43 protein-coding genes, 1 tRNA gene and 1 pseudogene (1 of these 45 cut by a window edge) are annotated in these 44,170 nt (G+C 56.5%); 17 read left to right on the top strand and 28 right to left on the bottom strand.

Going from position 1 to position 44,170, the window contains the following annotated elements; all coding sequences use genetic code 11:
- Positions 1 to 17 precede the first annotated feature (17 nt).
- Together cysE and trmJ are read right to left on the bottom strand one after the other, a co-directional pair.
- Positions 18 to 794, bottom strand: a complete 777-nt coding sequence (gene cysE, locus CWE01_RS15485) for a serine O-acetyltransferase (RefSeq protein ID WP_100941405.1) — start codon at positions 792 to 794, stop codon at positions 18 to 20.
- Positions 794 to 1,567 (bottom strand): tRNA (cytosine(32)/uridine(32)-2'-O)-methyltransferase TrmJ, encoded by a 774-nt coding sequence (trmJ, locus tag CWE01_RS15480; protein ID WP_100941404.1) that lies wholly within the window; start codon positions 1,565 to 1,567, stop codon positions 794 to 796. The genes cysE and trmJ overlap by 1 nt, the downstream gene beginning before the upstream one ends.
- Positions 1,568 to 1,711: 144 nt before the next feature.
- Between trmJ and suhB the strand changes: the two genes are divergently transcribed.
- Positions 1,712 to 2,527, top strand: coding sequence for an inositol-phosphate phosphatase (gene suhB, locus CWE01_RS15475; protein ID WP_100941403.1), 816 nt, complete (start codon positions 1,712 to 1,714; stop codon positions 2,525 to 2,527).
- Between the two features lie 70 nt (positions 2,528 to 2,597).
- Here suhB and CWE01_RS15470 read toward each other — a convergent pair whose 3' ends face one another.
- The 6 genes from CWE01_RS15470 to queA all read right to left on the bottom strand — a co-directional run bounded on the left by CWE01_RS15470 (position 2,598) and on the right by queA (position 8,705).
- Entirely contained in the window at positions 2,598 to 3,158 is a 561-nt protein-coding gene (locus CWE01_RS15470; protein ID WP_100941402.1) for a glycine zipper 2TM domain-containing protein, read from the bottom strand.
- Positions 3,159 to 3,279: 121 nt separating this feature from the next.
- A complete protein-coding gene (secF, locus tag CWE01_RS15465) occupies positions 3,280 to 4,194 on the bottom strand; it encodes a protein translocase subunit SecF (RefSeq protein WP_100941401.1) in 915 nt (304 codons plus the stop codon).
- Between the two features lie 9 nt (positions 4,195 to 4,203).
- A complete protein-coding gene (secD, locus tag CWE01_RS15460) occupies positions 4,204 to 6,072 on the bottom strand; it encodes a protein translocase subunit SecD (RefSeq protein WP_100941400.1) in 1,869 nt (622 codons plus the stop codon).
- Between the two features lie 62 nt (positions 6,073 to 6,134).
- Positions 6,135 to 6,473, bottom strand: a complete 339-nt coding sequence (gene yajC, locus CWE01_RS15455; RefSeq protein ID WP_100941399.1) for a preprotein translocase subunit YajC — start codon at positions 6,471 to 6,473, stop codon at positions 6,135 to 6,137.
- A 37-nt stretch (positions 6,474 to 6,510) separates the two neighbouring features.
- Complete coding sequence (gene tgt / locus CWE01_RS15450; protein WP_164886323.1) at positions 6,511 to 7,626, bottom strand: tRNA guanosine(34) transglycosylase Tgt; 1,116 nt, start codon at positions 7,624 to 7,626, stop codon at positions 6,511 to 6,513.
- A gap of 14 nt (positions 7,627 to 7,640) precedes the next feature.
- A complete protein-coding gene (gene queA, locus CWE01_RS15445; RefSeq protein ID WP_100941397.1) occupies positions 7,641 to 8,705 on the bottom strand; it encodes a tRNA preQ1(34) S-adenosylmethionine ribosyltransferase-isomerase QueA in 1,065 nt (354 codons plus the stop codon).
- Between the two features lie 108 nt (positions 8,706 to 8,813).
- Here queA and CWE01_RS15440 point away from each other — a divergent pair.
- The 3 genes from CWE01_RS15440 to CWE01_RS15430 all read left to right on the top strand — a co-directional run bounded on the left by CWE01_RS15440 (position 8,814) and on the right by CWE01_RS15430 (position 11,046).
- Positions 8,814 to 8,898: transfer RNA gene (locus CWE01_RS15440), tRNA-Leu, on the top strand.
- Positions 8,899 to 9,226: 328 nt separating this feature from the next.
- The gene (locus tag CWE01_RS15435; protein WP_100941396.1) at positions 9,227 to 10,183 is read left to right on the top strand and encodes a DNA cytosine methyltransferase; all 957 of its coding nucleotides are present in this window, start codon (positions 9,227 to 9,229) and stop codon (positions 10,181 to 10,183) included.
- Positions 10,183 to 11,046 (top strand): NgoMIV family type II restriction endonuclease, encoded by an 864-nt coding sequence (locus CWE01_RS15430; RefSeq protein ID WP_100941395.1) that lies wholly within the window; start codon positions 10,183 to 10,185, stop codon positions 11,044 to 11,046. Before CWE01_RS15435 ends, CWE01_RS15430 begins: the two co-directional genes overlap by 1 nt.
- Before the next feature lie 852 nt (positions 11,047 to 11,898).
- On the opposite strand, the gene CWE01_RS34310 is transcribed toward CWE01_RS15430, so the two are convergent.
- Positions 11,899 to 12,249: a helix-turn-helix transcriptional regulator gene (locus CWE01_RS34310; RefSeq protein WP_100941394.1), complete on the bottom strand. Its 351-nt coding sequence runs from the start codon at positions 12,247 to 12,249 to the stop codon at positions 11,899 to 11,901.
- 716 nt (positions 12,250 to 12,965) lie between these two features.
- Here CWE01_RS34310 and CWE01_RS15420 point away from each other — a divergent pair.
- Positions 12,966 to 13,448, top strand: a complete 483-nt coding sequence (locus tag CWE01_RS15420; protein ID WP_100941393.1) for a hypothetical protein — start codon at positions 12,966 to 12,968, stop codon at positions 13,446 to 13,448.
- Positions 13,435 to 13,962 (top strand): hypothetical protein, encoded by a 528-nt coding sequence (locus CWE01_RS15415; RefSeq protein WP_157815224.1) that lies wholly within the window; start codon positions 13,435 to 13,437, stop codon positions 13,960 to 13,962. Before CWE01_RS15420 ends, CWE01_RS15415 begins: the two co-directional genes overlap by 14 nt.
- A gap of 96 nt (positions 13,963 to 14,058) precedes the next feature.
- Here the strand turns inward: CWE01_RS15415 and CWE01_RS15410 are convergent, their stop codons facing one another.
- From CWE01_RS15410 to CWE01_RS15400, 3 genes are all read right to left on the bottom strand, one after another.
- Positions 14,059 to 15,723, bottom strand: a complete 1,665-nt coding sequence (locus CWE01_RS15410; RefSeq protein ID WP_256579359.1) for a hypothetical protein — start codon at positions 15,721 to 15,723, stop codon at positions 14,059 to 14,061.
- Positions 15,724 to 15,965: 242 nt separating this feature from the next.
- Positions 15,966 to 17,285: a DUF6538 domain-containing protein gene (locus tag CWE01_RS15405; protein WP_100941391.1), complete on the bottom strand. Its 1,320-nt coding sequence runs from the start codon at positions 17,283 to 17,285 to the stop codon at positions 15,966 to 15,968.
- Between the two features lie 303 nt (positions 17,286 to 17,588).
- Positions 17,589 to 17,867, bottom strand: coding sequence for a DUF3077 domain-containing protein (locus CWE01_RS15400; RefSeq protein ID WP_100941390.1), 279 nt, complete (start codon positions 17,865 to 17,867; stop codon positions 17,589 to 17,591).
- A 391-nt stretch (positions 17,868 to 18,258) separates the two neighbouring features.
- Here CWE01_RS15400 and CWE01_RS33585 point away from each other — a divergent pair, with 391 nt between their 5' ends.
- The 7 genes from CWE01_RS33585 (at position 18,259) to CWE01_RS15370 (ending at position 25,763) form a co-directional block, all read left to right on the top strand.
- Complete coding sequence (locus CWE01_RS33585; RefSeq protein ID WP_177145035.1) at positions 18,259 to 18,405, top strand: hypothetical protein; 147 nt, start codon at positions 18,259 to 18,261, stop codon at positions 18,403 to 18,405.
- 157 nt (positions 18,406 to 18,562) lie between these two features.
- Complete coding sequence (locus CWE01_RS15395) at positions 18,563 to 19,534, top strand: hypothetical protein (protein ID WP_100941389.1); 972 nt, start codon at positions 18,563 to 18,565, stop codon at positions 19,532 to 19,534.
- A complete protein-coding gene (locus tag CWE01_RS15390) occupies positions 19,531 to 19,896 on the top strand; it encodes a hypothetical protein (RefSeq protein WP_157815223.1) in 366 nt (121 codons plus the stop codon). The genes CWE01_RS15395 and CWE01_RS15390 overlap by 4 nt, the downstream gene beginning before the upstream one ends.
- Before the next feature lie 728 nt (positions 19,897 to 20,624).
- Positions 20,625 to 21,101 (top strand): formate dehydrogenase subunit gamma, encoded by a 477-nt coding sequence (locus tag CWE01_RS15385; protein ID WP_100941387.1) that lies wholly within the window; start codon positions 20,625 to 20,627, stop codon positions 21,099 to 21,101.
- Positions 21,098 to 22,660: an NADH-quinone oxidoreductase subunit NuoF gene (locus tag CWE01_RS15380; RefSeq protein WP_177410478.1), complete on the top strand. Its 1,563-nt coding sequence runs from the start codon at positions 21,098 to 21,100 to the stop codon at positions 22,658 to 22,660. Before CWE01_RS15385 ends, CWE01_RS15380 begins: the two co-directional genes overlap by 4 nt.
- Positions 22,657 to 25,545 (top strand): formate dehydrogenase subunit alpha, encoded by a 2,889-nt coding sequence (gene fdhF / locus CWE01_RS15375; RefSeq protein WP_100941386.1) that lies wholly within the window; start codon positions 22,657 to 22,659, stop codon positions 25,543 to 25,545. Before CWE01_RS15380 ends, fdhF begins: the two co-directional genes overlap by 4 nt.
- Positions 25,542 to 25,763 (top strand): formate dehydrogenase subunit delta, encoded by a 222-nt coding sequence (locus tag CWE01_RS15370; RefSeq protein WP_100941385.1) that lies wholly within the window; start codon positions 25,542 to 25,544, stop codon positions 25,761 to 25,763. Before fdhF ends, CWE01_RS15370 begins: the two co-directional genes overlap by 4 nt.
- A 123-nt stretch (positions 25,764 to 25,886) precedes the next feature.
- Here CWE01_RS15370 and CWE01_RS15365 read toward each other — a convergent pair whose 3' ends face one another.
- The 7 genes from CWE01_RS15365 to CWE01_RS15335 form a co-directional block, all read right to left on the bottom strand.
- A complete protein-coding gene (locus CWE01_RS15365) occupies positions 25,887 to 26,177 on the bottom strand; it encodes a type II toxin-antitoxin system RelE/ParE family toxin (RefSeq protein ID WP_100941384.1) in 291 nt (96 codons plus the stop codon).
- Complete coding sequence (locus CWE01_RS15360; RefSeq protein WP_100941383.1) at positions 26,174 to 26,641, bottom strand: hypothetical protein; 468 nt, start codon at positions 26,639 to 26,641, stop codon at positions 26,174 to 26,176. Before CWE01_RS15360 ends, CWE01_RS15365 begins: the two co-directional genes overlap by 4 nt.
- Before the next feature lie 155 nt (positions 26,642 to 26,796).
- Complete coding sequence (locus CWE01_RS15355) at positions 26,797 to 27,564, bottom strand: ABC transporter ATP-binding protein (protein WP_100941382.1); 768 nt, start codon at positions 27,562 to 27,564, stop codon at positions 26,797 to 26,799.
- 20 nt (positions 27,565 to 27,584) lie between these two features.
- Positions 27,585 to 28,298, bottom strand: coding sequence for an ABC transporter permease (locus CWE01_RS15350; RefSeq protein WP_100941381.1), 714 nt, complete (start codon positions 28,296 to 28,298; stop codon positions 27,585 to 27,587).
- Positions 28,295 to 28,984 (bottom strand): ABC transporter permease, encoded by a 690-nt coding sequence (locus tag CWE01_RS15345; RefSeq protein ID WP_100941380.1) that lies wholly within the window; start codon positions 28,982 to 28,984, stop codon positions 28,295 to 28,297. The genes CWE01_RS15350 and CWE01_RS15345 overlap by 4 nt, the downstream gene beginning before the upstream one ends.
- A gap of 90 nt (positions 28,985 to 29,074) precedes the next feature.
- Entirely contained in the window at positions 29,075 to 29,863 is a 789-nt protein-coding gene (locus CWE01_RS15340; protein WP_100941379.1) for an ABC transporter substrate-binding protein, read from the bottom strand.
- A 65-nt stretch (positions 29,864 to 29,928) separates the two neighbouring features.
- A complete protein-coding gene (locus CWE01_RS15335; RefSeq protein ID WP_100941378.1) occupies positions 29,929 to 31,098 on the bottom strand; it encodes a M20 aminoacylase family protein in 1,170 nt (389 codons plus the stop codon).
- A gap of 85 nt (positions 31,099 to 31,183) precedes the next feature.
- Here CWE01_RS15335 and CWE01_RS15330 point away from each other — a divergent pair, with 85 nt between their 5' ends.
- On the top strand, positions 31,184 to 32,173 hold the full coding sequence (locus CWE01_RS15330) for a LysR family transcriptional regulator (protein ID WP_177410477.1): 990 nt from the start codon (positions 31,184 to 31,186) through the stop codon (positions 32,171 to 32,173).
- A 128-nt stretch (positions 32,174 to 32,301) separates the two neighbouring features.
- A complete protein-coding gene (locus tag CWE01_RS15325; RefSeq protein ID WP_100941413.1) occupies positions 32,302 to 32,556 on the top strand; it encodes a transcriptional regulator in 255 nt (84 codons plus the stop codon).
- Positions 32,557 to 32,777: 221 nt separating this feature from the next.
- Here CWE01_RS15325 and CWE01_RS15320 read toward each other — a convergent pair whose 3' ends face one another.
- Positions 32,778 to 33,056: a DUF3077 domain-containing protein gene (locus tag CWE01_RS15320; protein ID WP_100941376.1), complete on the bottom strand. Its 279-nt coding sequence runs from the start codon at positions 33,054 to 33,056 to the stop codon at positions 32,778 to 32,780.
- A 350-nt stretch (positions 33,057 to 33,406) separates the two neighbouring features.
- On the opposite strand from CWE01_RS15320, the gene CWE01_RS15315 reads away from it, so the two are divergent.
- Both CWE01_RS15315 and CWE01_RS15310 read left to right on the top strand, forming a co-directional pair.
- Positions 33,407 to 34,585 (top strand): GGDEF domain-containing protein, encoded by a 1,179-nt coding sequence (locus CWE01_RS15315; protein WP_100941375.1) that lies wholly within the window; start codon positions 33,407 to 33,409, stop codon positions 34,583 to 34,585.
- 76 nt (positions 34,586 to 34,661) lie between these two features.
- Complete coding sequence (locus CWE01_RS15310; RefSeq protein ID WP_100941374.1) at positions 34,662 to 35,537, top strand: DUF4087 domain-containing protein; 876 nt, start codon at positions 34,662 to 34,664, stop codon at positions 35,535 to 35,537.
- A gap of 51 nt (positions 35,538 to 35,588) precedes the next feature.
- Here the strand turns inward: CWE01_RS15310 and CWE01_RS15305 are convergent, their stop codons facing one another.
- The 8 genes and pseudogenes from CWE01_RS15305 to CWE01_RS15275 all read right to left on the bottom strand — a co-directional run.
- The gene (locus CWE01_RS15305; RefSeq protein ID WP_100941373.1) at positions 35,589 to 36,236 is read right to left on the bottom strand and encodes a VOC family protein; all 648 of its coding nucleotides are present in this window, start codon (positions 36,234 to 36,236) and stop codon (positions 35,589 to 35,591) included.
- A gap of 35 nt (positions 36,237 to 36,271) precedes the next feature.
- Entirely contained in the window at positions 36,272 to 36,799 is a 528-nt protein-coding gene (locus CWE01_RS15300; RefSeq protein WP_218177042.1) for a sterol desaturase family protein, read from the bottom strand.
- Positions 36,800 to 37,821: 1,022 nt separating this feature from the next.
- Positions 37,822 to 38,265 carry a TM2 domain-containing protein gene (locus CWE01_RS15295; protein ID WP_100941372.1) on the bottom strand — a complete coding sequence of 148 codons (444 nt, stop codon included), beginning with the start codon at positions 38,263 to 38,265 and terminating at the stop codon, positions 37,822 to 37,824.
- A gap of 680 nt (positions 38,266 to 38,945) precedes the next feature.
- Positions 38,946 to 39,815 (bottom strand): Kdo hydroxylase family protein, encoded by an 870-nt coding sequence (locus tag CWE01_RS15290; protein WP_100941371.1) that lies wholly within the window; start codon positions 39,813 to 39,815, stop codon positions 38,946 to 38,948.
- A gap of 207 nt (positions 39,816 to 40,022) precedes the next feature.
- Positions 40,023 to 40,811, bottom strand: a complete 789-nt coding sequence (locus CWE01_RS15285) for a DeoR/GlpR family DNA-binding transcription regulator (protein WP_100941370.1) — start codon at positions 40,809 to 40,811, stop codon at positions 40,023 to 40,025.
- A 94-nt stretch (positions 40,812 to 40,905) separates the two neighbouring features.
- A complete protein-coding gene (locus tag CWE01_RS34305; protein WP_371917143.1) occupies positions 40,906 to 41,670 on the bottom strand; it encodes a methyl-accepting chemotaxis protein in 765 nt (254 codons plus the stop codon).
- A 93-nt stretch (positions 41,671 to 41,763) separates the two neighbouring features.
- A pseudogene (locus CWE01_RS34300) lies at positions 41,764 to 42,792 on the bottom strand (cache domain-containing protein); the annotation flags it as partial.
- 261 nt (positions 42,793 to 43,053) lie between these two features.
- Positions 43,054 to 44,170, bottom strand: partial view of a HAMP domain-containing sensor histidine kinase gene (locus CWE01_RS15275; RefSeq protein ID WP_100941412.1) — the 3' portion only. It continues 161 nt past the right edge of the window; 1,117 of the gene's 1,278 nt are visible here — the last part of the coding sequence; its start codon lies off the right edge, out of view — the gene reads right to left on this strand; the stop codon is at positions 43,054 to 43,056.

The raw sequence follows: 44,170 nt of genomic DNA, 5'->3' as shown, positions 1-44,170 counted from the left end.
GGCAAGTCCGACAAAGATCAGCCCGCTTTGGCCTCGGTCTCACTCTTCACTTCGACAAACCCATCACACTGCAACTCCGGCAGCTCCTTCGCGCAATAGGTGCTGCCCAGGTCCTTCAGCGCCCCACACATCCCCTCCAGACGCCCATCCACCGCCTGCAGGTGATCGAGCAACTGGCCAATGGCCCGCGCCACCGGATCCGGCATGTCTTCGCTGACGCCATAGGCATCAAAACCGATCTTCTCCGCCATCGCTTTGCGCTTGGCTTCGACCTGGTCGTCGGCCTTCATGATGATCCGCCCGGGAATCCCGACCACGGTCGCACCGGCCGGCACCGCCTTGGTCACCACCGCATTGGAGCCGACCTTGGCCCCGGCACCGACGGTAAACGGCCCGAGCACCTTGGCGCCAGCGCCCACCACCACACCATCTTCCAGGGTCGGGTGACGCTTGCCCTTGTTCCAGCTGGTACCGCCCAGGGTCACACCCTGATAAATGGTCACGTCATCGCCGATCTCGGCGGTTTCGCCGATCACGATGCCCATGCCATGGTCGATAAAGAACCGACGCCCGACCTTGGCCCCGGGATGAATCTCGATCCCGGTCAGCCAACGACCGAAGTTCGACACCACCCGCGCCAGCCACTTCCAGCCCATACCCCACAAGGCATGACCCAGGCGATGCAGCCAGATGGCATGCAGCCCCGGGTAGCAGGTCAGCACTTCGAAGGCATTACGCGCCGCCGGATCACGGTGGAATACGCTCTGGATATCTTCTCGCAAACGCTCGAACATCACTGATCCTTCCGCTTAAGGAGCTCGCCCCGGGCCGCTTTTTCGGTTTCCGTGAGGATGCCCCGCAAAATATTCATCTCGGCGCGACTGACCGAACTGCGCCCGTACAGGCGGCGCAACCGGGCCATCAGATGGCGCGGCTTTTCGGGGTCGAGGAAGTCGATAGCCACCAGGGTCTGCTCCAGATGGCCGTAGAACCGCTCCATCTCATCCATGGTCGCCAGCTCTTCGCTGCGCGTCGACGCCACTTCATGCTTCTCTACCTTGCTTGGCTGCCCGACGGCCGCCAGCCAGGACATCCGCACTTCATAGCTCAGCACCTGCACTGCCGTGGCGAGGTTGAGCGAGCTGAAGTCCGGATCGGACGGGATATGCACGTGATAATGACATCGCTGCAGCTCGTCGTTGGTCAGGCCGGAATCTTCACGACCGAACACCAGCGCGATCTCGGCGCCCTGCCCGGCCTCCTCGACCACTTTCAACCCGGATTCGCGGGGGTCGAGCAACGGCCAGGGAATCCGCCGGTCGCGGGCACTGGTGCCAAACACCAGATTGCAGCCGACCAACGCATCTTCCAGGGTGGCGACGACTTGCGCGTTTTCAAGGATATCGGTAGCCCCGGAAGCCCGTGCGTCGGCCTCAGCGGACGGAAAGATCCGCGGCTCCACCAGCACCAGGCGCGACAGCCCCATGTTCTTCATGGCCCGCGCGGCCCCGCCGATATTGCCCGGATGACTGGTATTGACCAGGACAACACGAATATTTTGCAGCACGAGAGACGCTCTCAGACTCGGCGAAGGGGAGCAAATCTTACAGAAGCACTGGGGATTGCGCCACGAGCGCCAACGTCGTCCTTCTCCCCCGGGACTTTTCTGGTAGAATGTTCGGCTTTCTTTAACACTCTAGGTGAAACGTCCATGCAGCCCATGCTGAATATCGCGCTGCGCGCCGCCCGCAGCGCCAGTGAATTGATTTTCCGCTCCATCGAGCGCCTGGATACCATCAAGGTCGACGAAAAAGACGCCAAGGACTACGTGTCCGAAGTGGATCGCGCCGCCGAACAGAAAATTATCGACGCGCTGCGCAAGGCCTATCCGACCCACGCCATTCGCGGCGAAGAAACCGGCTTCCACGCCGGCAGCGGCGAAGGCGAAGAATACCTGTGGATCATCGACCCACTGGATGGCACCACCAACTTCCTGCGTGGCATCCCGCACTTCGCGGTCAGCATCGCCTGCAAATACCGTGGTCGCCTGGAGCACGCCGTGGTCCTCGACCCGGTCCGCCAGGAAGAATTCACCGCCTCCCGTGGCCGTGGCGCCCAGCTCAACGGCCGTCGCCTGCGCGTCAGCGGTCGCACCAGCCTGGACGGCGCCCTGCTGGGTACCGGCTTCCCGTTCCGTGACAACCAGATGGACAACCTCGACAACTACCTGGGCATGTTCCGCGCCCTGGTCGGCCAGACCGCCGGCATCCGCCGCGCCGGTGCCGCGAGCCTGGACCTGGCCTACGTGGCGGCCGGTCGTTTCGATGCGTTCTGGGAGTCGGGCCTGTCCGAGTGGGACATGGCGGCGGGCGCCCTGCTGATCCAGGAAGCCGGCGGCCTGGTGAGCGACTTCACCGGCGGTCACGACTTCCTGGAAAAAGGCCATATCGTTGCCGGCAACACCAAGTGCTTCAAGGCCGTACTGACGGCGATCCAGCCGCACCTGCCGGCTTCGCTGAAGCGCTAAGCGTTCGCCGCACACAAAAATGCCCCGTATCTTGCGATACGGGGCATTTTTTATGTCTCTACAGTAAGTCTTACTGACCCGGCTGCGGAGCTGGCTGGTTCTGACTCAGGACCAGGTGACCGTCCTTGTCCACCGGGATCTGGTTGCCCGGATCACGATCCATCCGGATCTTGCCTTCCTTGCCGTCCAACTGATAACGCACGTCGTAGCCGACAACCTTGTCGCTGACATCATTGACCGTGTTGCAACGCTTCTGGGTCGTGGTGTAGGTGTCACGCTCCTGCATGCCCTCCTGCACCTTGTTACCGGCATAACCGCCGCCGACCGCACCCACCACGGTGGCCAGGGTCTTGCCGCGACCGCCGCCGACCAGGCTACCGAGCAAACCACCACCGACCGCACCCAGTGCCGTACCGGCCAGTCGATGCTCATCCTGGACCGGCTTCTGCCGGGTGACCGCGACATCTTCACAGACTTGGCGCGGGGTCTTGATTTGAGTCTTGACCGGCTCTACCGCCAATACTTGCGCATACTCAGGGCCGCTTTTTACCAGGCTATAGGTGGCAACAGCACCCCCGGCAGTCACACCGACAGCACCCAATACCGCACCCACCAGCAACGACTTGTTCATGTGAATCTCCTGACCATCACAAGCGGATCAATGCCCGCGCTTCTCCTAGCCTTGGAGTACAAAAAAAGGCGCGAGTTCAACACTCGCGCCTTTCAGCTGACAACCAGGAGAGCGATTCGCGTCAAGGACGGTCGTCGACTTCCTTCTGGGTGTTGGCAGGAGGAATCAGATCCTCACTGTTCAGGTTCAGCCAGATCAGCACCACGTTGGCGATGTAGATCGACGAATAGGTACCCGCCAACACACCAATGAACAGGGCGATGGAGAAACCGAACAGGTTATCGCCGCCAAAGAACAGCAGCGCGGAAATTGCCAGCAGGGTGGAGATCGACGTCGCCATGGTCCGCAGCAGGGTCTGGGTGGTCGAGACGTTGATGTTCTCGATCAGAGTGGCCTTGCGCAGCACACGGAAGTTCTCACGCACCCGGTCGAACACCACGATGGTGTCGTTGAGCGAGTAGCCGATGATCGCCAGTACCGCCGCCAGCACCGTCAGGTCGAAGGTGACCTGGAAGAACGACAGGATACCCACGGTCACCACCACGTCGTGAACCAGCGAGACGATAGCCCCCACCGCGAACTTCCACTGGAAGCGGAACGCCAGGTAGATCAGTACGCCACCCAACGCCATGAGCATGCCGAGGCCGCCCTGGTCGCGCAGCTCTTCACCGACCTGCGGACCGACGAACTCGACGCGCTTGATCTGCACCGGGTTGTCACCGCCAAGCTTCTGCAAAGCCTCGGCTACCTGATGACCCAGCTGCGGATCTTCACCCGGCATCCGCACCAGCAGGTCGGTGGTCGCGCCAAAACTCTGCACGATCGCCTCGTGATAACCGGCCTCGGCCAGTTCTCCGCGCACCTTGGTGACATCCGCCGCATGCTCGTAGGTCAGCTCGATGAGCGTACCGCCGGTGAAGTCCAGACCGTAGTTCATGCCCTTGTGGAAGCAGCTGAACAAGGCCAATGCGGTGAGGAACAGGGTGACGCCGAACGCAACGTTGCGAACACCCATGAAGTTGATAGTACGTAACATGGCAGCCCCTTAAATCCACAACTTCTTGAAGTCACGACCGCCGAAGATCAGGTTGACCATCGCGCGGGTCACCATGATGGCCGTGAACATCGAGGTAAAGATCCCGAGGGACATGGTCACCGCAAAGCCCTTGACCGGGCCGGTCCCCATGGCAAAGAGGATGCCGCCCACCAGCAAGGTGGTCAGGTTGGCGTCGATAATCGCCGTGAACGCACGACCAAAGCCTTCGTTGATCGCTCGCTGCACCGTCATTCCCGCGGCGATCTCTTCACGTATCCGCGAGAAGATCAGCACGTTGGCGTCGACCGCCATACCCATGGTCAGGACGATACCGGCGATACCCGGCAGGGTCAGCGTCGCGCCCAGCAAGGACATCAGCGCCAGCAAGGCAACCATGTTGAAGGCCAGGGCCACGGTGGCGATGATGCCGAAGAAGCGGTAGATGGCGATGATGAACAGCGAGACGAACAGCATGCCCCACAGCGACGCATCGATACCCTTGGTGATGTTGTCGGCACCCAGGCTTGGACCAATGGTACGTTCTTCAGCGAAGTACATCGGCGCAGCCAGACCACCGGCACGCAGCAACAGCGCCAGCTCCGAGGACTCGCCCTGGCCGTTCAGGCCGGTGATCCGGAACTGACTGCCCAGCGGCGACTGGATGGTCGCCAGGCTGATGATCTTCTTCTCTTCCTTGAAGGTCTGCACCGGCACGTCTTTTTCGACGCCGTCGACAACCTGCTTGGTGTAGGTGGTGATCGGCTTCTGCTCGATGAAGATAACCGCCATGCTGCGACCGACGTTGCTGCGGGTTGCGCGGCTCATCAGTTCGCCACCATGACCATCAAGCTTGATGTTCACCTGTGGACGACCGTGTTCGTCGAAGCCCGCCTGGGCGTCGGTCACCTGGTCACCAGTAATGATCAGGCCACGCTCGATCTGCGCCGGAGGACGATTGCCTTCACGGAACTCGAACTCTTCGGAAGTGGCCTTCGAAGCACCCGCATCAGCGGCCAGACGGAACTCCAGGTTGGCAGTCTTGCCGAGGATCCGCTTGGCTTCAGCGGTGTCCTGCACGCCCGGCAACTCGACCACGATGCGGTTGGCACCCTGACGCTGCACCAGTGGCTCGGCCACACCCAGCTCGTTGACGCGGTTACGGACCGTGGTCAAGTTCTGCTTGATGGAGTATTCGCGGATTTCCGCCAGCTTGGCCGGGGTCATCGCCAGACGCAGTACCGGCTGCTCGTTGAGGTCAGCCGTTACAATGTCGAAATCGTTGAAGTTCTTGCGGATCAGCGCACGGGCTTGTTCACGGGTATCCGCGTCAGCAAAGCCCAACTGGATGGCACCATTGAACGGTGGCAGGGTGCGATAACGCACACGCTCCTTGCGCAACAGGCTCTTGACGTCGCCGTCATAGACTTTCAGGCGTGCATCAACCGCCTTGTCCATATCCACTTCCAGCAGGAAGTGCACACCACCGGACAAGTCCAGGCCCAGCTTCATCGGGTGCGCGCCAAGGCTGCGCAGCCATTGCGGAGTGGTCTGTGCCAGGTTCAGGGCCACGACATAGTCATCGCCGAGGGCTTTACGCACCACGTCCTTGGCCGGCAGTTGGTCTTCCTGCTTGGTCAGACGAATCAGGCCGCCCTTGCCGCCGGCAGCCAGAGTGGCGCCCTTGACGGTGATCTTGGCGTCGCTGAGCGCTTTGCTCACGCGGTCCAGATCGGCCTGGGTGACCTGCAGTGCAGTGCTTGCGCCGCTGACCTGGATCGCCGGATCGTCTGGATAGAGATTGGGAGCGGAATAAATAAAACCGATCGCCAGCACCGCCAGGATCAGTAGGTATTTCCACAGAGGGTATTTGTTCAGCATCACGCCGCCCGCTTATGACGCGGGGCGCCTTGCGCGCCCCGTCGATTGTTAAGAGTTGAAACTTAGATCGCTTTCAGCGTGCCTTTAGGCAGAGTGGCCGCGATGGCACCCTTCTGAAACTTCATTTCGACGGTGTCGGACACTTCCAGAACCACGAAATCGTCGCTCACTTTGGTGATCTTGCCCGCGATACCGCCGGTGGTGACCACTTCGTCACCCTTGGCCAGGTTGCCCAGCAGGTTCTTCTGCTCCTTGGCGCGCTTGGCCTGTGGACGCCAGATCATCAGGTAGAAGATGACCAGGAAGCCGACCAGGAAGATCCATTCGAAACCACCGCCCATCGGGCCTGCAGCAGCAGGCGCGGCGCCGTCGGCGAACGCGTTAGAGATGAAAAAGCTCATTTAGCACTCCAGTTGCAATCATTCAATTCTGAAAAATTCAGTCCAAAGGCGGTACGGGAAGTCCGCGTTTGGCATAGAAGGCATCGACAAAGGCGGCCAATGTACCCTGTTGAATAGCCTCGCGCAAACCAGCCATCAGGCGCTGGTAATGGCGCAAATTGTGGATCGTATTCAACATGCTCCCCAGCATTTCGCCGCACTTGTCCAAATGATGCAGATAAGCACGGGAGAAGTTCTGGCAGGTGTAGCAATCGCAGGTCGGATCCAGCGGCGATTCATCATGGCGATGGAACGCGTTGCGGATCTTCAGCACGCCGGTATCGATGAACAGATGCCCATTGCGGGCATTACGGGTTGGCATCACGCAATCGAACATGTCCACCCCGCGGCGCACACCCTCCACCAGATCTTCCGGCTTGCCAACGCCCATAAGGTAACGAGGTTTGTCAGCAGGCATCAGGCCGGGCAGGTAATCCAGCACCTTGATCATCTCGTGCTTGGGCTCGCCCACCGACAGACCGCCGATGGCCAGGCCGTCGAAGCCGATCTGGTCGAGGCCTTCGAGGGAGCGCTTGCGCAGGCTCTCGTGCATGCCGCCCTGGACGATGCCGAACAACGCGGCGGTGTTTTCGCCGTGGGCGTTTTTCGAGCGCTGGGCCCAACGCAGCGACAGTTCCATGGACACACGGGCGACGTCTTCGTCAGCCGGGTACGGGGTGCACTCGTCGAAAATCATCACGATGTCCGAGCCCAGGTCGCGCTGGACCTGCATCGACTCTTCCGGACCCATGAAGACCTTGGCGCCGTCGACCGGCGAGGCGAAGGTCACGCCCTCCTCCTTGATCTTGCGCATGGCGCCCAGGCTGAACACCTGGAAACCGCCGGAGTCGGTGAGAATCGGGCCTTTCCACTGCATGAAATCGTGCAGGTCGCCGTGGGCCTTGATCACCTCGGTGCCGGGACGCAGCCACAGGTGGAAGGTGTTGCCGAGGATGATCTCGGCGCCAGTGGCGACGATATCCCGAGGCAGCATGCCCTTGACCGTGCCGTAGGTGCCCACGGGCATGAAGGCCGGGGTTTCGACGGTACCGCGGGGGAAGGTCAGGCGACCGCGACGAGCCTTGCCATCAGTGGCGAGCAGCTCGAACGACATACGACAGTTGCGACTCATGCTTGGTCCTCTGGGGCCCGATCCTTGGGTGCGGCAGGCGCCGGGTTGCGGGTGATGAACATCGCATCACCGTAGCTGAAGAAGCGGTAGCCGTTGTCCACGGCGGCCTTGTAGGCGGCCATGGTCTCGGGGTAACCGGCGAAGGCCGAAACCAGCATCAGCAGCGTGGATTCGGGCAGATGGAAATTGGTCACCAGGGCGTCGACCACATGGAAGGGACGGCCCGGGAAGATAAAGATGTCGGTGTCGCCGCTGAAGGGCTTGAGTACACCATCGCGGGCAGCGCTTTCCAGCGAACGGACGCTGGTGGTGCCCACGGCGATCACCCGGCCGCCGCGTGCACGGCAGGCGGCGACGGCGTCGACCACTTCCTGGCTGACTTCCAGCCATTCGTGGTGCATGTGGTGGTCTTCAAGACGCTCCACGCGAACCGGCTGGAAGGTCCCGGCGCCGACGTGCAGGGTGACGAAAGCGCGTTCAACGCCCTTGGCGGCGATGGCATCCAGCAGCGGCTGATCGAAATGCAGCCCGGCGGTGGGCGCGGCCACGGCGCCGAGGCGTTCGGCGTAGACGGTCTGATAGCGCTCGCGGTCGGCGCCTTCGTCGGGACGGTCTATATAAGGAGGCAACGGCATATGGCCGACGCGTTCCAGCAGCGGCAGCACTTCTTCGGCAAACCCCAGTTCGAAGAGCGTGTCGTGGCGGGCGAGCATCTCGGCTTCGCCACCGCCATCGATCAGGATCTTCGAGCCGGGTTTCGGCGACTTGCTGGAGCGCACATGGGCCAGCACGCGGTGGGTATCGAGGACCCTTTCCACGAGGATTTCCAGCTTGCCGCCTGAGGCTTTCTGGCCGAACAGGCGGGCTGGAATGACCCGGGTATTGTTGAACACCATCAGATCGCCTGGGCGTAAATACTCAAGCAAATCAGTAAATTGACGGTGTGCGAGAGCGCCGCTGGGGCCGTCGAGGGTCAGCAGGCGACTGAGGCGTCGCTCGGCCAAAGGATGGCGAGCGATCAGGGAATCGGGGAGCTCGAAAGTAAAGTCAGCGACGCGCATGATGGGGTTCGTTCAGCAGGGCCGGGAAGTTTAGCGGAAATCGTAAAAATTGACCACGAAAGCCGATTGACCAACGGTAATCACGTCTCTATACTTCGCCGCCATTGAGCCCTGATGGCGGAATTGGTAGACGCGGCGGATTCAAAATCCGTTTTCGAAAGGAGTGGGAGTTCGAGTCTCCCTCGGGGCACCATACAAATCCTTGTAAATCAAGGACTTAGAGAAGGGGTAGAAAGAAATTTCTACCCCTTTTTCTATCCAAAATTTCTACCTTTCCCCCCTCCTTTCCGCTAAAAATACTGCCTTCGGCGGCGCTTGTCAGGTAGCTCACCGGCACGAGCGATTGGACCTAAAAAGCTCCGCTCCTTTCATGAAGACACTTTGACATCCTGCGGCTTTGCAGCAGTGCGGAAAAGGGTCAAGCTGCTGCTGATGTCAGGTATCCCTGTCTATCCATACACCATGCTAGTATCAGCGATTTTTAAGAAGCTGCTCTAGATAGAGCATTGCGAGGAGACAAAATGAGCCTATTCACGTCATTGGAAATGTGCGCCGGAGCTGGTGGGCAAGCTCTCGGACTAGAAATGGCGGGATTTGGGCACGAAGTGTTGGTAGAAATTGAACCTCCTGCCTGTGCAACCCTTCGTTTGAATCGCCCCGAATGGAACGTACAAGAGCAAGATTTGCGTCAATTTAACGGACTCCCTTTTTTCGGGGTTGATCTGGTGGCAGGTGGAGTCCCTTGCCCCCCATTCTCCAAGGCTGGTAAGCAGCTCGGGGCAGATGATGAGCGCGATCTTTTTCCAGAAGCCTTACGCCTTGTTGATGAGTGCCGCCCGAAGGCTGTAATGCTTGAAAACGTGCGCGGCCTGCTTGACGCTGTTTTCGAGGACTACCGTAATAAGGTTGAAAAGCAGCTCAAAAAACTTGGCTATGTTCCCGGCTGGCGACTACTTAACGCTTCCGACTTTGGTGTTACCCAGCTCCGCCCTCGCGTTGTTTTTGTAGGTATTAGAAAAGACCTCGCCGATGGTTTTTCATGGCCAGAACCAAAGCTAATCACTCCACCGACTGTTGGTGAGCTTCTTCACGACTTAATGCAAGAAGATGGCTGGCGAGGTGCTGATGCTTGGAGAGAGCAAGCCAACACAATCGCCCCAACGCTCGTTGGCGGCTCGAAAAAGCACGGCGGTCCTGATCTTGGTCCAACAAGAGCAAAGAAAGCGTGGGCATCTATCGGTGTGTGTGGAATGGGTATTGCCAATGAACCTCCTAGCGAGTTTTTTGAAGGCATGCCTAGGCTTACTACACGCATGGCTGCACGCATACAGGGCTTCCCTGATGACTGGCAATTTCACGGTAAAAAAACTGCAGCATATCGACAGATAGGCAACGCTTTCCCGCCTCCGGTTGCGTGTGCAGTGGCAAAGCAGATTTTCAAGGCCCTTTCTGTAAAACGATTGGTACAGGTTGCCTGATGAATATTCCTCCTGAGTTTCTACAAGCACGAAAAGAGTTCCACGCATCGCTTCTCAAAACGACCCTAACTATCAATGACAAGGGCGTGCCAAGCAACGCAGACAGTAGCAACAAGAGCAGTATCGCTATTGCAAAAGGAATCGCGGAGCTTTTAAAAGCTGAAACCATTGCAGAACGTCAAGCGGGCCAGACCTCAGGAAACGAATTTGAAGGGATTTGTGCAGAGTATGTAAAAAATACATTTCTAAAACTGCAACATCTCCGCCCCGGCGATTGGGACGTCCATCAAGTATCCGGACGCAATCGATTAGAAATTGCAAAGTATGAACAATATGCACATTTGATAGCGCTGGATCGCGCTGCGAAGGCCGACGCTGAACTAGCTGCGGCCTTAGGAAGCGACTACACAATTACACCGGATATTGTTGTGGTTAGAGGCTTAGAAAGTGACGACAACATTAACCTTCACGAATTCTTGGTTGATAGCACTGTAAGCACCAGAGCTAGCTTGCGGGCCGCTGCTGGAGGAAAACCGCTTCTGCATGCGAGCGTCTCATGTAAATGGACTATCCGAAGTGATAGAGCACAGAACGCCCGCTCCGAAGCATTAAACCTCATGCGCAACAGAAAAGGCCACCTACCAAATATTATGGTAGTGACGGCAGAGCCGACACCTAGCCGATTAGCTTCTATCGCTCTCGGTACTGGTGATATTGACTGCGTTTATCATTTCGCCCTATATGAACTTCAAGCAACTCTGAAAGAGCTAGGAATGGACGATTCGGCAGAGATGCTAGCCATTATGGTCGATGGTAGACGACTAAAAGACATTAGTGATTTGCCGCTAGACTTAGCGACTTAAGAAATCTCCAAAGGCCGCCATGCGGCCTTTTTTGTTGAACGCCACAATAAGAAACCTACTGACCAATAGAAGAATCTTCTTTATTGGGGCTTTTTTGCACCATACAGGCAAGATTTTTCGTTACACTCGCTTTTGCATTACTCAAATAAAATAAGCCAGAGAAGTGGCAAATTTTGGACTATTATGACCATCAAGCCTACGCTTCACCCAAACCCAAAAGCCAGATCAGCTAAAAATTAATATTTTTTTCGAAAAACTAACAAACCAGCAAAAGGGAATTAGAACTCACAAATTTTTTATGACGGATTTTTTTGATCAGAATTTTTTTCATCTTAGTTATATACTATATCTTATAGTGAATAACTGCTTTTAAAAGTTTTCTACAAAGCTGGCTACGCCAGCTCCCAGAGGGATGCTATCCATAGTTTGCCTACCCTAGACCTCAAGCAAAAAAACTTTACTCAAGCTCTAGGGTAGGCCTTGGATAGCATTTGCTATCGTCATAGTCGTTAAATCTACGCTATGACTTTGAACACTTACAGTATGATTCGCTACTGTCTTTCACTCTGTCCAACACGTTTTAACGTGGCCTGCGAGTCGCTGAGTAAGAAAGAACCCCCGTTTGTCAGCTTTTTTTAATAAGATTCGTACCAACTAGTCACAACCAGATACGTCACCAGCAAGGAAAACCTACAGCCTTGCAAATCCAAGTAATCAACTTAGACATTATTACTTATAAATATTACACACAAATTAGATATGTCAAATTTTATTTGAGCAACATCTGAGGTAGCCATGAGACTGGAAAGTTTTCGGCCACTGGAAGATTGATCAACCAAGCGCAAAGAAAGACTAACTGTTACTACGTGATAAAATTGTCCGAGCACTCTCTACAATTTCTTTGAGAACCGCTGCATCAGAGGTGTGATATGCGATATCGCAGAGCGCATGACGAAGATCGTCGCGTCCTTGAATTACAGGAGGTGAAGGAGGCGAAGCGAAAAATGCCTCCACCGTACACCCTAGCGCCTCTGCGATTTGCTCTAGTGCTTCGATGCTAGGTGCATAGCTTCCCCGCTCATAGCGGCTAACGGTCATAGGTTCGCAACCTAGAGCCTCTGCGAGGCCGGCCTGAGTCTGCTTCCTATCCAAGCGAAGAGCTTTGATACGCTTTCCAAGCGTCTTTACGGCTGTTTGAGTCATAGCAAAGCCTGATAAAAATCAGATACTTGCACCTTAGGACAACGTCAAGAAGATCATATTTCGTATATCTATTGCTCACACATAGACATTTTTAGTATAGTTGATCGTCAAAGGGATCGAGCTTCCCTTGCAGCCAAATACCGCAGACGCAGGTATTGGTTATTCCCTCGCGTGGGTAGCGTGTTAACGCAACCCGGCAGCGGATAGCCCGCCTACAGTGCGGCAACTGGATCAACGATAGAGATAATGTCCAGTGTCAAATATTCCTCCCGTGGTCAATGGAAAATATATAAGTAACGACGGTTATTTGCACGACACTTATGCAGAGGCATTTGCTGCAAACCTACGATTAGCTGAACGAAAAAAGCGGTACGGAAAAATTTCTAACCCTTGGAACGCTGCCGACCTGCTAGATGAGAACGATATATCGTTTATTACTTACGCGCTAGGTACGATCTGGCTCTTAGCATTGTGCGTGCTAGGCTATAACCATCAATGGTGGCGGTTTATTGGGGTTGCTTCTCTATTCGTTCCCATTCTACTACTTGAGATACTTGTTCAGCGGATACCAAAGACGTTCCGAAAGATATTGTTCTTGGTGAGTACTATAGCGATTCTTCTATTAGTCCTTTATATGAGACTCAAATAATCACCGACATCCCAAACATTCAAAAAAGAATATTAGTCCATATTCGACCATTTAAAAGGCGGGCCTGATGAAAGCGATTACAAGCTCTATGATTCTGAGTAGCTTATTGTTCGCTACCGTAGCAGAAGCTGAAACAACGCAAGCTGATATCAATTTAGATTTCGGCAGGTTTGCGGGTTTTTGGGTGTACCAAGGCTGTGAAAAACAAAATATCAGCGGCAAATGCTGGTTCATTATTGAAAAGAAAAAAGAGCTTTATGGCAATAAGGAATATTTTTCCTTCGCAATGCAAAAAGCCATTCCGGCAAAGGCTGAAGTATTAGAAAAAATATGCGGTGATTTCAAATATACTACAGGGTTTACCGTTACTAACCTACCAGATAAAGCCATTTGCATTAAGGTCATTGGCGCAGGTGATCAAGCAGAGCTTTATTACCCTATTGGATACACTGGACACGGCACATACAAAATTAGCAAGTCATCCAAGGAGGAGTTCATGAGAAGAAGCGATGAAAAATCTAAGAAGATGCTAAAGGATGGAAACTTCTAAAAAACGCTTCATACCATCAAGAGAAGAAAACATGAAAAAACTTAAGACGTGGGTAGCAATTAGTTTTGCTATTTTTTCTGCCGGAGCCAAAGCTGAAGTAACACAAGCTGATGTGAATCTTGATTTTGGTCGATTTGCAGGCTTTTGGGTCTACGATGGCTGCGAAAAGGAAAACATAAACAAGAAATGCTGGTTCATTATTGAGAAGAAAAAGGAGCTTTATGGCAATAAAGAGTATTTCACTTATGCAATGCAAAGGGCAATTCCAGCGAAGTCTGAAGTGCTGGAAAAAGCTTGCGATAGTTTTAAATATACAACGGGTTTTACTGTAACCAACCTGCCAGACAAAGCTATTTGCATTAAGGTCATTGGGGCGGGTGATAACGCTGAGCTTTACTACCCTGTAGGATACACAGGTCATGGCACGTATAAAATAAGCAAATCTTCTAAGGATGAGTTCATGAGGAGAACCAATGCAGAATCAGAATCCTCAAGAAAAAAAGCCAACCGTTAACTTTAAAATAGATATACCCACTTTTGAAAAGCGGGCTTTCTACATTTTATGTTTATATATCCTCATCTGATTTTCTTATACCTAAGCGTATATAAATTATATTTCTGGAAGCTTTGCTTTGGGTTTTCTTCTGGGAACTAGTTTCTTCAGGCTATTGCAAGCGTCCAAAATATGTAGCTTAAACCTATCGGTTTTAGTGTGTATTTTGTCGTTCGAAATATCAAGATGCTCCCGTTCTAAACGCTCACGCATGTTATACATATAATAAACCCTGTCACTCGGAGATAGAGAACAGAGCATTCTAAAATTTGTACTCTTGAACTCTGCAAATACGCGCCTCATATCTAGCTGCTCACTAGCTGTATGAGCCAATAGAGCAATAGATTTTTCTACCGACCAAACTTGGTCAGCTAAAGCCTTTCCATTCGTTTGAATATTTTCTAGTAGAGAGTTATTTTGGCACTCCAGCATATGTTTCTGATTATTTAAAGCCTCAATGGCTGCTTTGGTATCATTGAACTCTTTCTCAAGAGCTAAGTTGTTTAAGATGATCAGGTTGGTTTCTTCTGCTAGCCGTTTGTTCTTTCTCACAAGTCTCAACCTTAGTCTATCATCAGAGGTTATATCTTTACGGAGTTGATCTCGCTGTGTTGTTAGAACATTCTTTTGCTCCTCCGCTTTTGCCAACTCGCTCTTTGACAGACTCAATAGATTAAAGTCCCTCATTATTTTTGCCTTATGAGCATCTTCTGCTATTGCCTCAAGCTTTTTCTTATGAGCGTCCGTCTTCTCATGTATAGATGCTTCTATTCCATAGCCTAAATTGGTTAGTCTTTTATTTACGTACTCATAAACAAGACGCTGATAAGACTCACCTATTGTCTGTGATGCCTTGAATGAATTGTTCGTTATGGCAGGTTCACCTTTGCTTTTGAGGTATCTATTTACTAAATCAAGCTGGGCCTGCACTAGATCATATTGACCAGTCTTCGAATTCTTACCTGAGATGAATATATGAGGATGCACACCATTATTAATCTGCTCTAAACTAGAAACTTCATCGCCATGAAAGACGCACGCTTTAATCTCGTAATCCGACAGGTATTTTTTGTGAAAGTCGCAAATTATACGAAGGTAATCAACAGGCTTTACTTCGCCAATATTGTTTCTGGCTGGGAATTTAAAAAAACACTCCTGAATCACGGTTTTGCTTTTGTGCAATGACTTATTGTCTGCCGCAACGATTTTGTTGTGTAGCTCTATATACCGACCTATTGCATTTTTCTTGTCGTTTGCGCGCCTAACACCTATAGAATCGACTTCATCAATCAGAGAGAGTAATAACGCACTGTTCTGGGCTTCAAGAATGCGTTTTATAAGTGTTTTAATTTTTTCCGGCTCATCCTCCTTGATTAACAGCTTTTTGAGCTTGTAGGCATATTTGGAGCGGTCGTCTTTGAGCTTTGACACATCTTGGTGGGTTTCTATATCATTCTGAACCGACGTCATTATCTCATCGGCAATTGCTTGCCTATCTTCAAGCGTCAAACTGTCAAGCCTAACCATCTTGTTATTTTGAAGAATGAAGTTCCGATCAGACAAGTCTAAATTAAATTCAAGTTCCTTCTTCAAGACTAAGCGTAAGCTGTGGTCAAGTGAGCTTTTCAACTGAGATAGGCCGGGGGTATTTTTTACTTTGCCTCGCTGGGCAGAATAATTCATTCGTTTCCATAGCATGGTAGTATTCTTTATATCATTCATTAAGTCCTCATGGTTTGTTATCTTTTCTTTTGCTTCTGCCGTTCCGGCAGGAACCCGTAAAATACTCTCAAGCGAAGCGTCTTTCCGCAGGAAAGTGTGAGAATTTCATCAACGGGTTGATAAAACTTCACAGTTTTACTTAATTACAACTTACCATACATTAAAGCGATTTCAAGCCCACATGAAAAAGCCTGCATAGAAAATGTCTTGACATCGACTAGCCGAACCTTTTACAACCGATATCAAGAAGCAAACTTATACTTCAAGTATTTTAATGCGTTTAACTTTGAAGCTGGGGTCGGGCCTTCTGAATATCGATCAAAAGTCATTCGTAGTAATCCATCAGCTTTGTGACCAACTAAAGATATGATGACGAGATTCTTAACGTCAGCACGCTCTAACGTTGTGATTACAGTTTTCCGTATGCTATGAAAAACGCACTTCTTATCAAACCCCAACTCTGTTTTGAAGATTGAAAACTGATTACCAAGCCCTTTCGACTTCGTTTCGTACTTACCGCCCTTGCTTGTCTTCAGTAAGTACCCATCATCTGATGACTTAACAAGCCGCTTCACTGTTTTCATGAGAGCGGGATTAATAGGAACAAATCGGACAGATGCTTGCGTTTTACCTTCCGTGATATGAAAGCAATCAACACCATCTTCTTTAACAACTGAGGATGTTTTTAATCTACAAACTTCTTCAATACGTGCCCCTGTGTAAGCCGCTATTTCAATCAAATCGGCTAACTGCCGCTTCCCTTTTTCAATTGCCTTACTATGAAGAACACTAACCTCATCAACAGTAAATGCACGCCGCTCATCTTCCTTTAGTGTTCCGCGCCTGACTTGATTCAACTCATGATTCTTAAACGGATTAACGGGGTAACGATCTTTAAAAGACGGTTCTTTTTTTATCAAAAAGTTGTAAAAAGCATTAAACGAGAATAGGTATTGCTTCTTCGTTTTCGGCTCAAGATTTTTCGAGATTAAAAATGCACCAACTGCCTCATAATCTAGCAGCAACTCTTCACCTTTCAAAAATGCATCAAGCAATTTAATCCGCTTTATATGTCTATCGACTGTATTCAAATCAACTTTTCGCTGATTCAGCTCGTAATTATAAAACGCATCAAGGCGACTTTTGAAAAATGGCGTTTTTGGGGAGTAATCCGAACGTCCCGTTGCAATATCAACTGCCTCTTTAGCAAGATCGACACTCAGCTTTTTATCACTTACATACTGAATCACCTCAAAATTCATTTGAGTTTCATTATTTGTGGGTTTTCCCTTGATTTTGTCTTGGTTTATTGCTCGCTGGTGCTTTTCGACTATCTGAAGAACATCGTCACGAAAATTGCCGATTTCACCTCTGCGGGCTTTTTCAATTTCGGTCTTCCACTGCTGCAACCATCGAAGCTTTAATATGTGAGCTTCTGACCGGTTTCTCGTCTTGAGGCTTTTAGTCAGTACCTTACGCCCGGAAAAAGCTTCCCGTGCGTCTTCTGGAACGTCCAGACGGACGTGGTAGGTGCCAGATTTTAGGACTAAAAAATCGCTCATAGCAGCAGCCTTAGCTAATAATTTCTACCCAAAATTCTATCCAAATTTTCTACCCAAAACCACTGCCCCCCTTTAAAATAGCGGCACTGCAGGGTCTTATGATGTTTTTGAGGGAGTTCGAGTCTCCCTCGGGGCACCATCTTAAAAAAAGACCTTGAAATTCAAGGTCTTTTTTTTCGCCTGTAGAAAAGCTGGAAGCACCACAATCCTGTAGGAGCAGAGCTTGCTCGCGAAGAACGATGACGCGGAGAGCCTGCCGTACGCCGCCGCCAATCTCGACATCAATCGAAGATCGCCCGGTCTTTACCCCCTCTCCCCGCGCAACATTCCCTGAGTCAAATCGTCGATGACGGCCTTACCCATCTCGCCCAGGTAATGCGATGCCCAGGCATAGCGTTCGCCATCGCTTTCCAGGGCAGCATCGAGGGAGAGTGCTTTGGCGCAATAGAGCAGGAGGGACGCGTGCTCCATGGCTTCCAGAATGGGAACGCCTGGGTTCACACGGAATAGTTCACGACCTTGGGAGCCGCACTGGGAAAAAGTGATGGCACCAAGGGTTTTGCTTGTGGGTGGATTGATCATTGGGCACCTCCGGCGAATGCGTGGATGCTGGAGACTTGAAGCTGAAGCTCTTGAATCGAAACGTTCATGCGCTACTCCTACCGTAGAGGAAAGCGCCAGCAATCTAATCGATGATGGCGCCTATGCGCCTATCTTCTGTTCCACGGGTTTCCAGGCCCGGTCGCTACGTTGGCAGCGACAGACAAAAGGTAGCGCGCGCAGTGAAGAGCTGCAATGTGACTGGCAGGGAGTATTTAAGTCGAAAAATTTCAACCGTCACATGGAACTTGTGCGGCATCCCAGCACAAACCATTGGCCGAAGCGGCTGCAATATCGCCAGCCACCATGGTTTGCTCAACAATGAACGATCGCTTAATTTTTTCATATGAGCATTTGATCTCCGGACAGCACCATGGCCACCACCAAAAAAATCGACAAGCCCTACAAGAATCCCATCAGCAGTGAACTGACATACCTTGATGTGCGTCAGGCCACGTGTGACGGACAAAAAGCCTTTGAAGCCTTCGTTGCCACCGGTAAATTACCCTTCGCCAAGTAAGCCACGCATGCTCTCCAACCTATTCAATATCAATCGATGCGTAGGACATTTCCTGTAATCAATTAAGACCTGTAGCAAACAGCGGAATTGCTCTTTTTTTCAGTGTTTATCTGCCTTTATATCCGACGTCATCTTTCACACATCAAGGATGTGAAGCGTGGCGCACGGATTCATCAATGAAAAGACCACCCATTACCCCAGCCTGAAAAGCCAACTATTGATACAGGGTGGCTCACATGCGCTGACCAAGTTCGACACGATCAATAGTCACCTACGGCGCTCAATTGTAACCCCCGGGCAACTGGTGATCGTGCCCGACGATACTACGGCGTCCTGCACCTTCGAAGAGGCCTGGTTGATGACCCGGGCCCGGGAAATCGACCTGGCCCTGAGTCTCGAACCCAGGGCGGGTGTCGAGATCCTGAACAACTATGATTTGTTGCAGGGGTTGCTGGGTTACAGCTCGATTGGCATCGGCAGCACCACAGCGGCCTGGGGACGGCATTTGAGCGGGGTTGAGGACACCTTGAAGGACATCGAAAAACTGCATCAGCAGCATCTGAAGGGCGGTGTTTCAGCCAGGGCCGAGTTCATCGCTAAGCGGCAGGCCCTATTCCAGAAGCTGGACACCCAACTCCAGGGCGTCGGCCATTACGGCACCAGCCTGCGGCATAACAAATCGATCAAGAAAATGCTCGGCATTTCCACCCAACGCTATCTGCATCGCCAGGAAATAGACGGGTATGCGCAACGAATCAACAAGATTGCCAGCACTTCCCGTTTCCTGAGCAAAGGCGGCTTTGTGGGGATGGCTCTGGATGTGGGGGCGGCGGGGCTGGCGATTCAAGAAGCCTGTTCGACCGGGCGAGAGGAGCAGTGCAGGAAGGCGAGCTATGTGGAAGGCGGGAAAGTAGCGGCCGGGATTACGGGATCTCACTTCGGAGGAAAGGTTGGCGCCTATGGAGGGCGCATTGTATGTGCCGTTGGATTGGGTGTTGTGTCGGGAGGTTGGGGCGCGTTGAGTTGCGGAATTATCGGTGGTGCCGTCGGTGGGTACGTGGGAGGAACGTGGGCAGGAAAGTTCGGAGAGTCGATGGGGGATCTGATGTATAGGTGGGAAGGCTTATGACTATGCATCCGCTATTGGCCGCTTTGGGTGTATTTTTCATGCTCCTTGGTATCGGCTTGTCAGCCTATGTCGTCAATACAAAATTGGATCTGGTCGACCCCTACTTCAATAACAACGCAATGATAATCGGTGATCGCAGGTGGTGGGGCGGCAGCTCGTTCAAAGATCGCGCGATGAGACAGGGGGTGATCAGCATGATGATCATGTTCCCCAAAATGTTTATCTGGCGTGGGCTCTTGACCCAACAAGAGGTCGATGCCATTCCGCTGAAACTCAAGCGATGGATCAAAGCCCCATTGTATTTTGAGATCCCTTTTTTTCTTGCCGCTATCGCATTCTGTATATGGGAGCAATTCCAGTGAGCGTTAAGCCCAGACCATGGCACATCAATGCAATTGCCAAGGGCATCGCCGACGCAGAGGCAGGCAACCTAACCGATCTGAAAATCCTCAAGGCCAAGTGGGTGAACCCTGCCAGACTTTCAACGGTTGTGGCAGTTTTTGCGTCCGAACAGCATCGACGTCGCTAGTCGGGCAGGCGCAGCAATCATGCGCAGCGTGCGGATACTCGTGACGGCGAACTTAAATCAAGACATTTCGAAGTTGCACAGACGTCAATGCTTGTCGAATCGCCGATATCGCAAGGCATTGCGCGATGTACCTGACGTCAGTAAAATCAGCCATGCGCTAACGGTCTCTATGAGATAAGCAAACTGGCTTCACACCGGTTTTGCGGAAAAAACCGCCCTACTAAGGCGGTTTTTTTTCGCCTCGACTTTCTGGAAAAAGGAGCATCACTCCCCCTCAGGGACCACACCTCGGGCCGCGCTCATCTAGACTCAACAGATAGTCGCAGAAAGAACCGCGCACGTCGCTTTCGTGCAGGCGAATCAAAGTCAGCGTGGCAAGCTGGCTTTTATGCCCTGAAGAGGTGCGGCAAAGACCGCATCGGGCCCAACAAGATGCCCGCCCAGGGTGCCTGGCCAACGGCCTGAAATGCCACGATACCGTGACGTGGCGTGAGTGCCGCAGCCGACACTTTCGGACAACCGACAACCGCCTGGTTTGTCCGTGACCGTGAGGAATGCTGTATGCCTGATGAGATGTTGTACCTGCCTATGGTCAACAACGTTCTGGAGCGCCACAAGGGCTCCCCCGGCGCACTGTTGCCCATCCTTCATGCCATTCAGGCGGGTATCGGTTACATCCCCGATGCCGCCGTCCCCGAGATAGCCCACGCCCTCAACCAGAGTCAGGCCGAGATTCGCGGCGTGATCAGCTTCTACCATGATTTCCGCACCACGCCCCCGGCGCGGCATATCCTGCGGCTGTGCCGGGCCGAGTCCTGCCAGAGCCGCGGCGCCGAGCAGCTTGCCGCGCAATTGCGCGAACGCCTGCAACTGGACGACCACGGCAGCAGCGCCGACGGCAATATCAGCCTGCGCCCGGTCTATTGCCTCGGCGCCTGCGCCTGCTCGCCGGCCCTGGAGCTGGATGGCCAGGTGCATGCACGGCTCAGCGCCGAGCGCCTGGATGCCCTGCTTGATACCTGCCGGGAGGACGCATGATGCCGATCCTCTATCTACCCGCCGACTCCGTTGCCCGTGCCGTGGGCGCCAATGAGGTCGTTGTGGCCCTGGTCACCCAGGCCCGGGAACGCAACCTGCCGCAGGACCTGCAACGCACCAGCTCGCGCGGCCTGTACTGGCTGGAACCGCTGCTGGAAATCGACAGCCCGCAAGGCCGTCTCGGCTTCGGCCCGCTGACCGTTGCCGATGTGCCGTCCCTGCTCGATGCGCTGCAAGGCGATCCGTCCACCCATCCGTTGGCCTTGGGCCCGGTGGAGCAGTTGCCTTATCTGAAGACGCAACAACGCCTGCTGTTCGCCCGCGCCGGTATTACCCGACCGCTGTCCCTGGAGGATTACCAAGCCCACGGCGGCTTCGAAGGCTTGACCCGGGCCATCGCCCTCGGCGGCGAACAAACCGCCACCGCCGTGTTCGACTCAGGCCTGCGTGGCCGTGGCGGCGCAGCCTTCCCCGCCGGGATCAAATGGCGCACGGTGCGCAGCGCCCAGGCGGCGCAGAAATACATCGTCTGCAACGCCGACGAAGGCGACTCCGGCACCTTCGCCGACCGCATGTTGATGGAAGGCGACCCCTTCTTGCTGATCGAAGGCATGGCCATCGCCGGTATCAGCGTCGGCGCCAGCTACGGCTACATCTATGTGCGCTCGGAATATCCACAGGCCGTGGCCACACTACGCGACGCACTGGATATCGCCCGCGCCGCTGGTTACCTCGGATCTAATGTCGGCGGCAGCGGCCTGGCCTTTGATATGGAAGTGCGCGTCGGTGCTGGTGCCTACATCTGCGGTGAAGAAACCGCGCTGCTGGACTCCCTCGAAGGCAAGCGCGGGATCGTCCGCGCCAAGCCGCCGATCCCAGCCCTGAAGGGCCTCTTCGGTCTACCGACCCTGGTGCACAACGTGCTGACCCTGGCCTCGGTGCCACTGATCCTGGCCAAGGGCGCGCAGTTCTATCGCGATTACGGCATGGGCCGCTCCCTGGGCACCATGCCCTTCCAACTGGCCGGCAATATTCGTCATGGCGGCCTGGTGGAACGGGCATTTGGCCTGACCCTGCGGGAACTGGTGGAAGATTACGGCGGCGGCACTGCCAGTGGCAGGCCATTGAAGGCCGCCCAGGTCGGCGGCCCCCTCGGCGCCTGGGTGCCACCCAGCCAATTCGACACACCGCTGGATTACGAAGCCTTCGCCGCCATCGGCGCCATGCTCGGCCACGGTGGTGTGGTGGTGGCTGACGACAGCCTGGACATGGCCCATATGGCGCGCTTCGCCCTGCAGTTCTGCGCCGAGGAATCCTGCGGCAAATGTACCCCCTGCCGCATCGGCTCGACCCGTGGCGTGGAGGTCATCGACCGCCTGCTGGCCGCACCCGACCAGGACGGTCGCGATGCCCAGGCGATCATCCTCAAGGACCTGTGCGACACCCTGCAATACGGTTCGCTTTGCGCACTGGGCGGCATGACTTCCTACCCGGTAGCCAGCGCCCTCAAGTACTTCCCCGCCGACTTCGGTCTGCAGCCCTCGGAGGCCGACCAATGATCACGCTCTTCGACCCAAATACCGATATCGACCTCGGCACCCCGGCCCGCGACAGCCAGGTGCAAGTCACCCTGAATATCGACGGCCGCAGCATCAGCGTGCCGGAAGGCACCTCGGTGATGCGCGCCGCAGCGTTGCTGGGCACCACCATTCCGAAACTCTGTGCCACCGACAGCCTGGAAGCCTTCGGCTCCTGCCGCATGTGCCTGGTGGAAATCGACGGCATGCGCGGCTACCCGGCGTCCTGCACCACACCGGTCAGCGAAGGCATGAGCGTGCACACCCAGACGCCGAAGCTCGCCACCCTGCGCCGCAACGTCATGGAACTGTACATCTCCGATCATCCGCTGGACTGCCTGACCTGCTCGGCCAATGGCAACTGCGAACTGCAAACCGTCGCCGGCCAGGTCGGCCTGCGGGAAGTGCGCTACGGCTATGAAGGTGAAAACCATCTGGCCGACCAGAAGGACACCTCCAATCCCTACTTCGACTACGACCCGAGCAAGTGCATCGTCTGCAACCGCTGCGTGCGTGCCTGCGAAGAAACCCAGGGCACCTTTGCCCTGACCATTACCGGACGTGGTTTCGAGTCCCGGGTCTCAGCCGCCGGTGGCGAGAACTTCCTCGACTCGGAATGCGTGTCCTGCGGCGCCTGTGTACAGGCCTGCCCCACCGCGACCCTGATGGAAAAAAGCGTGGTCGAACTGGGCCAACCCGAACGCGCCGTGATCACCACCTGTGCCTATTGCGGCGTGGGCTGCTCGTTCCGCGCCGAGATGAAAGGCGACAAGCTGGTGCGTATGGTTCCCGACAAGAACGGCCACGCCAACCACGGCCACTCCTGCGTCAAGGGGCGCTTTGCCTGGGGCTACGCCAGCCACCCGGATCGCATCACCAAGCCGATGATCCGCAAGCACATCAACGATCCCTGGCAGGAAGTCAGCTGGGATGAAGCGGTGACCTACGCCGCCAGCGAATTCCGCCGGTTGCAGCAGACATACGGCCGAGACTCCATCGGCGGCATCACCTCCAGCCGCTGCACCAACGAAGAAACCTACCTGGTGCAAAAACTGGTGCGGGCCGCCTTCGGCAACAACAATGTCGATACCTGTGCGCGGGTCTGCCACTCGCCCACCGGCTATGGCCTGAAACAAACCCTGGGCGAGTCCGCCGGCACCCAGAGTTTCGACTCGGTGATGCAGGCCGATGTGATCCTGGTGATGGGCGCCAACCCCAGCGACGCCCACCCGGTGTTCGCCTCCCAGCTCAAACGCCGCCTGCGTGAAGGCGCGCGGCTGATCGTCATCGACCCACGGCGCATCGACCTGGTGGACGCGGTGCATGGCCGCGCCGACCTGCACCTGGCCCTGCGCCCGGGCACCAACGTCGCCATGCTCAACGCCCTGGCCCACGTCATCGTCACCGAAGGCCTGCTCGACCAGGCCTTTATCGACGCCCGTTGCGAGGGCAACGATTTCGCCCGCTGGAGCGAATTCGTCAGCCGCGCGGAAAACTCGCCGGAAGTCCTCGGCCTGATCTGCGGCGTCGCCGCGGCGGATATCCGTGCCGCCGCCCGCCTGTATGCCGGCGGCCACAACGCGGCGATCTACTACGGGCTGGGCGTCACCGAGCACAGCCAGGGCAGCACCGCGGTCATGGGCATCGCCAACCTGGCCATGGCCACCGGCAACATCGGTCGCGAAGGTGTCGGCGTGAACCCGCTGCGGGGGCAGAACAACGTGCAGGGTTCCTGCGATATGGGCTCCTTTCCCCATGAGCTGCCCGGCTACCGGCATATCTCCAACGAAGTGGTACGGGCGCAGTTCGAACAGGCCTGGAACGTCACCCTGCAACCCGACCCGGGCCTGCGCATTCCCAATATGTTCGAGGCGGCCCTGGGTGGCAGCTTCAAGGGCCTGTACTGCCAGGGCGAAGATATCGCCCAGAGCGATCCCAATACCCAGCACGTCACCGCGGCGCTGTCGGCCATGGAATGCATCGTGGTGCAGGACATCTTTCTCAACGAAACCGCCAAGTTCGCCCACGTGTTCCTGCCGGGCAGCTCGTTCCTGGAAAAGGACGGCACCTTCACCAACGCCGAGCGGCGCATCTCTCGGGTGCGCAAGGTCATGGAGCCGCTGGGCGGCAAGGCCGACTGGGAAGGCACCGTGGCCCTGGCCAACGCCCTGGGTTACCCCATGCACTACAAGCACCCTTCGGAAATCATGGATGAAATCGCCAGCCTGACGCCGACCTTCACCAACGTCAGCTACGCCGAACTGGATCGCCATGGCAGCCTGCAATGGCCGTGCAACGCCGCGGCACCGGACGGCACGCCGACCATGCACATCGATCAATTCGTGCGTGGCAAGGGGCGTTTCATGCTCACCGGCTACATACCCACCGAGGAAAAGGTCAACAATCGTTATCCCCTGCTGCTGACCACCGGGCGCATCCTCAGCCAGTACAACGTCGGCGCCCAGACCCGGCGTACCGAGAACGTCGCCTGGCACGACGAAGACCGCCTGGAAATCCACCCGAGCGACGCCGAGAGCCGTGGCATCAACGAAGGTGACTGGGTCGGTATCGGCAGCCGCGCGGGGCAGACCGTACTCCGTGCGCGGGTCACTGAACGGGTGGCTCCGGGCGTGGTGTACACCACCTTCCACTTCCCGGAATCGGGGGCCAACGTCATCACCACCGACAACTCCGACTGGGCGACCAACTGTCCGGAGTACAAGGTCACGGCCGTGGAAGTCAGCCGCGTCTACCACCCTTCCGAGTGGCAAAAACGCTACCAGGAATTCAGCGACGAGCAACAACGTCTGCTTGACGAACGCCGTCATGAACGCGGCGCCGGAGCCAAAGCCGAGGTACGCCGATGAGCACTGAAAACCTGATCAAGATGGCCAACCAGATCGCCCAGTACTTCGCCAGCGAACCGGACCAGCAACAGGCCGTGCTGGGGGTGCGCAATCATCTGCAGATGTTCTGGACACCCGGCATGCGCAAGGAGTTGCTGGCTTGGCAGACGGAGCACCAGGGGGCCGACATGCATCCGCTGGCGCAAGCGGCGGTCAGTGGGGCGGGGTGGGAGGCTTAGGTTCACAGATCGCTTGGGATGCCCCCTTGGCCCGTGAAAACGGGTCGAGGGGCGTTCCAGAGCTTTTAAAATCGACTTTCTGCGTTTCCGAAGCAGAGTCTGGCAACGCCGCATTGCACTTGCTTAATCAGTTTTCGGCCACTGCTGGGCACCGTGCAACAAACGGATAATCTCGATGCGCTTGAGGCTGGGCCTGAGGCGGTAAACAACGACGAACGGGGTGCCGCCAATGACCAGTTCGCGTGTCCCTTCGATGCGACCGAACCGCCCCATCTCCGGGTGATCGGGCAACTGGCTGACCTGATGCTCAATGCGATCACCTTGGTCGATCGCAGCACCAGGATTGCGCTCAGCAATATAGTCGAGCTGTACATCACGGTCCTGAATCGCACTGGGGAGCCAGCGAATAATCAAGAACCGCCCTCCTTGATGCGTTTCGCCAACTCCGCTCGTTTCGCAGCCCAGCTTGATTTCGCCTCTTCATGCGATACCCACTGGGTATTCGGATCATCCGCTTCGGCCAGTCCCTGTTGCACCTGCTCACGAAACCATTTGTCGTGTTCGGCGGCCCCATGGGTACGCTTCAGCGCTTCTGCACGATCAGGTCGCGTCCGATTGGCGCTCTTGTCCTCGGGATTCCAGAGCGCAACATCGAAGGCACCGACCACAAGGCCGAGCCCGAGCAGCAGGTTCAGGGCCTGGCCAGGATTGCCGAAACTGCGCGGCTCGCTACTACGCGACTTGGCCAGTACGGCAGCGTCTCCGTTCCGGGTTTCGACCTGGACGAAAAAAGCCCCACCCAGGGCTTTCAGGGTGACACCGACGATGCCACCCGCATCGGTAGTGGCCCGCAGCTGTTCCAACGTGAGAGTGTGCATAGCGATTGTCCCATAGCATCACGTTTAATTGTTATAAAAGTACACGAGTAACAATTAACCTGCAATTTTCGCTCTGCTTACCGATGCGGTGAAGGTTGTAGGCGATCGCCGCATTCTCCCACTTGGCGACGGGTGAAACCCGCCCTCAAACGTAACTACTTAAGACTCCCAGCCAGAAACTGCTTCAACCGCTCGCTACGAGGCTGCTCAAAGACCCGGTCCGGGTCTCCCTGCTCTTCTACCCTGCCCTGATGCAGAAAAACCACATGGTTCGACACCTGCCTGGCAAATGCCATTTCATGGGTAACCACCACCATCGTCCGGCCTTCCTCCGCCAGCTGCTGCATGACCTTGAGCACCTCGCCCACCAGTTCAGGGTCCAGGGCCGAAGTCGGTTCGTCGAACAGCATCACCTGGGGCTCCATGGCCAGCGCACGGGCAATGGCGACACGCTGTTGTTGGCCACCGGACAGATGGGCCGGATACTGGCCCTCGACCTTTTCCGCCAGGCCGACCTTCGCCAGGTAATGACGCGCCCGCTCCTGGGCCTCCTTGCGGGTGAGACCCAGCACACTCATCGGGCACTCGACAAGGTTCTCCAGCACCGTCATATGGCTCCACAGATTGAAGTGCTGAAACACCATCGACAACTGGCTGCGCATCCGCTGCAACTGCCGGGGATTGGCCGCACACAAGTCTCCCCCTGAATTCTTGCGTGTGAGCAGTTCCTCGGCATTGACAGTGATGCGCCCCGCCGACGGCTGTTCGAGCAGGTTGATACAGCGCAGGAAGGTACTTTTTCCAGAACCCGAGGAACCGATGATGCTGATCACATCACCCGCCCTGGCCTTGAGCGAGACACCCTTGAGAACTTCATGGCTGCCATAGTTTTTATGCACATCTTCAACGATCAATTTATACATTCGAGCCAATCCGCTTGGAGTCAGTGCGTCCGGGGTTTGAGGTAGGCCAGCCAATGCAGCTCGCCACGTCGAAACAGCCAGATCAGGAAAAATGCGCTACCGGCATACAGCACTCCGGCAATGCCAAAGGCCGTGAAAGAGGCGTAGGTCGCCGAATTCACATCCCGGGCAATCTTCAGCAAATCGGGCACCGTGGCGGTGAACGCCACCGAGGTGGAATGCAGCATCAGAATCACTTCATTGCTGAACAGCGGCAGGGCCTGGCGTAACGCCGAGGGCAGGACAATCCGCCGATACAGCGTGAAGCGGTTCATCCCGAAGGCGCGCGCGGCCTCGACTTCACCGTGGGGAACGGCCCTGATGGCGCCGGCGAAGATTTCGGTCATGTAGGCACAGGTATTGAGCCCGAACGCCAACACCGTGCAGTTGAAGCCGTCACGGAAAAACGCGTTGAGGAAATCCTGCGATCGAATCACCTGCAAGCTGTACACCCCGGTGTAGAAGAACAGCAGCTGGATATACAACGGCGTACCGCGAAACACGTAGGTGTAACCCCAGACCGGCAGGCGCAGCAGCGGATTGCGGCTGGTGCGGGCCAACGACAACGGCACCGCCAACAAGAAGCCAATCAGCACGGCCAGAATGAGCAACCACAAGGTCACCGCCAACCCGGAAAAATACGGCCCGTCGCGCCACAGGTAAGCCTGCCAGTAATCGCCGAGAATGCCGGTCATAGGGCTGCCGTCCTGACACCCACCGAGTAGCGACGCTCAAGCCACATCAATACCCCGTTGGACACGGTGGTAATGGCGAGGTAGATCAGACCGCCGACCAGGGTGAAGTAGAAGAACTGTAGCGAGCCTTTGCCCGCATCCTGCGTGGCCTTGACCACATCGGTCAGGCCGATGATCGAGACCAGGGCCGTGGACTTGATCAACACCTGCCAGTTGTTGCCGATGCCTGGCAGCGCGTGACGCAGCATTTGCGGGAACAGCACCTTGCGAAAGGTGTTCCAGCGGCTCATGCCATAAGCCCGCGCCGCTTCGAGCTGACCCGCCGGAACGGCCTGGAAGGCACTGCGAAACGTCTCGGTAAAATAGGCCCCGTAAATGAACGCCAAGGTGACGACACCGGCCAGGAATGGGTCGATATCGACCTGGCTGACGCCCAACCAATCGGTCATCCGGTTGAGCAACATCTGCAGGCTGAAGAACAGCAACAGCATGATCACCAGATCCGGCATGCTGCGAATCGCCGTCGTATAACCGGTGGCCAGTGCTCGCAATAACCGATGGGAGGATAACTTCGAACTGGCGCCGAGCAGCCCTGCCAGAATGGCGATCGAGAGTGACCAGAGCGCCAGTTTGAGTGTGACCAGAGTACCCAGCAAAATCTGCGGGCCAAAGCCTTCCAGAAGCATTTCACTCTCCTTGTTTTTATTAGGGTGAGGTGAAGGGGATGCTGTAACGGAGCGGCCCGCACGACCGCTCCATTCAAGGTAGCGAGGGGCTTATTTCGCGCCGTAGACGTCGAAATCGAAGTACTTTTTATTGATCCGCGCGTAAGTGCCATTGGCCAGAATCGTCGCCAGGGCCTTGTTCAAGTCTTCGCGCAACTCGACATCGTTCTTGCGCAAGCCGATGCCATCGCCGACACCGAAAAAGGTCGGATCATCCAGGGTCGCCCCGGCAAACTCATAATCCTTGCCCGCCGCGGTGCCGAGAAAGCCGTAACTGGCTTGAATAGCGCCTTGTAGCGAAGCGTCGAGTCGGCCCACCACCAGGTCGGCGTAGACCTGGTCCTGATTCTGGTACGACAGAACGTCCACACCCTTCGTCCCCCAGACGGCTTTGGCAAAGGCCTCCTGGGTCGAGCCCTGTTCCACGCCAATGCGCTTGCCCTTGAGCGACTCGAGTGTCGGCAGCAGCCCTGATCCGCGCTTGACCACCAACCGCGCCGGCGCATTGGAGACCTTGTCGGTAAAGGCGATCTGCTCCTGGCGCTTGGGCGTCACGGTCATCGACGACGCCACCGCGTCGAACTTGCGCGCCAGCAGCGCCGGGATCATCCCGTCCCAGCTGCTTTCCACCCAGACACAGTGGGCTTTCAGCTCGGCGCAGAGCGCCTCGGCGATATCGACCCCGAAGCCGGTCAGGGAGCCATCCTTGTTCTTGTATTCCAACGGTGGGTACGTGGGATCGACACCCAGCTTCAAGGTTTTACCGGACCAGTCGGCCGCTCCGGCCAGGCTGGAGGCCGTCAGGAAAACCAGGGATACAGCTGCAATCATCTTGTTCATTGTTATTTTCCTCTTCAGACCAAAGACGCTGTTTCGTACAGACTGACGCGCGAAAATACGGCGTCTCAACTCAGGAAACGCTCGACCAACTTGACCCAGTAGCTCGCCCCGATCGGCAGGCAGGCGTCATTGAAGTCGTAGCCGGGGTTGTGCAACTGGCAGCCGCGCTCGCCTTCACCGTTGCCAATCACCAGATAGCTGCCGGGGCACTTCTCCAGGATGAAGGCGAAGTCCTCACTTGCGGTGAAGGGCCGCAGGTCGTCGATCAGTTGCTCCTCGCCCAACCAGTCCAGAGCGACCTCGCGGGCGAAGGCGGTTTGCTCGGGATGGTTGATCAATACCGGATGACAATGCTGGTAGTCGATCTCGGCACGGGCACCGAAACTGGCAGCCTGGCCCTGGACCAGCTCGGTAATCCTGACTTCGAGCAGGTGGCGAATTTCAGGTGTCAGCGCCCGCACGCTCAGGCTCATCTGGGCGCTGGAGGGGATGACATTCGACGCGCTACCGGCATGCAGGGAGCCCACCGTGATAATCGCCATTTCCTGTGGGTTGACGTTACGCGAGACGATGCTTTGCAGCGCCATCACAATGGACGAGCAGACCACCACCGGGTCGACCGCCTTGTGCGGCACCGCGCCATGGCCACCGTTGCCGAGGATGGTGATCGTCACCGTGTCGGCCGACGCCATGAACGGCCCGCTGTAGAAGCCCAGGTGTCCAACGGGATAACCCGGCACGTTATGCATGGCAAAGATCGCATCACACGGAAAGCGTTCGAGCAGCCCCTCCTCCAGCATTTTCCGCGCACCACCCAGTCCTTCTTCGGCCGGCTGGAAGATCACTTGCAGGGTGCCGTTGAACGTCCGGGTATGGGCCAAGTGCTTGGCGGCGGCCAGCAAGGTCGCCGTATGCCCGTCGTGACCGCAGGCATGCATGACCCCGTCAATCTGGCTGGCATAGGGCAGGCCGCTGGTTTCCTGAATCGGCAGCGCATCCATGTCGGCGCGCAAACCGATGGAACGGCCTTCGCCGTTTTTCAGGGTACCGACGACACCGGTCTTGCCGACGCCCGTGCTGACCTGAAAGCCCCATTGGGTCAAACATTGGGCAACACGCTCGCTGGTGGCGAACTCTTCAAAACCCAGCTCCGGATGCGCGTGAATGCTGTGACGCAACGCGATCATTTCATCCTGTATCGCTGCAATACCAGGCAGGACATGGCCGGCATCCATTGTTGTACCCCTTCGACAAGATCTGAGCAGTTGATGGGGTGGATCTTAAGGAAGGGACTCTGGGCTGGGGAGAGGCAGTTTGGTTATGATGACAACCACAAGTTGTCACCAGGGTGAGCGGATGAAGCTGCATCAATTACAGGCGCTGATTGCCAGTGCTGAAACCGGCAGTATCCGGGCGGCGGCGCGTTCGCTGGAGATTTCCCAGGCCGCGGTGACCAAGGCCCTGCGCGAGCTTGAAACCAGCCAACAGCTACCACTGTTCACCCGAACGCCCAGTGGCTTGAGCTTCACCGAATACGGCAAGGTGTTGCTGACTCATGCCCGGTTGGTGATCAAGCAGCTGGAACATGCGCAAACCGAACTCGATCACCTGCGGGGTAAGGCTCAGGGGCGGCTGTGTGTCGGGGTTACGCCGTGGATCGCGCTGACGTTCTTGCCCGAAGTGGTGGTGGCCTTTCGTGAGCAAATGCCGGAGATCCGCCTGGAGTTGTTTGAAAGCCTGATGGCGGTGGCCCAGCCGCTGTTGCGCGATGGCAGCATGGATTTTGCGATTGGCCAATTGCATCCGACGCAATCGGCCCAGGAGTTTGCCAGCGAAATCTTGCTGGATTACCAGACGTCGGTGCTGGTCCGCCAGGGCCATGCCCTACAGGGCGCGCGATCGATTCACGAATTGCTGGAGCAGGACTGGACGCTGAACTATGCGCCGGACGGGCACGATGGGCTGATGCAGGAGCTGTTCTGGCAGCATGGCGCGCAGATCGATGAGAAACGTATCGTCCGCGCCCATTCGCTGGCCATTTTGCAGATGATGGTCGAGCGGGCTGATATGTGCACCTGGGGACCGTCGATTGTGAGTATGGCGCCGCCCTTTCTTGGTCGATTGGTTTCCCTGGGACTGAAGGAACAGTTCGAACCGAGGCAGTTGAGCATCGTGACACGCCGCAATGGCGCGCTGAGCAAGCCGGCGCAGTGCTTCACGGATTGCCTGTTGCAGGTCATTCGGCGTCATGCGCGTTCGGCGAAGAAGGAGGATCGGCAGCTTTTTGAAACCTTACGGCTGAGACTGTGAGCCCCACTCGTATTACTGTTTGAGGCAGACGGATCGTTCGTCCGGCCATTCCACTAACGGTTGAAATGTACGCATCCATGAGGATGCAGCCACACCATTTATATAGATCGGTTGATGAGGACCTAATTATGGATTCCCCTGTGTTGTCATTTCGTGTCGACGAGGTTTTGATCGAACAACTCGATCAGTCATCAGCGGCAACGGATCGTGATTGCCAGAAGCATCTCAACCGCGCTTCGCCCCACTACCTTGGGTCCGAGTCACAGCACATCAATGCAATTGCCGAGGGTATCGCCGACGCTGAGGTCGGTAACCTGACAGATCTGCAAACCATCAAGGCCAAGTGGGCGAACCGTACCAACGGCCGGATGCAAGAAAATTAGCTCTATCCAAACTCCCGTTCAGAGCCCCTTACCGCGTGATTCATGGAGAAAATCCAGATCTTGTGCATCCTTCACCAACGCACGTAGCACGTAGAAGATTGGTGATTGCGGCTATTGCCGAACACACACCTGTGGGAGCCGAGCTTGCTCGCGAAGAACGATAACGCGGTGAGTCTGCCAACACTCACCGCCAATCTGGACCTCAACCGGACGTCACCCGCCTACACCGACGCCCCCCGCAACATCCCCTGTGTCAGATCATCGATGACCGCCTTACCCATCTCGCCCAGGTAATGCGATGCCCAGGCATAGCGCTCGCCGTCGCTTTCCAGGGCGGCATCGAGGGAGAGTGCTTTGGCGCAATAGAGCAGCAAGGACGCGTGCTCCATGGCTTCCAGCATGGGAACGCCGGGGTTTACGCGGAACAGTTCACGGCCTTGGGAGCCGCACTGGGAAAAGGTGATGACGCCCAGGGTTTTGTTTGAGGGTGGGTTGGTCATTGGGCACCTCCGGCGAATGCGTGGGTGCTGGAGACTTGAAGCTGAAGTTCTTGATTCGAAACGTTCATGCGCTACTCCTACCTTAGAAGAAAGCGCCAACAATCTAATCGATGGTGGCGCCTATGCGCCCATTGTTCCGCAGGTTTCCAGGCCCGGTCGCTGGATTTGCAGCGACAACTCAAGGGTAGCGTGACACCAAAAGCATTCAAGAAAGCGTTTGAGGCCAAATATTTCGGGAACGCGAAGCTGAACTGTATTGGCTGATCACCAAGAACGACCCCCTCCGAAAAATCAGCCCAAACGCTTACAATCGAGCCCCATCACCGCCAACCCTACAGGCCAGTCAGACCATGGCGCTCGATCCTCCCACGATGCTAACCCTCTCGATCGCCCTCGCAGCCGCCGCCGCGCTGTATCTGGGAATCGAATGGCGCAGTATTCGTGAATCCTCGCTGCTGTTCTGGAGCGCTGGTTTTGCGACGATTACCGTTGGGTCGACACTCGCCCTGCTACGCGGTAGCGGCCTTTTGCTGATTGGCATCTGGTTCGCCAACGGCCTCCTGGTGGCGGCCCACTGGCTTTTCCTGCTGGGCGTCGCGCACTTCACGAAAAGGCGCCTGTCTCGCGCCTGGTACCTGATCTTCATCATCTGGCTGGCACTGTTGTTACTACCGGGCGAGCAGCCATGGTCGAAGGTCGTGCTGTTGGTCAATTCGCTGCTAATAGCCCTGTTGACGCTCAGAGCCAGTTTCCTCCTGCGTCCCCATGGCAAGTCGTTGAGCGTGGGGGCGGTACAGCTGCGTTATGTGCTGCTGATCCATGGAGTTTTCTACCTCATCAAGGCGATATCGGCAGTTGTCCCCGGCAGCCTGATCGATCTTGCCGCCCTCCGTGGCGAGATCATCCAGATTTCGCTGGTCGAGGGCGTGATGGCAATCATGCTGATCGCACTGTCGATGACCGGTACCGAACGCTACCGACGGGAGAAACGCATAGCCCGACTGGCCGCACGCGATCCGTTGACCTCCCTGTACAACCGCCGAGCCCTGGAAGTGCGGGCAACGCCTCTGCTGAATGAAGTCTCAAGCAGCCGACCGGGCGCCTTGCTGCTGATCGATATCGACAACTTCAAGCTGGTCAACGACCTGTACGGCCATACCGCCGGCGACCGGCTGCTCATCGCCCTGAGCAGGATGATTCGTTCGACACTGCCCAAAGATGCACTGGCAGCACGGCTGGGCGGGGACGAATTCGTCATCCTGCTGAGCAACGCCTCAAGTGAGCGAATTGTGGAACTGGGTAACGCGCTACGTGGCCAGTTTCACAAGGAGGCCTCGGAAACATTCACCACGCCCGAGGCGGTGACCCTGAGCATCGGAGCCAACCTGTTCGACCAACCGCCGGCCAGTCTGACGGCGTTGATCGAACAAGGCGACGCTGCGCTCTACGAGTCCAAACGCGGTGGACGCAACAGTATCCGCCTGCTCGATCAGACCCTTGCGAGCCGGGAATCGCTGCGGACATACTGATTCGCGGCTCACCTCGGTTTTCGGCGACCACTCCAGTGCAACGCCACCACGTGATGAACACAGACAAGGACGCTCCATGCCCAGCCTCTCCCTGCACAGCCAACTCTCCCTGCTCACTCTCGTACTCACCTGCCTGGCCCTGCCTGCTCAGGCCGCCGACAAGGTCGAACGCCGCTGCGGCTGGTTCGAAAACCCGACCCCGGCAAACGCCACCCTCACCGACCGTGACGGCACCTGGGAAATCGCCAGTCAGGGTGGCTACCAGGCCGAAGGCGACTGGCCGCAGTTCAGCGATGCGCAATGGGTGCGCACCAATGGGCATTACGGCTACGGCTGTGGCTGCATGACCGCCAGCGCCGATCCCCAGACCCACCGTTTGAACAACCTCACCAACGCCGTCGCCCGCCCACTGGCGGCCTGCCGCAACGATGCGACCTTGCACGAGCCGGCCAATCCGCTGGCGCCACGACCGCCCGATGTGCCGGCCTCGGCCAAAAACATGAAGCCCTACCAAGCCACCGGCTTCAGCTTCAACTACCCGAAGGGCTGGAAGGTCAGCAAGAACAAGGAGTGCCTGAACCTCAATCAGCCAAAGACTCAGACCAACGAGGAATACACCCTCAACCTGTGCGTCCAGCACGGCACACTGCAACAGGCCGCCGACAGCATGATCTTCTCCCAGGAAGACGGCGTCTGGATGCGTAGCGCCGGCATGGACTCGCCCAGCCCCGTCGACATTATCGAAGGCCCGGGCTGGAAAGGCATGCAAACGACCCAGACTTGTGGCGTCGGTGATGAAGAAACCGGCTTTCATGCCGCCGGAGGCACTTGCCTGATGGCCATCGTCTACAACGCCAAGACGCAGTTGCTGTTCGACACCGTAGGCTACTATCAGGACTTCGACACGATTGGTGCAATCATTCGGTCGGTTCGGTTTGACGAGAAGCAGTAGAAAACACGCGCCCCATATATGCCTGTTGACTGCAACAGATCCGAGTACGAATCACGCACTCGAAATCGGCAATGTTTTTAAACCGCTGGGTGTTTGAATATGAGCGACCAGATACGGAGTTGAAGTTTCTTTGAGCGCATGAAGATAAACCGGCCCCGAAAAGTTTATGGCCGTCAGAACCGCTCTGACTTTTTCCGGATCAGTATGGAAGACGTCCAAAGCCACTAGAGAACAGCCTTTGTCTTGTAGTGCGCTCGCGGGATGAGTCGCCTGTTCCCATTGGATCAGGGTCGGGGCTCCCCCTCCCAGGGGAAGGTTTCCGTCCGCAGGTATCGTTATCTGCCAAGACAACGTTCCTCTGGTCATGGGCTCAACATCCCCGACGATGTCGTGGCAGAAAGCGCTGACAGCATGGATATCATCGGTTCGCGCAACCCATGTCGCCAGGCGTGCCGGTGAGTCGGGTGCAAGTTGATCAAGACCGAACCAGCGAGGCCGGCTGGGGCGCTCAGCAGATGGATCAACGGCAATCACTTCCAGATAGAGCTCGGGGCCAAGGTGAAGCAGCCGGTTGTGGGTACCCATGCGGGGATGGGCACCGCCCGGCTGAAGGTCGACGCCCAGAATGTCAGTGACGAACGCGCAGCCGCTATCGAGGTTCGGCGCCACGATAGCCAGGTGATCGATAGTGCTTTTCACGCGATCAGCTCCTTGAAGCGTTTTTTGCCTCGACTTTATTCAACCTCACTCGTGCCATCGCCCCGCCAAACTGCACGGCGCCCTTCCCCTCCACGCTCAGTCACCTCACGGGACTCGCGCAACTGCCTCTTCAACGTGCGTAGCGGTGGGGCATACAGAAAGCCGAACGACACACTGTTCTTGCGCCCCTTCACCGCATGATGCAACAGGTGAGCCTGATACAGGCGTTTCAAATAGGGATGACGGGGGCACGGCTGAAATGGCCAATAACGGTGGACGATACCGTCATGCACCACGACATAGATAATCCCGAATGCCGCCACTCCGGCACCCATCCACTGCAAGGGGTCGTATCCACTGTTGCCCAATACAATCAGGGTGACGGCCGCCGCCGCCAATACCAGCAGGTAGATGTCGTTGGTCTCGAAGGCGCCCAGGTGCTCCTCATGATGGGAACGGTGCAGAAACCAGCCCCAGCCGTGCATCACGTACTTGTGCGCGAGATAACCGACCCCTTCCATGGCCATCAGGGTGCAGAGAAACAAGGCAACGTGGGTGATCATGGAACGCCGTGAGCTCGCAGGTACGTCGGGAAAGGCGGCTGGGAAATACTTGAGCCGTGCCCAAGCATACCTCGGTAGGGGGGGAAATCGAATGCGATGAGCGATTCAGCGCTGATTTTCTCAAAGGTCGCTGGCTCGGCGTGGAAAAAGACGACCCAACAGTCGTCCCTGGGATCTGAATCAAAACCCGCCCCGACCGAAGCCGGGGCAGGCCACTTCAATAACCCTTACCGCTGATTATCGTAGTGATCCCGTAGAAACTCATACAGATGATAAACCCGTAACAAGTTGACTACGAGGCTCCAGGTACGCCGAAGAATCTTGGACATACATTGACCCCCAAAGTGGGCCAACCCTCAAGCACACTTACCGGAACACGCATGCCTTCGAGAACTACGTTGTTAGTCTCAGTGAGGTGGCCAGGCCGATGGCCCCCTGAGCCAATCCGGCACGGGGTACTAAACCGTGTCAGGAGGTCCTAAATGCGCGCGCTGGCTTGACCACTTCATAAAGTCTTTTAACGAAAGAGCCCAAAAATCATACCTCAGCTCGAATATGGAACTGAAAGCAAAAAATGTTACTTGTCCGAAAAATCTCAATCAAAACATTGCAGGCCTTCAACTCACCTCAACACTCAGAAATATAATGAACTACTCCCAGGCTTGCGTGATAAACATGACTTCAGTAGAGTAAAGGTTCGTTGTTAGTCTCAGTGAGATGAGCAAGCTAGCTTCACATCCGGCTTGCGGAAAAAACCACCCTACTAAGGTGGTTTTTTTTCGCCTCGATTTATCCGGCAACGGCCACATCGCCGCTCGCTCACCCTCAAAACCAGGGCATGCCGAAGGTGCCGCGTCAGCCCAACGGCTATCGCTAGCAAGCATGTTCTCAGGAAATATCGAGAGGGTAAGGCAAAGCCGCTATACAGGCAGGACATTCGTCAGTCGAACAGGAGCACCCAACGTGCCCCTGCCCAACGCAGACAACCGACCCGGACTCACTCAAGCCCAGGAATCAGTGACTCAGAACCAGCCGCGTTTACCAACCACATAAGTCTGCTCGAAGTCATCTTCGGACTTGAGCAGGTAAATGATGAACTCAACAAAGGCGACAATACTGATCACGATCGACGGGATACCGAGCAGCAGCCAGCCGAACAGGAACACCAGCAGCATGATCACGCCCTGGACGTTGTAGCCCAGGTAGAACTTGTGCACGCCAAAAGCACCGAGGAAGAACGCCAGCAGGGCCGCCGGGATCTTCTTGGAGTTGCCGCTCGCAGCAGCGCCGTCGGCGAAGATGGCCTCGGCAAACGCACCATTGCTGGCGAAGTCGACACGGGCGCCGGCCTTGGGCAGCACCGCGGCTTTCCACTCGACCACGTCAAAGGTGTAACGGTTGCCGTCATCACCGGAAATAATGCCGTTACGGGTGTTGGTGTCGTAACTCAGGATCTTGCCTTTCATTTACAGCTCCTTGGGAAGAACAGGACAGGGGATGCGGGATAGTATCCAGGGGATTAAAGGCAGGAAAATCACTTTTTCCGGACAACCTGCACCTGCGCGAACGCGCCATCGACAATCGCCGAGCAACGCTCGTCGACATCAATCAATACGGTCGGGTGGTTTTTCAGGTTTGAGTAGTTGGACCGACAGGCCATCGCTCGTCCTTGAAAAGTGACTACCGGACAAGGCTGAAATCGATCAGCACGTCATCGGCAGTTTCACTGCGTATTCCTTAACCGCCATGAAGGCCTGAGTCGCTGGCGCGTGGAGAGGGCCAGTAGCAGAGGGCTTTGGGGAGGAAAGCTACTATTTCGCTGGCGCGGCGTCTAGGGGGTACGAGAAGGAACAGGCTATTGCAGGCAAAAGTGCGGCAAGCTCGGGGATGAAGCGCGCAAGCCTGGGCTCACGCGCTTCATTCATCAGAACGCGATACCGACCTTGGCCCCGAACTCGTCGATCTTGAATTTGGTTCAAAAAATACTGACCAAGTGTTCATATTTCCGTCATTTTTCTAACTCAGGCAAAAAGCAACGCGCACGCTCTACCCGGCGGCATGCCGGGCAGACGCCAATATTCGCGAGGGGGGGGGTTGCACAGCCGAGTACCCAGTCGGCCGCGCACAGGTCAGTCAGTGCGAGGCCTCAAACCAAAGGCCGACCCATCATCCGCGTCAGGATCGCCAAGGGATTGGACTGGGGGTCGTACTGCTTGTCGGCAGGTATGTGCAGAGTCTGCTCGAGCATGTACTGGCCGGACATGACCGCATGCGGCACCTGGTCCGAGAAGCACACCCAGACCGAGCCGGCAGCGAATGGCATGGTCACTTGCTCGGCGGTTTCCTGATAGGCCTGATCGCCCTTCATGCCGTCATGCAACTGCAACATCAGATGGTCATATTCGCTGCGATATGACTTGGTGATGTGCAACGCCTTCAACAGGCTGGCCTGCCAGGCCACATAGGGCTTGGCCCGTGGCAGGAACTTGCGGGCCACCGTTTCGAAAGGCTCGCCCACACGCCACACACGCGGCACACCCTCGGGGTTGATGTTGCTGAACACCCGTAGAATCCGCTCACCGTAGTTGGGACGCGAAGGAAAGGCGTCGACATGCAGGCGACGATCATCCGCGCGCCAGGACTGGGCACGGGTCTCGACCTGCATCGGACGGTAGCTGGTAGGTGCCAGGCGCAAAGCACCCTGGTAGCGAGGCAGCAGCGAATATACCAACGTCTGCGCCTGCTCGCGGAAACGTCCGATCATCTCGGTCAGCGCCTGTTGCACGGCAGCATCGCCTTCGGCGCCCTTGAGGTGATTATTCGCATCCAGGCTGATATTACGAGCCTTGGGTGAGCGAATATCCGGACGGAGCAAGGACTTCTCTTCTTCCCGCAGTTCAAACGACAACCGGGGGAAATAAAGCACCTTGCCCGCTTCCAACGCAGCGATCCAGTCCGCGTTCACTTCAGGCATCCGCCAATCGGCGAAATCGATGCCTATGATCTGAGAATCCATTTCCTCAGGGGGCCTCTTTGGGGAGTAGGCCTGCAATGATGCGGCGAGCCGACCGACCATTGCAATGTTTTGTTACCTTCGATTACAAGATGACTGGTTCAAGAGGGCTCAGCTAGAGGCCTCGACGATCTGCACGGCGACTCTGCAACGCCCGGAAATCCTGACTCATACGACAGACGGTCAACTGCACCCGGCAACGCCCTCCTCTCAAACCTCCAACTGCACGACCTCGATCCCCATGCGCCGATAAGCCTGGATATCCTCCGACGGTACAAAGTGCTCCGTCAGCATCGTCTGCAAGCGCGAACAGGGTGCGACCACAAACGGCTCCACGGCGCCGAGCTTATCGGCCGTGGTCACCGCCACCACGTGCGAGGCGCTGTCGAGCATGGCCTGTTTCACGGCGACTTCGTCGTAATACAGGGAGGTAATCCCCATTTCCGGGTGAATCGCACAAACGCCGGTAAACAGCAGGTCGGCCTTGATGCCCTGGATCAACCGCACCGCCTCATGCCCGCCAGAGGCCATGGTCGCCGGGTTGAGCTTGCCACCCGCGAGGATCACGGTGATACCCGGATGCTCGGCCAGGGTCATGGCGATCATCGGCGAACAGGTGACGGCGGTGATCGACAGCCCGGACGGCAGCGACTGGGCGATCTGCAAAGTTGTACTACCGGAGTCGAACAGCACGATCTGCCCCGATTCAACCCGACGTGCGGCCATTTTCGCCAGCTGGGTTTTCACTTCATTGGGTTCGGCGACCCGGGTGAAGTAGTCCTTGCCGGTGTCCTTGGGACGCGGCAGCGCGCCGCCATGGACCCGCTGCAACAGCCCGGCCTGGGAGAGCTCGGCAAGGTCGCGGCGGATGGTGTCTTCCGACACCGCGAAATGCTGGCCCAGCTCAGAGGCCATGACCTTACCGTCCCGTTCGAGCAACAACAGGATCTTTTGCCGCCGCAGGTAAGGCAATTCCGAAGCTTGATGGACGCTATGCATGTTTACGCCTGAGTCTGCATGTTTATGCCGACTTATACGAGACTCCCGGGCGAATAGCAACTTCGTGCGAAGGGCCTCTCAGGCAAAGCGCACCTCAAATACGGAAACCGCTGACCAGTTGCTCCAACCGAGCGGTCTGCTGCTCCAGATCGGAACAGGCCAGGAGCGTGGCGTTGAGGTTCTCCACCGCATCCTTGTTCAAGGTATCGATCTGGGTGATGTCCATATTGATCGCCTCGACCACGGCGGTCTGTTCTTCGGTGGCGGCGGCCACCGACTGGTTCATCCCGTCGATCTCGCCGATACGCCGGGTAACCTGCCCCAGGTGCTCGCCGGCCTGATTGGCGATGGTCACGCTCTCCGCGCTGTATTGCTGGCTCTCGGCCATGGTCCGTACCGCCTGCCGGGAACCGACTTGCAGTTCCTCGATCATCCCGTGGATCTGCTGGGCCGAAGCCTGGGTCCGTCCGGCAAGGTTGCGTACCTCATCGGCGACCACCGAAAAACCGCGCCCGGACTCTCCCGCCCGGGCGGCCTCGATGGCGGCATTCAGTGCCAGCAGATTGGTCTGCTCGGAAATCGCCTGGATCACCTTGAGTATCTGGCCGATGCTCGAAGTGTGGCTATTGAGCTGCTCGATCCGGGCGCTGGAGGAAAGGATCTTGGCCGACAGTTCATTCATCGCCTGGATCGAGCGATCGACCACCCGCCGCGCTTCATCGGCCGTGTCCCGCGCATCGGAGGCGCCCTGTGAGGCATCCGCGGCATTTACGGCGATCTCCTGGGCGGCGGCGCCCAATTGATTGATGGCCGCCGCGACACTGCTGGTGCGCTGGGACTGGTTATCCGAGTTGCTCATCGAGGCGTTGGAGGCATTGACCACCCGGCTGGCCACCTGGCTCAAACGCGCGGTGGTCGAGGCCACTTCGCGGATCGAGCCATGGATGCGCTCGACAAAACGATTGAAGGCCCCCGCCAGATGGCCGAACTCGTCACGCGACTGGATTGGCAGGCGCTGCGTCAGATCGCCATCGCCCTGGGCAATGTCCTCCAGCGCACGGGTCATATGGTGCAAGGGCTTCATCAGCAGCCTTATCAACAGGCTGAGCAACACAAAGGTGATAGCCAGCAGTACGACAGTCGCGATCAGCACCGAAAGACGAAACTGGGTCAACGCCGCGTAGGCCTTGTCCTTGTCGACGGCCAGGCCCACAGACCATTTCACCGAAGGCAGGCCTTGCACGGGCATGAAGGTCAGCAGCTGCGTGCTGCCCGCCTGATGCACCTCGGTCAGTTCGGCGCCGATCCGCGCCGGCTCCATGCCGTAGATATCACGCAGGTTCTTGGTGACCAGGGTCTTGTCGGGGTGCACCAGGATATTGCCGTCGGCACTGACCAGGAAGGCATAACCGATGCCGCCGAAATCCTGGGCGTTGATCATCCGGGCCATCTTGTCCAGGCTGATATTGACCCCAAGCACACCCAGTACCTGATCACCGGACTTGATCGGAGCAGCCTCGCTCATGACCAGGTAGTCGCTGCCCACGCCAATATAGGGTTCGGTCAGGATCGGGCCGTTTTTAACCGCGTCCGAGTACCAGGGCCGCTGGCGCGGATCGTAGCCGTCGGGCATGACCCGGTCAGGAAAGATATCGAAGGCGCCGTCGCGTGTTGCCCTGTAGCTGGCGACGAAAGTCGAGGTAAGCGCAGGCTGTTGAAGCAGGGTATGAACCTTCTCCTTGGCCGGGTCGAGCGCGACAACCTGGGCCATCGCGTCCACCAACAACAAACGATCGCTCAACCAGGTTTGAATATTCTGGGCCAGGACCTGCCCGGTGGTGTGCAAGTTGTTCTCGATATTCCCGCTGATTGCGTTGCGCTGTTGATAATCGCCATACAGTGCGAAAACCGCAAAGACCACAACAACCACGGTAGAAACGGCGAGCAGGATCTTCTGACTGAACTTCAAATGAATATTCATGGTTTTGGCTACTGCACAATGGAGGGCTTTTTGTTTGGTTTTATATCAAGGCAGGGCAAAACAATGGGCAGGGCGAAAGTCACCCTTAATGGGGAAAGTTTCAGTGTTGGTTAAAAGACTGTCAAACAACAAATACCCGGGGGCTGGCATCAAAAAAACTGATCGCCCCAGGCATTACAGTGTGCTCTTTACCGTTGTATGAAGTTGCCAACGTTTTATGCTTAAAAGAACGTGATAACAAATACGTCCGCAGGGCGCTGACTACAACGCCCCTTGCACCGGCAAAGCCACCAGGGCGATCAACCCGCCACCCGCCTGGTTGCTCAGGGTCAGCGCCCCACCCTGCTCCTGCACAATCGCCCGGGCCGCCGACAACCCCAGTCCGACACCGCCCGTACTCTTGTTGCGCGAACTCTCCAGCCGGAAGAACGGTTCGAACACCTGCTCAAGGTAATCCGCGGCGATCCCCGGCCCACGATCCTGCACGCGGATCAGCAGTCGTTCTCCGTCCGGCTCCAACTCGATCGATGGCTGACTGCCGTACTTGATGGCGTTATCCAGCAAATTGCCGATGACACGCTTCAGTCCCAATGGTCGCCCGAAATACACCCACCTGGACGGTCCCACGAAGTCGACCTCAATCCCCTGGTCGCGATAATCGTCCACCAGGGTTTGCAGCAATTCCGCCAAGTCGAAGGAGGTTGCCTCTTCCAGGCGCGCATCGTCCCGGAAGAACTCCAGTGCGGAGTTGATCATCGCCTGCATTTCATCGACGTCGCGAAACAACCGCTGCTGTTGCTCCTCATCCTCGATGAACTCACCCCGCAAGCGCATGCGGGTCAAGGGCGTGCGCAGGTCATGGGAGATGGCCGCGAGCATCTGCGTGCGGTCCTTGATGAAGTGTTGCAACTGGGCCTGCATGGCGTTGAAAGCGAGGATCGCCTGACGGATTTCATGGGGCCCGACCGGCTCCACCGGCGGCGCCCGGAAGTCGATGCCAAAACGCCGTGCGCCCTGGGCAAATTGTTGCAGGGGCCTGGCCAGGCGCCGGGTGGCGATCAGCGTGACCACAGCGGTGGAAATCAGCACCAGTACGATCACGATCAGACCGCGCGGCCCCTCCTCCAACCCCCAACTGCGTGAGGCGGCAGAAAACATAAGCCAGGAGCCATCATCCAACTGGATCAGCAATGCATAGCGCCCGCCCGGGCCCGGCCAGTCGGAGGGCCGATAGGCCTCGATCCGCCGATTCGGCGCATTGAGCGCCCGGCGTATGGCTTCCGAGCCCCGGCCCCGGACTTCTTCGACGATTTTTGGCTGGGCGATATCGTGACGGTCGAGGTACCAGTTCACCTGCATGTTCGGGTCGCTGACCACC

The organism is Pseudomonas sp. QS1027 (assembly GCF_002814235.1).
In the GTDB taxonomy this organism is placed as follows: Bacteria; Pseudomonadota; Gammaproteobacteria; order Pseudomonadales; family Pseudomonadaceae; genus Aquipseudomonas.
Note: the sequence above shows the minus strand (reverse complement) of the source record. Positions and strands in the feature narration are given on the sequence as shown.

Bases quoted from the DNA above. Each gene is read 5' to 3' on its own strand.
- cysE (WP_100941405.1), bottom strand. From the start codon at position 794: ATGTTCGAGCGTTTGCGAGAAGATATCCAGAGCGTATTCCACCGTGAT.
- suhB (WP_100941403.1), top strand. From the start codon at position 1,712: ATGCAGCCCATGCTGAATATCGCGCTGCGCGCCGCCCGCAGCGCCAGT.
- CWE01_RS15470 (WP_100941402.1), bottom strand. From the start codon at position 3,158: ATGAACAAGTCGTTGCTGGTGGGTGCGGTATTGGGTGCTGTCGGTGTG.
- secF (WP_100941401.1), bottom strand. From the start codon at position 4,194: ATGTTACGTACTATCAACTTCATGGGTGTTCGCAACGTTGCGTTCGGC.
- secD (WP_100941400.1), bottom strand. From the start codon at position 6,072: ATGCTGAACAAATACCCTCTGTGGAAATACCTACTGATCCTGGCGGTG.
- yajC (WP_100941399.1), bottom strand. From the start codon at position 6,473: ATGAGCTTTTTCATCTCTAACGCGTTCGCCGACGGCGCCGCGCCTGCT.
- tgt (WP_164886323.1), bottom strand. From the start codon at position 7,626: ATGTCGTTCGAGCTGCTCGCCACTGATGGCAAGGCTCGTCGCGGTCGC.
- queA (WP_100941397.1), bottom strand. From the start codon at position 8,705: ATGCGCGTCGCTGACTTTACTTTCGAGCTCCCCGATTCCCTGATCGCT.
- CWE01_RS15435 (WP_100941396.1), top strand. From the start codon at position 9,227: ATGAGCCTATTCACGTCATTGGAAATGTGCGCCGGAGCTGGTGGGCAA.
- CWE01_RS15430 (WP_100941395.1), top strand. From the start codon at position 10,183: ATGAATATTCCTCCTGAGTTTCTACAAGCACGAAAAGAGTTCCACGCA.
- CWE01_RS34310 (WP_100941394.1), bottom strand. From the start codon at position 12,249: ATGACTCAAACAGCCGTAAAGACGCTTGGAAAGCGTATCAAAGCTCTT.
- CWE01_RS15420 (WP_100941393.1), top strand. From the start codon at position 12,966: ATGAAAGCGATTACAAGCTCTATGATTCTGAGTAGCTTATTGTTCGCT.
- CWE01_RS15415 (WP_157815224.1), top strand. From the start codon at position 13,435: ATGGAAACTTCTAAAAAACGCTTCATACCATCAAGAGAAGAAAACATG.
- CWE01_RS15410 (WP_256579359.1), bottom strand. From the start codon at position 15,723: ATGAATGATATAAAGAATACTACCATGCTATGGAAACGAATGAATTAT.
- CWE01_RS15405 (WP_100941391.1), bottom strand. From the start codon at position 17,285: ATGAGCGATTTTTTAGTCCTAAAATCTGGCACCTACCACGTCCGTCTG.
- CWE01_RS15400 (WP_100941390.1), bottom strand. From the start codon at position 17,867: ATGATCAATCCACCCACAAGCAAAACCCTTGGTGCCATCACTTTTTCC.
- CWE01_RS33585 (WP_177145035.1), top strand. From the start codon at position 18,259: ATGGCCACCACCAAAAAAATCGACAAGCCCTACAAGAATCCCATCAGC.
- CWE01_RS15390 (WP_157815223.1), top strand. From the start codon at position 19,531: ATGACTATGCATCCGCTATTGGCCGCTTTGGGTGTATTTTTCATGCTC.
- CWE01_RS15385 (WP_100941387.1), top strand. From the start codon at position 20,625: ATGCCTGATGAGATGTTGTACCTGCCTATGGTCAACAACGTTCTGGAG.
- CWE01_RS15380 (WP_177410478.1), top strand. From the start codon at position 21,098: ATGATGCCGATCCTCTATCTACCCGCCGACTCCGTTGCCCGTGCCGTG.
- fdhF (WP_100941386.1), top strand. From the start codon at position 22,657: ATGATCACGCTCTTCGACCCAAATACCGATATCGACCTCGGCACCCCG.
- CWE01_RS15370 (WP_100941385.1), top strand. From the start codon at position 25,542: ATGAGCACTGAAAACCTGATCAAGATGGCCAACCAGATCGCCCAGTAC.
- CWE01_RS15360 (WP_100941383.1), bottom strand. From the start codon at position 26,641: ATGCACACTCTCACGTTGGAACAGCTGCGGGCCACTACCGATGCGGGT.
- CWE01_RS15355 (WP_100941382.1), bottom strand. From the start codon at position 27,564: ATGTATAAATTGATCGTTGAAGATGTGCATAAAAACTATGGCAGCCAT.
- CWE01_RS15350 (WP_100941381.1), bottom strand. From the start codon at position 28,298: ATGACCGGCATTCTCGGCGATTACTGGCAGGCTTACCTGTGGCGCGAC.
- CWE01_RS15345 (WP_100941380.1), bottom strand. From the start codon at position 28,984: ATGCTTCTGGAAGGCTTTGGCCCGCAGATTTTGCTGGGTACTCTGGTC.
- CWE01_RS15340 (WP_100941379.1), bottom strand. From the start codon at position 29,863: ATGAACAAGATGATTGCAGCTGTATCCCTGGTTTTCCTGACGGCCTCC.
- CWE01_RS15335 (WP_100941378.1), bottom strand. From the start codon at position 31,098: ATGGATGCCGGCCATGTCCTGCCTGGTATTGCAGCGATACAGGATGAA.
- CWE01_RS15330 (WP_177410477.1), top strand. From the start codon at position 31,184: ATGATGACAACCACAAGTTGTCACCAGGGTGAGCGGATGAAGCTGCAT.
- CWE01_RS15325 (WP_100941413.1), top strand. From the start codon at position 32,302: ATGGATTCCCCTGTGTTGTCATTTCGTGTCGACGAGGTTTTGATCGAA.
- CWE01_RS15320 (WP_100941376.1), bottom strand. From the start codon at position 33,056: ATGACCAACCCACCCTCAAACAAAACCCTGGGCGTCATCACCTTTTCC.
- CWE01_RS15315 (WP_100941375.1), top strand. From the start codon at position 33,407: ATGGCGCTCGATCCTCCCACGATGCTAACCCTCTCGATCGCCCTCGCA.
- CWE01_RS15310 (WP_100941374.1), top strand. From the start codon at position 34,662: ATGCCCAGCCTCTCCCTGCACAGCCAACTCTCCCTGCTCACTCTCGTA.
- CWE01_RS15300 (WP_218177042.1), bottom strand. From the start codon at position 36,799: ATGATCACCCACGTTGCCTTGTTTCTCTGCACCCTGATGGCCATGGAA.
- CWE01_RS15295 (WP_100941372.1), bottom strand. From the start codon at position 38,265: ATGAAAGGCAAGATCCTGAGTTACGACACCAACACCCGTAACGGCATT.
- CWE01_RS15290 (WP_100941371.1), bottom strand. From the start codon at position 39,815: ATGGATTCTCAGATCATAGGCATCGATTTCGCCGATTGGCGGATGCCT.
- CWE01_RS15285 (WP_100941370.1), bottom strand. From the start codon at position 40,811: ATGCATAGCGTCCATCAAGCTTCGGAATTGCCTTACCTGCGGCGGCAA.
- CWE01_RS34305 (WP_371917143.1), bottom strand. From the start codon at position 41,670: ATGAGCAACTCGGATAACCAGTCCCAGCGCACCAGCAGTGTCGCGGCG.